The organism is Neisseria sp. HMSC073G10, from assembly GCF_001812605.1.
GTDB classification, from domain to species: Bacteria; Pseudomonadota; Gammaproteobacteria; order Burkholderiales; family Neisseriaceae; genus Neisseria; species Neisseria subflava_A.
Genome location: NZ_KV809488.1, coordinates 104,274 through 158,367, shown reverse-complemented (window position 1 = coordinate 158,367; position 54,094 = coordinate 104,274). Strand labels below are relative to the sequence as shown.

Genomic DNA, 54,094 nt, shown 5'->3' with positions numbered 1-54,094 from the left:
GCCGTCTGAAACATTGCGTTCAGACGGCCTTTTTTATCTAAAAATCAGGACATAAGAAAAAATCTATAACAAAAAGTTCATATATTAATGCATCAGGTATATAATGATTCCGCCTATCATTACTATTATATTTTAATTTTATAGATTAAATATCATTTAAAATTAATAAATTATAATTTTTATCAAATAGGTAAGTAGATTTTATTAATTAAGGAAATAGTTGTGAAACCTGATTTTCAAATGAAAACAATCTGTTTGTTATTAGTACTGCCTTGCCAAACTGTTTTTGCAGATACGGGACATCAAGAAGTGGAACATGTAGATATGGATACGGTCAAGGTCAGTGGCAAACGGCAGGCACAAAGGAATACCGAGCGCAGTCAGTCTTATACAATCGGAACGATGGCAACGGCGACTGGCTTGCGTATTTCAGGCAAGGATACGCCGCAGTCGGTGAGCGTAATGACGCGTCGGCAGATAGATGATAAAGCAATATATTCTTTAGAAGAGGCAATGAAAAACACTACGGGAATCAACGTGGTTCGCGATTCGGGTCTACAAACTCGTTTTTTGTCTCGTGGTTTCTATGTTGATCAGATTGGTGAAGACGGTATTACCACTAATGTGTCTGGACGTTCGGGCTATACGGCAAAAATTGATGTCTCTCCGAGCACAGACCTTGCTGTTTATGATCACATTGAGGTTGTCAGAGGTGCAACCGGTCTTACTCAATCCAATTCCGAACCAGGTGGAACCATTAATTTAATCCGTAAGCGGCCAACAGCTTTGTTTAAGCATACCGGTGAAATCAGCACTGACCATAGGGGCAGCAAGCGTTTGGCTTTGGATGTATCTGGAAGCTTGAATAATGAACATACGGTACGCGGTAGGCTGGTTGGTGTTCATGAGGACCACCGTTCTTTTAAAGAGGGTGTATGGAACAAGAAAGACATGGTTTATGGCGTGATCGATACGGATTTGAGTGATAACAGTATGCTGACTTTGGGTGGTACTTATCAGAAAAATAAAGACATTCCCGATTTTGCCGGCGTGATTTTACCTTGTGAGGATCAAAAAACTGCGGCCTTCAGCTCCAGTCCGGCCTGTAACAATCCTTTGAAATTGCCACGTAATACTTATTTGGGTGAAACCTCATGGTCACGCCTGAATGCTGATAAATACAATATTTTTTCCGGTTTCAAACATGTCTTTGACAATGGATGGCAACTCAATGCCGAAATTTCTTATACGCATAATGATTCAGATGCCAAAGTCGGACAATTTTTTCTGAAAAACGAACACGCGGCAGGTATTTCAGCATCTGCGGCAACAGGTTTCCTAACTGAAAAGGGAGAGGTGATCCCTTTTGAGCCTAAAGACAAGGCGTTGGCAAAATTAAAAGAATATCGTGATGGCGTCACGAAAACATATGAAGAGAAAAAAGCAGATTACGTTGCCCATCATTTCGATGCATCTGCTTTTGAACAATATCGCTCCCAAAGGGCGGCAGCACGTCGGGCAGGTTTTGATCAATGTATGCAGGACATTGGTTTGGATTTCCTGTGCAACGACTGGCAGGATCCGGGTGTAGAAGTAGATAAAAAAGAGTTTGTTGATAAGGAGCTTGCAAAGCAAGGCATTATTAACAATGCAGAAGGCCTGTTTCCCAACCGTCTATACGACTCAGCATACAATCTTCGCCACACATACAACCGCCGTTACAACTTCATGCCGTTGCACTATACCAAACATGATGTGCAATGGGGCTTTAAGCTGGATCTGACAGGTAACTACCGCCTGCTTGGACGTGAACATGATTTCTTTGTCGGTTATGCGTATAACAATGAAAAAATTCGTTCTGCTTATACGGAAATCTATCAAAACCGTTATTTTGTCCGTCCTCAAGGTTATGCAGGTGCAGGCAGTTGCGGCATTCATCCCGATGGTCCGGAGCGTAATCCTTTAGAAAAAGGCATTGTCGAACCAGATTGGCATATTTATAACGAAAAAGGTAATAACAAAATCTATGTGCCGGAATGTAGTGGCGCGCATGTTACCAAATATACTCCCCGTTTGGATGCAGAGGGTAAGCCTGTCTGGACAGTCAACGACAATGGTGAGCGCGTAATGGTGCAAGATCCTGTTTACGAATTGGATGCAAATGGAAACAAAATACAGGAGCGGGATGAAGAGGGAAATTTGAAATGGGCAAACCAATATCTGAAAACGCCGCTGTGGAAAACTGTTCAGGTTGCAGATGATCATGTTCCGGCGTTATACAATTATTCGAAATACCTTAACACGAATAAAACACATTCTTTGACTTTCAGTACCCGCTTTAATGCAACCAACCGTCTGCATCTCTTGGGTGGGATGCACTATACGCGCTATGAAACCACACAAACCAAAGAAATGCCTGTACGCTACGGCCAGCCAGCTACGGCATTCCAAACTGAGAGCAGTAACAAAATCGACAAAGAGCATTACACCTCAAAAATGCAAAGCCATAGGTTTACGCCATATGCCGGCATTACCTACGACCTGACACCGCAACAAAGCTTGTATGCCAGCTATACTAAGATTTTTAAACAACAGGATAACGTTGATGTAACCAGCAAATCCGTTCTTCCACCACTCATCGGTACTAACTATGAAATAGGTTGGAAAGGGTCGTTCTTGCAAGGCCGTCTGAATGCTTCGCTTGCCTTGTTTGTCTTACAGCAGAAAAACCGTACCGTTGTCGATTTCGGATTTGTTCCCGATACTAGTCGTAACGGAGGTTCATTCCAAACCATCGCTAAACCTGTGGGTAAGGTTAAGAGCAGCGGTGCAGAACTTGAATTGGCTGGCGAATTGTCGGAAAACTGGCGTATTTTTGTTGGCTACACATATAACAAAAGTAAGTATAAAAATGCTGCAGAAGTCAACGCGGAGCGGTTGGAGAAAAACACGACTGCCGATCCGTATAACTTCAGTAACTTCACGCCGGTACATATGTTCCGCCTCGGTACAAGCTACCGCTTGCCTCAAACTAAGTTGACCTTGGGTGGCGGAATATCCGCGCAAAGTCGCACAAGTAGCCTTTACAATATTCGCCAAGGAGGCTACGGACTTATAGATGGCTTTGTTCAATATGACTTTCACAAACGCGGCAGAATTAGCCTGATAGGAACGAACCTGGCTGACAGGACGTATTTTGAAAACAACTACAACCGTACGCGAGGTCAAAACAATTTCTATGGCGAACCGCGGACAGTCAAATTGAAATTGGATTGGCATTTTTAGGAGAATGGATAATGATTGGGTATGTAAACATTATTGGCTAAATTCCTGATAAAAGTATGGGTTGAACATCCTTCTTTTTTGAAAGCTGTTTACTAACAATGGCTGAAGTTGATTCGATAGCCGGCGTGTTTTCAAATATTCATTTGTTTCAAGTATTCAGCTTTGAAGGCCGTCTGAAACATTGCGTTCAGACGGCCTTTTTGTTTTCGGATAAAATACAGCAAACTTTCAATCAGCTGCCTTTTAAGATGACACCCGAAACCCAAAAACAGCTCAAAATCACCGATGTTTCCGCCAAGAAACTCGACAAACTCAACCTCCATACCGCATGGGATTTGGTGTTGCACCTGCCGTTGCGTTATGAGGACGAGACGCACATTATGCCGATTAAGGATGCACCGATCGGGGTGCCGTGTCAGGTCGAGGGCGAAGTCATTCATCAGGAAGTGACATTTAAACCGCGCAAGCAGCTGATTGTCCAAATCGCCGATGGTTCCGGCAGCGTTCTTTTTCTGCGCTTCATCCACTTTTATGCCAGCAACCAGAAACAGATGGCGGTCGGCAAACGCATCCGCGCCGTGGGCGAAATCAAACACGGGTTTCATGGCGACGAGATGATTCACCCTAAAATCCGTGATGCCGAGAGCAGTGGTTTGGCGGAAAGCCTTACGCCGATTTATCCGACCGTAAACGGTTTAAATCAACCCACTTTGCGCCGTATTATTCAGACGGCGTTGGATGTTACGCCGCTGCACGACACGCTGTCCGATGCCTTATTGGGTCGTCTGAAACTGCCACACCTCGCCGAAAGCCTGCGCCTTTTGCATTCGCCGCCGCCGAGCTTCACCATCCACCAGCTTTCCGACGGCGCGCTTCCTGCATGGCAGCGGCTCAAATTCGACGAACTTTTGGCGCAACAGCTTTCCATGCGCTTGGCGCGGCAGAAGCGCGTCAGCGGCACGGCGGCGGCATTGGGCGGCGACGGCACGTTGACCCAAGCCCTGCGCCACGCTTTGCCGTTTGCCCTGACCGATGCACAAGAAAAAGTCGTATCCGAAATTTGCCGCGATATGGCGCAAACCCACCCCATGCACCGCCTGTTACAAGGCGATGTCGGTAGCGGCAAAACCATTGTGGCTGCTTTGTCTGCTTTGACAGCTATCGAATCTGGTGCGCAGGTGGCTGTAATGGCGCCGACCGAAATCCTTGCCGAACAGCACTTCATCAAGTTCAAACAATGGCTTGAGCCGTTAGGGCTTGAAGTTGTTTGGCTCTCCGGCAGCCAGCGCAAAAAAGCCAAAGATGAGGCCAAAGCCAAACTGGCCGACGGCACAGTCAAAATCGCCGTCGGCACGCACGCCCTGTTTTCAGACGACGTCGAGTTCCAAAATCTGGGCTTGGTGATTGTGGACGAACAACACCGGTTCGGCGTTGCCCAACGTCTCGCCCTCAAAAACAAAGGGCGCGACGTCCACCAGTTGATGATGTCCGCCACCCCCATCCCGCGCACGCTCGCCATGAGTTTCTTCGCCGACTTGGACGTATCCGTCATCGACGAATTACCGCCCGGGCGCACCCCGATTAAAACCCGCCTCGTCAACAACGTCCGCCGCGCCGAAGTCGAAGGCTTCGTCCTCAACATCTGTCGCAAAGGACAGCAGGCATACTGGGTCTGTCCGCTGATTGAAGAAAGCGAAACCCTGCAACTGCAAACCGCCACCGAAACCCTCGAGCAACTTCAGACGGCCTTACCCGAACTCAGTATCGGCTTGGTACACGGGCGCATGAAAGCCACCGAAAAAGCCGAAGTCATGGCGGAATTTGCCGCAGGCCGTCTGAACGTCTTGGTCGCCACCACCGTCATCGAAGTCGGCGTAGATGTGCCCAACGCCGCCCTGATGGTGATCGAACACGCCGAGCGCATGGGCTTGGCGCAGCTTCACCAATTACGCGGGCGGGTAGGGCGTGGCGCGGCAGAAAGCGTGTGCGTCCTCCTGTTTGCCGAACCTTTGAGCGAACTTGCCAAAGCGCGGTTGAAAGTCATCTACGAACACACCGACGGCTTTGAAATCGCCCGACAAGACCTCAACATCCGTGGCCCCGGCGAATTTCTCGGCGCGCGGCAAAGCGGTGTTCCCATGCTGCGCTTTGCCAACCTTGAAGAAGACTTACACCTCTTGGAACAAGCGCGCGAAATCGCCCCTTTGCTGATTGAACAAAACCCTGAAATCGTCGAAGCGCATTTGGCAAGATGGCTTTCCAGTAGGGAAGGTTATTTGGGCGTATAAAATTTGTTTGAAAAGAAAAAGGCCGTCTGAAATCTTTCAGACGGCCTTTTGATTTGGCTGGGGTTTAGAAACCTTGCGCCAACATGGCATCGGCAACTTTGACGAAACCGGCAATGTTCGCACCATTGACGTAGTTCACTGTGTCGCCGACTTTGCCGTATTTCAGGCAGGATTCGTGGATGTTGTGCATAATGTCAAAAAGGCGGCTGTCCACTTCTTCGCGTGTCCAAGACAGGCGGATGGCGTTTTGGCTCATTTCTAAACCTGAAGTCGCTACGCCGCCGGCGTTGGACGCTTTGCCTGGAGCGTAGAGGATGCCGGCTTTGATAAATTGTTCGACCGCGCCCAAAGTTGACGGCATGTTCGCACCTTCGGCAACCACATAGCAACCGTTTGCCAGCAGGATTTTGGCGGCATCTGCATCCAATTCGTTTTGAGTGGCGCAAGGCAGGGCGACTTCGGCCGCGATGTTCCACGGTTTTTGGTTTTCAAAGTATTGCAGGCCTTGTTCTTTGGCGTAGGTGGCGACGCGTTCGCGGCGTACTTCTTTCAGCTCGATCAAAGCGGCCAGTTGTGCTTCGGTCATACCGCTGTCAGGGAAGAGGACAAAACCGTTGGAGTCGGAAACGGTCAATACTTTTGCACCCAGTTGGATGGCTTTTTCGGCAGCGTATTGCGCCACGTTGCCGGAGCCGGAAATCAACACGCGTTTGCCTTCGATGCTGTCGTTGCGGGTTTCCAACATGGCTTGGGCAAAATATACGCAGCCGTAGCCGGTGGCTTCAGGGCGAATCAGGCTGCCGCCCCATTCGAGGCCTTTGCCGGTCAGGACGGAAGCAAATTCGTTGCGGATTTTTTTGTATTGGCCGAACAGATAGCCGATTTCGCGACCGCCTACGCCGATGTCGCCGGCAGGGACGTCGGTGTCGGCACCGATGTGGCGGTAGAGTTCGGTCATAAAGGCTTGGCAGAAGCGCATTACTTCGGCATCGGATTTGCCTTTAGGATCAAAGTCGGAACCGCCTTTGCCACCGCCCATAGGCAGGGTGGTCAGCGCGTTTTTGAAGACTTGTTCAAAAGCGAGGAATTTCAACACGCCCAAATCGACGGTCGGGTGAAAACGCAAACCGCCTTTGTAAGGGCCGATGGCGGAACTCATTTGAATGCGGTAGCCGCGGTTGACTTGGACTTGGCCTTTGTCGTCCATCCAAGTGACTCGGAACATAATCACGCGCTCCGGTTCAACAATACGCTCAAGCAGGCTTTGTTGGGTGTATTTTGGGTTTTTTGCTAAAAACGGATCCAAACTCATGAACACTTCTTCAACAGCTTGATGGAAGGGTTCTTGGTTGGGGTTGCGTTGTTTGAGATTGGTAAACAGGGTGTTCAGGTCGGTCATTTTTCTACTCCTATTGAGTGAGATATTTCAATATTTATGTTTTGAAATATAGCTGTAAAAATTTTACTTGCCAAGAAAAATTTTGCCTAGATTGTTGACATTATTTTTTTACCAATTTGTAAAAATGGAATTATATTTCAAATTTAATCAAAAATATTTAAAAATATTTTATTAAATATATTTTAATAAAAATAAAATGCTGAGTAATTAAACTAGAAAATATTGAAAATTTTTTTGTAAAAATTTAATTCAGCTCAAAAATTCGTGTAAATTAGCGCTAAATTGTCAACATTGTTAATGAGTGTACTACGCGAATATGGAGAAGATTGCCTCATTGAAGACAGAGAGGCGGGCCGTCTGAAAATTCGGTACAATACACAAGAAATTCCCACAACACATACATTAAGGAAACACATGAAAGCCTATCACGACCTTATGCGCCATGTTCTCGACAATGGTATCGACAAATCCGACCGTACCGGCACCGGCACGCGTTCCGTGTTTGGTTACCAAATGCGTTTTGATTTGAGTGAAGGCTTTCCGCTGTTGACTACCAAAAAATTGCATCTGCGCTCGATTATTCATGAGCTGCTTTGGTTTCTCAAAGGCGATACCAACATCAAATACCTGAAAGACAACAACGTTTCCATTTGGGATGAATGGGCGGATGAAAACGGTGATTTGGGCCCGGTTTACGGCTACCAATGGCGCAGCTGGCCCGCACCCGACGGCCGCCATATCGACCAAATTGCCAATGTGGTGGAACAAATCAAGAAAAATCCCGACTCGCGCCGTCTGATTGTATCGGCATGGAATCCCGCTTTGGTCGACGAAATGGCTTTACCGCCTTGTCACGCGCTGTTTCAGTTTTACGTTGCCAACGGCAAGCTGTCTTGCCAGCTTTACCAACGCAGCGCCGATATCTTCCTTGGCGTACCGTTCAACATCGCCAGCTACGCATTGTTGACCATGATGATGGCGCAAGTGTGCGGACTGGAAGCCGGTGAGTTTATCCATACGTTTGGCGATGCCCATTTGTACAGTAACCATATCGAGCAGGCTCAACTGCAATTAAGCCGCGATTTCCGAAGCCTGCCGACCATGAAAATCAATCCTGAAGTCAAAGATTTGTTTGCCTTCAAATTTGAAGACTTCGAATTGGAAGGCTACGATCCACATCCGCATATCAAAGCAGCCGTATCGGTGTAATTCAAGTTAAAAAACAAAAGGCCGTCTGAAACTTCAGACGGCCTTTTGTTTAGGCAGGTTTATTGACGTTTCGCGCCGTAGCCACCGATTAAGTGTTCGGTCGCATCTTTGTTTTTCAAGCCGTAAGTGCCGCCGATTTCTGCAGCATTGGGGCCGTAGAATTTGCCGTTCAGGTTGCCGTTTAACTTGTCATCGGCCGTGCTGACTTTACCGGAGAAGAGATTTCCGTCTTTCCAACTTGCCGTACCTTTGAAATCGTAGTTTTTATCTGCTTTGGATACGCGCTTACCATTTTCCAAAGTATGGAAGTGTGAGTTTGACGTTTCAAAACGGACACCTTTGAGGCCGAAATCAACGATAGCCATGACATTGGAAGTCAACTGACGATTGTTCTTGTCGGTAACCACATAGGCAGTGGAAATACCTTTGTAGGTGGCTGTACCTTTTGCAGGCAGGGTAGTGAAGACAGTCTCATCGCCCAAGCTTTGGTAGCCTTGGTATACATGTCCTTTAGGATCGGTGTAATGCGCGAAGGTTTGATATGTCCAGCCGGCCGCAGAAGGATCATGCAACACAATTTTGGTTTTGTCATCAAAATTGATGACATAGACACCGTCGAATTGTTTGTCAAAAACTAAGCCATCTTGGTCTGGACGGAAATAGGCTAGATTCTTGCTGGCTTTTTCATTCATTTCTGCTAGTTTAGCCCGAACTTCAAGATTTTTAGCGTGTAAGGTATTTAATTCTTCAATTTTAGCTTTAATTTCCTTTATTTTGTCATGATCAACTTGACCAGACTCTGAGTTTTGTTCTTTTTTTAGATTTTCTTTTTCAGCTTCTAACTTTTTATGAAGTTCAACAATACGTTCATCCAAAGTTGATTTACCGTATGCGAATTCGGTATTTTTCTCTTTGCCCGTTTGTTCGCTGACATCAGTTTGAGTATTGCCTTTTGAATATACTTTGGCAATAACAGAAGCATAGCTTGTCCATGTAGGTTGGGTTGCGTTGCCATCAGTGGTCTTGTTAAATAACACAACGCCGTCCATTTTGACTTCATCATTGCTGTTAAAGTCAATAGAACTGATCAGACCATTTTGGTTGCGGTCTTGATTGTCCGTTTGGAACATTTTGCCTGTGGCATCTTTGCGGATTTGTACGTTAGGGTTGGATTGCTGTGCACCTTTGGAGGAGATGAAATGTGTGTGCAAAGGCTGGCTAACATTGGCCGGATCGATTGGAGCTTCATCGGTCAGTTCGGCAAGCTTGTCGGCACTATTGGTAAGCGTAGTAGAGGGCGCTTTCGGAGTGTTGGCATTGCTGTTGTTATTGGCAGAATTGCCATTGTTGCCAGCAGAGTTGCCGGTATTATTGGTAGGAGTCGCGCCGGTGCTTAAAGCAGATGAACCGCCGCCTCCGCCACCACCGCATGCGGACAAGATAGTTGCGCTGATGGCTGTAAAAACGATGGTTTTAAGTTTGGTTTGGATGTTTGACATGAGATTCCCTGTATGGTTATTCGCTTGATTAAAAGGTCGGAGAGATCGTTTATCTGATTTTTAAACCTTTAATTCCCGATAATAACCATAAATCATAAAAAAATAAACAGTTTGTTTGCATTTCTGTACAAAAATTAATCAAATGGCAGGTGGTTGGGCAGATGTTTTTTAGTTATTTGTTTTATATGAATTTCTTTTAAATAGTTTAGTGAGTTCAATACTAGTCTGTTTCTTTTTAACAAACTTTTCAGATGGCCTTTTGAGGATAAAAAAGCAGTCGGACTTTATGGATGCTTTTCTCTCAACGGATAAGCGTATTTCCGTTAAAATACGCCTTCTTTTCCGATTCGAAACATTGCCATGCGCCTGACCCACATCAAACTCTCCGGCTTCAAATCTTTTACCGACCCGACCACGATTCATGTGCCGGGGCAGCTTGTTGCGGTTATCGGGCCGAACGGCTGCGGCAAGTCGAATGTGATTGACGCGGTGCGCTGGGTGTTGGGTGAGGCCTCGGCGAAGCAGCTTCGCGGCGAGAGTATGCAGGACGTGATTTTTAACGGTGCGGCGACGCGCCGTCCTGCGCCGAGGGCTTCGGTGGAGCTGGTGTTTGACAACAGCGACCACAGTTTGCAGGGGGCATGGGGGCAGTATGCCGAGGTGAGCATCAAGCGGCAGCTGACGCGTCAGGGCGAATCGACTTATTTCATCAACAATCAGACTGTGCGCCGCCGCGACATTACCGATTTGTTTCTGGGTACGGGCGTGGGCGCGCGCGGTTATGCCGTTATCGAGCAGGGGATGATTTCGCGCATCATCGAAGCGCGGCCGGAGGAATTGCGCGCCTATATCGAAGAAGCGGCGGGCGTGTCCAAATATAAGGAACGCCGAAAGGAGACGGAAGGCCGTCTGAAAGACACGCGCGAGCATTTGCAGCGTTTGGGCGATTTGCAGAACGAATTGGCGCGTCAGGTGGAAAAGCTGGAGAAACAAGCCGAAACCGCCGAACGCTACAAATCCCTGACCGCGCAGTTGAACCAGCAACAGGATTTGCTCGATTACGCCCAATGGCAGCAATCGCTTGCCGCCGCGGATAAGGCGACCGCGCAACATCAGTCTTTGCAGGCGCAGCAGGACGAAACCGCCGCGCAGGTACAGGCGTTAAACGACGAAGTACACGCCTTGCAGACCGCTGAACAGTCGCAGCAGCAGGCGGTACATGAATTGAGCAACAAACGCGGCGTGTTGCGCGAGCAGATTGCTCGTTTGGAAGAACAAATCCGCCATCAGCAAAACCTGCACCAACGCATCGAACGCGACAAACAGGCGGCGCAGGCGCAGATGCAGCGCATCCATCAGGAGCAGCAGCAAATCCGCGTCAAGCTGGAAGAAAACGAGTTGCAGGTCGAAGAAAAGCAAACTGAGTTGGCAGAATGGGCGATGCAGGTTGCCGAACACGAAGAGCATCTGCCCGAATTGGAAGAAGCCCAAGCCACGCTCAACGCCGCCTTCCAAACCCAGCAGGACGAGGCAAACCGCATCCGCCGCGAACTGGCGTTGAAGCAGCAGCAGCTTGCCCATGCAGAACAAACCGTTGCCAAGCACGAAGAGCGCAAAGGTCGTCTGAAACAGGAAAATCAAGCCCTGAACCTGCCCGACGAAGCGGAAACCGCCGCCGCGCAGGAAGCCGCCGCTCTGTTGCAAAGCCAGCAAGAGCATTACGAAGAACAAATCATTGCCGCCGAAGAAGCCTTACACGCCGCCCGCGAAGCGTTTCAGACGACCTCAAACCGCTTCCAAAGCCTGAAGCAGCAACACATCACCTTGCAGGCGCAGCAGCAGGCATTGTCGCAAATCCTGTCGCAACAGCAGGAAGCCGCCGACTTCTGGCAGGCAACCGACCACACCGCTGCGCCGCAATTGTGGCAACACATCACCGCGCCCGCCGAGTGGCAACACGCCTTGTCCGTCATCCTTGCCGAACGCCTGCACGCCCGCTCCGTGCCGCACGGCTTCGTTCCCCCCGCACCTTTGCCGCAGGGGCAGGCGGCATGGCTTTCAGACGGCCTCTCAGGCGGCATCAAAAAATCCCTGCCCGTACAGGCATTGTTGAACCAAATCCAAGCGCAGCCGCCGTTTCAGACGGCATTGCATCACTGGCTCGACGGCGTATTGTGCGCGCCCGATTTGAGCTACGCCCTCGCGCATCAAAACGATTTGGGCACGCACCAAATCTGGCTCACGCCCGAAGGCCATCAGGTCGATAAAGTCAGCGTCCTGCTCTATGCCAAACCCGCGCAGGAAAGTCTGATTGCCCAAAAAGCCCGTCTCGACGGCATCGCGTCCGAACTGGAAAACCTCGCCCCCGAACTCTCCACCGCCGAAGCCGAGTTCAAACAGGCGGAAGCCGCCGTGCGCTCGTCTGAAACGCAGCACAAAAACCTGATGCAGCAGCAACAGCAGCACACGCGCCAATACAGCCAAGCGCAGCAACGCGCCGCCGAACTTCTGGCGCGCACCAACCAAGGGCAAATCCGTCGAGAACACATCGAGCGCGAACTGGCGCAGTTGGCAGAAGAGCAGACCGTGTTGCAACATACTTCAGACGGCCTTGCAGACGACATCGTTACCTTGCAAGAGGCCGCCGCCGAACTCGAATACCAGCAGCAAACCACCGCGCACAGTCGCCAAGAACAGCAAGGCCGTCTGAAACAGGCGCAGCTTGCCCTGTTGGAAGTAAACCGCCAGTATGGATTGGCCGAAGTCGCCGTTCACAAGCTCAACCAGCAAAAACAAAACTACCAGCAGCAAATTGCCCAACTTGAACAGCAAACCTTCGATTGGCAGGAACGCCAGCAAGAGCTTGCCCTTGCCTATGAAACCGAGTTCCAAAACGACGAGCAGCACATCAAGCTCGACGAGTTGACCGAAGCCGTACAAACTTTGGATGAAGAGTACATCGCCGTGCAGGACAAACTCGCGCAGATTCAGGAGCAAGGCAGGGAGCAATACGCTAAAGTGCAAACCCTGCAAACCCAGTTGCCACAGCTTCAGGCCGCGACCCAAACCGCCCTGTTGCAACAGCAGGAAGCCCTGATTAACGCCAAACGCTACCATCAAAACCTGACCGAACGCGCCGCCGATTTGGACGCGCTCGAAGCGTTGGCGAAAGAATCACCGAAAGTATTGAACACCAACATAGGCAGTCTCTCGCAACAAATCGAAGCCCTCGGCGCCGTCAACCTTGCCGCCCTGCAAGAACTTGAAGAAGCGCGCGAACGCGACGGCTACTACCGCAGCCAGAGCGAAGACGTACAGGCCGCCATCGCGCTTTTGGAAGAAGCCATCGCCCAAATCGACGACAAAACCAAAGCGCGTTTCAAAGAAACCTTCGACGCCGTCAACGGCAAAGTCCAAACCTTCTTCCCGACCCTGTTCGGCGGCGGCGAGGCCACCCTCAAAATGATAGGCGACGACCTCCTGACCGCCGGCGTGTCCATCATGGCGCGCCCACCCGGCAAGAAAAACAGCACCATCCACCTCCTCTCCGGCGGCGAAAAAGCCCTCACCGCCATGAGCCTCGTGTTCGCCCTGTTCAGCCTCAACCCTGCCCCCTTCTGCCTTCTGGACGAAGTCGACGCCCCGCTGGACGACGCCAACACCTCGCGTTTCTGCAACCTGGTCAAAGAAATGTCGGCGCAAACCCAGTTCCTCTACATCTCCCACAACCGCCTGACCATGGAAATGGCGGAACAGCTGGTCGGCGTAACCATGCAGGAAAAAGGCGTATCGCGCGTCGTTGCAGTGGACATCAAGCAGGCGTTGGAAATGGCGGAGCCGAATTGAGGTAAGAACAAAGGCCGTCTGAAAGAATGAGGAAGAAATCTATAATTTCATCTTCCCATTTTTTCAGACGGCCTTTTTGTATTGGATAAAGCGTTATTCTTTCGACGTATTATCTTTGGCGCGTTGAGGCTGTCCCGAGCGTTGGTTGTTGCCGTTGACGGCATCGCGCCATGCTTTGCGTTCGGCTTCGATTTTGGCGGCTACTTCGTGAACCATGGTTTCTTGTTTTTTGACGGCCGGCTCTTCCGGAGTGTTGTCGGAAAAGTGGAGGCCGTACCACAAGGTGGCGAAAATGCTGCAGACGAAGATAACGGCAATCAGGCCGACGATGGCTTGTTTGCCGGCGAGGGGTTTTTCGGGGGGAGGGACGAGGACATCGAAGCAGTCGGCGCAATCGAGGGCGAAGCAGACATTTTCGGCTTCTTTGCGGCCGCGTCGGCCTTCTGTGATGTTGAAGGAGATGTGCTGCCCTTCGGCCGGAAGGCGAGTAAGGGCGGTGAAGGCGGCAAGGGCAAGAAAGATTTCTTGGCCTGTGTCTTCTATGGTGGCAGCGCCGAAGCCGCGTTTGCTGTTCCAGCGAGTAATCGTTCCGTAATAGCGCATAATATATGTGGGATATTATTGTAGGTAACAATTTTTCCTTTGACTGATTTTAAATCAAAAAGTTTAGTTATTGTCTTAATTTTACACTAGATTTGTCTTATTGGAAGCAGGCAGGCCGTCTGAAGGATTTCAGACGGCCTGTATGGTTTATGCCTACTTATTAAGCACTTTTTGGAAGGTGTCAATCAGGTGTTGCGCAATGGCACGGCTGCCGAATTGTTGCAGGCAATCTTGGCGTAAGCGGACGGGATCGTATTGTGCATGGGTTTCGTAGAGGGTGAGCAATGCTTTGGTCAGTTCCGGTATGTTTTCGATTGGCACCAGCAGGCCGTTGTCGGATGTGACGATGGATTCGGGGCCGCCGCAGCGTGTGGCGATAACGGGCAAACCTTGCGACAGTGCTTCGATATAGACGACGCCGAAGGTCTCGGTACGGCTGGCGAGGACGAATGCGTTGCTGTGGCGCATGAGGTCTAGGGTTTGGTCGGTGGTTAATGCGCCGGTAAAGGTAACGGCGTGATTGATGCCCAAGTCGCTTGCCAGCTGTTTCAGACGGCCTTCTTCTACGCCGCCGCCGCCGATTTTGAGTTTAAGTTGCGGATAGGTTTTGAGTGCTTCGGCAAAGGCAGGCAGGAGCAGGTCGTGGCCTTTGAGGTGGCGCAGGTGGGAGACGCTGCAGAAGGTGAAATCTTGATTGTTTTTTTCGGGGAGCTCGAAATCCTGTTCAAAATTACCGCCCAGCATATTGGGCAGGTATTGCCAGTCTGTACCGGCGTAGGTTTTTTCGAGAATGCGGCAGAAATCACGGCTTACTGCGAACCGGGCCGCGCTGTGGCGCACGGCTTCGTGCATGGACGGCCATTGGTTTTTGCGGACAAGGCCGCGTGAAATGGCGCTGCTGTGTTCGGTAATCACATAGGGAATGCCGTATTTTTTGAAGATGGTGCAGGCCAAAATAGCGGCGTAGTTGACGCAATGGGCGTGAATTACGTCGGGTTTGCCGTTGTCGGCGATATAGGCTTCAAAAGCTTTCATGCCTGCATTGACCCAGCGGATGCGGTCGATATCGACAACCGGGCAGCGCGGGAAGAAATACATGCTGTCGTAGGCGTAAGTGTTGAGTCCGCCTTGCTGATGGCGGCGCAGGCCGTAGAAGCGTGAGAAGATGGTTTTCGGCTGGCTTCTCAAGTAGCGGAACATGGGTACGACCATGCCGATTTTCATGCCTTCGCGTTGCAGAGCTTGGGCTTGGAGGCGGAAAAAGATTCCGTCCACGTCGGTTTCGGAAGAAGGATACCAAGAGGGGATAACGACAATATGCATGATGTGTTTTTTATGGAAGTAGATAACGGCGAGGCCGTCTGAAAAGAAAAGATATCTTTCAGACGGCCTTTTGTATATTTAGTTCAATCAGTTGCCGGCAACCGTCATTTTAGAAACCAAGATGGAGCCGATTTGATTGGATGAACGGCGTAATGCGTCGTCTGCCACGCCGGTGATGTCGCGGTACATATCCTGCAAACGTCCGGCAATGGTGATTTCCTGAACCGGATAGGCAATGACGCCGTTTTCCACCCAAAAACCGGCCGCGCCGCGCGAGTAGTCGCCGGTAATGCCGTTGACGCCTTGTCCCATCAATTCGGTAACCAGCAAACCTGTTCCCATTTCTTTCAACAGGTCGGCCTGCGTGGCGTGGGTGTGGTTCAGATACAGATTGTGCGCACCGCCGGCGTTGCCCGTTGTCTGCATACCGAGTTTTTTCGCGCTGTAACTGCTGAGGAAATAGCCTTCGACGATACCGTCTTTCACCACAAAACGCGGCTGCGTGGACACGCCCTCGGCATCGAAATAAGTGCTGCGGAACGAGCGCAGGATATGCGGTTCTTCGCGAAGGCTGAGAAATTCGGGAAGCACCTGTTTGCCGATACTGTCAATCAGGAAGCTGCTTTGGCGGTAGAGCGCGCCGCCGCTGAGTGCGCCGATAAGGTGGCCGATTAAGCCGACTGCGACGGTGGTGTCAAACAGTACGGGATAGTTGCCGGTCGGTACGCTGCGGCTGTTCAGACGGCGTAAAGTCCGTTCGGCTGCGGTTTTACCGATGAGTTCGGGCGCGTCCATGTCTTCGTGACGGCAGGAAGAATCATACCAATAGTCACGCTGCATGCCGTGTTCGTCGCTGGCGACCACGCTGCAAGAAATGCTGTGGTGCGTGCTTTGCTGGTGTGCGGCAAAGCCGTGGGTGTTGCCGTAAACATATTGGTAATGGCCGGTATGAACCGATGCGCCTTCGGAATTTTCAATGCGTTTGTCCGTTGACAGAGCGGCCTGTTCGCATTGCTTGGCCAAATCGATGGCGGATTCGGTACTCAAATCCCATTCGTGGTAGCGGTCGAGTTCGCCAATATGGGTTGCCATCAAGGCAGCATCGGCAAGTCCGGCGCAATCGTCTTCGGCGGTATAGCGTGCAATGTCAATGGCGGCTTTGACCGTATCTTGCAGGGCGCGTTCGGAGAAGTCGGCAGTGCTGGCGCGGCCTTTGCGTTGGCCGACATAGACCGTAATGTCTAAAGATTTATCTTGTTGGAACTCGATTTGTTCGATTTCGCCCAAGCGCACGCTGACGCTTTGGCCGAGCGACTCGCTGAAATCGGCTTCGGCCGAGGTAGCGCCGGATTGTTTGGCCAAATCCAGCGTGTGTCCGCACAAGCGCAACAGCTCGTCCGGTGTGTGGTTAAACAGCATAAAAAGGTTTCCTGACAGGGTTTTGCGGCATTTTAACCGTTTCAGACGGCCTCTGCAAAAATCGCACGGAAAGGCCGTCTGAAAACTGATAAAATAGGCTGATTCAGAAAATCAGGGAAACACAATGTTTGAACAAGAAGACGAATGGGTCAGCAAAACCCAAATGAAAAAGCAGATGAACGATTTGCAGGCTTTGGGTATGGAATTGACCAAGCTTTCCAGCGATACGCTGAAAAAAATCGGCTTGGACGAAGAGCTGTTCGAAGCCATCGCCACCTATAAAAAAATCACTTCCAACAGCGCGCTCAAACGCCAAGCCCAATTTATCGGCCGCCTGATGCGTGATACCGACCCTGCGCCCATCGAAGCCTATTTGGCCAAACTGCGCGGCGACAATACGGCACACAATGCCTTTTTGCAACGCGTCGAGCAGGCGCGCACCCGACTGTTGGCAGACGATGGCGCGATTACCCAATTTATGGCCGATTTCCCGCAAGCCGACGCCGGCAAATTGCGCACCTTGATCCGCAACACCAAAAAAGAGCAGGAACAAAACAAACCGCCGAAAAACTTCCGCGCGCTGTTCCAAGAAATTAAAGCAGTGATGGAGGCCGGTCAATCCGATGCTTCAGAAGAAGGGCAGGATTGGGAGGAATAAACCTTAAGGCCGTCTGAAAACCGATTGCAGGTTTCAGACGGCCTGTATCGTAATGCCGAAGGAGGATGACCATGAAATTTCGCCACTTTGTACCCGCCTTGTTAATCAGTGCACTAACCCTGAATGGTTGTACTGTCTTTCTTTGGGGAGAGAACAACCCGTTCCATAAAACCACAACCGAAAAAACCGTTGCCAAAGACAATATTCAAGCATTTGGCGTGGTTGCCAAAGACAATACGCAATTGAAAACAGGCAGCTTGGTTATGATGGGCAAAAAATATTGGTTTGTTGTTAATCCTAGAGATTCGAACAAGTTGAAGGCGGTCTTGGATGTTAAATTGGACAAACAGTTTCAAATGGTTCAGCAAAATCCAAGATATGTGTATAAGGCTTTGCCGGTCGAATTGAAATCCCCTGAAGCGCAAACTTTCCGCTCAAAATTCTGTCTGCGTTACGATACTCAAAAAGCTGCCGAGATTGCTAAGTTGAAACAGTTGGCATTCAAGCCGGTCGAACTCGATGACAAAACTGTCTACACGCGGTGTATTTCTACCGAAGGTCATTATTACGCAACGCCGAAAAATGTTGCCGAAGACCGCCGTTTTGACACTGCCGTTCCGGTCAGAATTTATTATACGGAAACCAAAAAAAGCACTGACGTTCAGAAGTTGACGGAGAATATCCTGCAAACGCCATTCACATTGGCTTTGGATGCAGTCGGCGCAGTGATAGCAGTCCCCTATGTCGTAGTCAGTGAAATTATCGATGCTTCACGCAAATAATATTCAAGGCCGTCTGAAAACGGATTGCAGGTTTCAGACGGCCTTCCCCACCTTAAAATAAACGCTTCAAAAATATATTAATTTTCTCTCTATTTAATCCCACATACCATGTCCGTCAAAATCCAAACACGTTCCATTAATCCGACTGTTTTCAACGACTTGCTTACTGCCGGTACCGATCCTTTGATTGCCCGGCTGTGTGCTGCGCGTGATGTGCAAAGTCCGGCTGAGTTGGACGACAAGCTTGCTGCGCTTTTGCCGTATCAAACGCTGACAAACTGCGAAGCCGCCGCCGGCCGTTTGGCGGATGCGATTGAGCGTCAGGAAAAAATCCTGATTGTCGCCGACTACGATGCCGACGGTGCGACGGCGTGTTCCGTCGGTATGAGCGGTTTGGCGGCGATGGGGGCGAAAGTGGATTTTCTCGTGCCCAACCGCTTTGAACATGGCTACGGCTTAACACCAGAGCTGGCTGAAATCGCGGCAGAGCAAGGTGTGGATTTATTGGTGACGGTGGATAACGGTATCGCCAGCATTGCAGGCGTGGCGCGTGCGCAGGAATTGGGTTTGGATGTGATTGTAACCGACCACCATCTGCCTGCCGAGACCGTGCCCGACTGCATCATCGTCAATCCAAACCAAAAAGGCTGCGTTTTCCAAAGCAAAAGCTTGGCGGGCGTGGGCGTGATTTTTTATGTATTGATGGCTTTGCGTGCCGAACTGCGCCGCCGCAATTATTTTTCAGACGGCCTGAAAGAGCCGAATCTGGGCGACCTCTTGGATTTGGTCGCACTCGGTACCGTCGCCGATGTCGTCACTCTGGACCACAACAACCGTATCCTCGTGTCTCAAGGTTTGAAACGGATGCGTTTGGGCAAGATGCGACCCGGTATCCGTGCCTTGTTTGAAGTAGCGCGGCGCGACTGGCGCAAAGCGCAGCCGTTTGATATGGGCTTTGCGTTGGGGCCGCGCATCAATGCGGCCGGACGGCTGGACGATATGTCGGTCGGCATTGCCTGTCTATTGGCGCAAGATGATGCCGAAGCGCAGGAACTGGCGGCTCAGTTAAACAACCTCAATATCGAACGCCGCGAAATCGAGCAGTCTATGCTGCAAGATGCGCTGAATGCTTTTCCTGAAACCCTACCTCCAGGGCAGACGACTTTGGTGGCGTATCGCGACGACTTCCATCAAGGCGTGGTCGGTATTGTTGCCAGCCGCCTTAAAGACCGTTTTTATCGTCCGACCATCGTGTTTGCGCCTGCCGACAACGGCGAAGTGCGCGGTTCGGGACGCTCCATTCCCAATTTGCACCTGCGAGATGCTTTGGATTTGGTGTCCAAACGCCATCCCGATTTGATTTTGAAATTCGGCGGACACGCGATGGCGGCGGGTTTGAGCATACTTGAACACAATATCCCCGCGTTTCAGACGGCCTTTGAAGAAGCCGTGCGCGAGATGGTGTGCGAAGACGATTTGTCGCAAACCTTCATCACCGACGGCAGCCTGCCTGCCCGCGATATTACGCTGGAACAGGCGCAGAACCTTGCCCGACACGTTTGGGGGCAGGGCTTCGCGCCGCCGAGTTTTACCGATGAATTTCATGTTGTCCGCCAGCAACCTTTGGGCGCAGAAGGTAAACATAAAAAAGTCTGGCTGCAAAAAGACGGTTATGAATTTGAAGCCATGTTTTGGCGTTGCAGCGAAGACATTCCCGAATACATCCGCACGGTGTACCGCCCCGTTGCCAACGAATGGCGGAATAATCTCGAATTGCAGCTTTATATCGACTACTGGGAAGCCGCGTAAACAAAGGCCGTCTGAAAAATGAAGAAACAAAAACCGTGGCTCGGCTTTTCATTGGCGCTGCTTGCCACCATGACTTGGGGCTCGCTGCCGGTAGCGGCGCAACAAGCTCTAAAAGCCGTCGATGCGCCCACGCTGGTGTGGATACGCTTTTTAGTGGCTTCTCTGGTGTTGTTTGCGTTGTTGGGACTGACCGGCAAGCTGCCGCGGCCGTCTGAATTTTCCAAGCAAACCTTATTTTTATTGGTGCTGGGCATTGTCGGCATTTCCGCCAACTTTGTGCTCGTTGCCATGGGTTTGCACTATATTTCGCCGACAACCACGCAGGTGTTGTGGCAACTCTCGCCCTTTACCATGATTTTGGTCGGCGTAGGCGTGTTTAAAGAGGCCTTTACGCGCTGGCAAAAAATCGGCTTGATGCTTTTGCTGACGGGTTTGGTCATGTTTTTCAACGACAAATTCGGCGAACTTCTCAGCTTGGGCAGCTACGCGGTCGGGGTAATCATGGCGGCTTCGGGTAGCATGATTTGGGTGTGCTACGGCGTGGCGCAAAAACTTCTGTCAAAACATTTCAATTCCCAACAAATCCTGTTGATGATTTATTTTTGCAGCAGCTTTGTTTTCCTGCCGTTTGCCGAGCCGTCGCAAATCGCCCATATCGGCAATCCGTTTTTATGGGGCTGCTTTATCTATTGCTGCTTAAACACGCTGATCGGCTACGGTTCATTCGGCGAAGCGCTCAACCATTGGGATGCTTCAAAAGTCAGTATTGTTACCATGCTGATACCCGTATTTACCATGATATTGTCCACCATCGGTCATTACCTTGCCCCTGATTATTTTGCCGCTTCGGATATGAATATCGTCAGCTATGTGGGTGCCATAGTGGTTGTGGCCGGGGCATTGCTGGCTGTGGCCAGAGAGAAAGTGATGGGGCTTTTTTTGAGAAAGATATAAAGCATTTATTGCGAAACAGAATAAAGCAAGGCCGTCTGAAACAGGTTTCAGACGGCCTTTTATGTTCTAAATCAGATTAATGTGAATTGCCGAATCAATAGAAGCCTTCGCGTTCTTCACGGGTGCTGATGTAGATGTTTTTCACTTGGGTGTAGGCGGCGAGCATCATTTTGTGGGTTTCGCGGCCGATACCCGAAGTTTTGTAGCCGCCAAACGGCGCGCCGGCAGGCAGGCGGTTGTAGCAGTTTACCCAAACGCGGCCGGTTTCCAATGCATTGGAAACGCGCAGGCAGCGGTTGATGTCGGTACTCCAAACTGCGCCTCCCAAGCCGTATTCGCTGTCGTTGGCCATTTTGATGACTTCTTCTTCGGTTTTGAATTTAATCACGGTGGCAACCGGGCCGAAGATTTCTTCTTGGGAAACACGGGCTTCGTTGCTGGCCTCAATCAAAGTAGGCTCGACAAATTCGCCTTTGCCCAATGCGCCTTCGATTTTTTTACCGCCGGTAATGATGCGGCAGCCTTCCTGTTCGCCGATTTTGACGTATTTCAAAATAGTCTCGAGTTGTCCGGCATTGACTTGCGAACCCATTTGGGTATCGTCTTCCCAAGGCAGGCCGACTTTGATTTTTTTGAATTCTTCCGCCAATGCATTGACGAATTTGTCGTAAATGCCTTCTTGTACAAAAATGCGCGAACCGGCGCAGCACACTTGGCCTTGGTTGAACAAAATACCTTTTTGCGCGCCTTCGAGGGCTTTGTCGAAAGGCATATCGTCGAAGAAGATGTTGGCAGATTTGCCGCCCAATTCCAAAGTGGACGGAATCAGCAATTCGGCGGCGGCGATGCCGACGCGGCGGCCGACTTCGGTCGAGCCGGTAAAGGCCAGTTTGTTGAAGCCTTTGTGGTGCAGCATGTATTCGCCTGATTTGGAACCGCGGCCGGTAATCACGTTCAACACGCCTTTAGGCAGCAAGTGGTTGATTTTTTGAGCGAGGGACAACAGGCTCAATGAAGTGCTGGAAGAAGGGTGGATGACGATGGTACAACCTGCGGCCAATGCCGGAGCGATTTTCCATGCGGCCATCAAGAATGGGAAGTTCCAAGGAATGATTTGGCCGACAACGCCGATCGGTTCGCGCAAAACGATGGACAGGTCTTCGGCGTCAAGCTGGGTCGCAGTGCCTTCTTCGCCGCGGATCACGCTGGCGAAATAGCGGAAATGGTCGGAAGCCAAAGGCACGTCGGCGGCGCGGGTTTCGCGGATCGGTTTGCCGTTGTCCAAGGTTTCTTGCAGGGCAAACAATTCGGCGTTTTCGTCAATTACATCGGCGATTTTGTTCAAAATGGCCGCGCGTTCGGCAGTTGTGGTTTTACGCCATGTTTTGAATGCTTCTTGCGCAGCGGCTACGGTAGCATCGACATCGGCATCGGTTGCGTCTGTGAACTTGGCCAACTCATCGCCATTGGCAGGGTTGTAAGAGGATAAAAGTTTGCCTTCGCTACCTTTCGTCCATTCGCCGTTGATTAAAAGGCCGTATTCTTTATCAAACACATTTAAATCTTTTGCCATAATGCTGTCTCCTTAATGAATGGGAAGGCGTGTTTCTGCGCCATGAAAACAGCTTATTCTTTTTTCTTTTTAAGTTCAAGTACTAAAAATGAGAATATTCTTAAAATTTACATTTGCAATGTTATTTCATGTAGCAGGCCGTCTGAAAAATAAAGGATTTGATTGAAATGAAAGCATATTTGTTAATATATTTAAAGATTTATACGGCTTAAGTAGAATTTGTTATGGTATAACATTATAACTATTTGTTTTTAAAAAGATTATGGGTTGACGACTTCGGGTATGGGGAGTATTCTCATTTATAGCTAAACAGTTTTTCAACACCCTAGGAGACTCTCTTATGAAAATGCATGCTGTGGTAGTAAATAAAGATGTAGCAGGTGATGTAGAAGTTGTTGAACGCGAACTACGTCCGCTGGAATACGGCGAGGCGTTGGTAGAAGTCGAGTATTGCGGCGTGTGCCACACCGACTTGCACGTTGCAGCAGGCGATTACGGCGACAAACCGGGTCGCGTGTTGGGACATGAAGGTATCGGTTTGGTTAAAGAAGTTGCCGACGGTGTGAAAAATCTGAAAGTTGGTGACCGTGTCAGCATCGCATGGCTGTTCCAAAGCTGCGGTTCTTGCGAATACTGCAATACCGGCCGCGAAACCTTGTGCCGCTCCGTATTGAACGCAGGTTATACTGCCGACGGCGGTATGGCGACCCACTGTATCGTGAGTGCCGATTACGCGGTCAAAGTCCCTGAAGGCTTGGATCCTGCGCAAGCTTCGAGCATTACTTGTGCCGGTGTGACTACTTATAAAGCCATTAAAGTTTCCGGCGTTCGTCCTGGCCAATGGATTGCGATTTACGGCGCAGGCGGTTTGGGCAACTTGGCAGTTCAATACGCGAAAAAAGTGTTTGGCGCGCACGTTGTTGCCATTGACGTCAACGATGACAAACTGGCTTTTGCTAAAGAAACCGGTGCGGATTTGGTGATCAATGCTGCCAAAGAAGATGCGGCTCAAGTCATCCAAGAGAAAACCGGCGGCGCACACGCAGCCGTTGTAACAGCCGTATCTGCAGCAGCCTTCAATTCAGGCGTTAATTGCGTCCGTGCCGGCGGCCGTGTTGTTGCAGTCGGCTTGCCACCTGAGTCTATGGATTTGTCTATCCCACGTTTGGTATTGGACGGCATCGAAGTGGTCGGCTCTCTGGTTGGTACCCGCAAAGATTTGGAAGAAGCATTCCAATTCGGCGCAGAAGGCTTGGTTGTGCCTAAAGTCGAGTTGCGTGCTTTGGATGAAGCGCCTACTATCTTCCAAGAAATGCGCGAAGGTAAAATTACCGGTCGTATGGTGATTGATATGAACAAAGAGTGCAGCTGCATTCATCACTAATCAAATGATTCCGTGACCAAAAGGCCGTCTGAAAAATTTCAGACGGCCTTTTTTATTGGATTGGATAACTTAAAGCGCAAAACCGCTTTCAAATACGCGGATTTCTCCGCTGACAGGATCGGTAAACTCTATTCTTTTGGCCAGAAGTTTTAAAGGCTTTTCATAGTCTTCATCATCGGCTGCTAATGGGGTAGGGTAAAGCGCATCGTTCATCAGCGGCATATTCAAACTCATCATATGCACGCGGAGCTGGTGTTTCTTTCCTGTATGCGGCGTGAGGCGGTAGAGGCTGAATGCGCCGCGGTTTTCGATAAGTTCGATGGTCGTGTGAGCGTTGGGTTCGCCTTCCGTTTCCCGCGTGAGAAAGAATTTTTCGCCGCGTTCCATTCGGGATGAAATATCCAGCGGATAGTCCAAATCCGTCCGCGTCGGCGCCACCGCTTCATAGGTTTTTTGGACGGTTTTTTCTTGGAACATGGTCTGATAATCGCGACGCGTAGCAGGATTGAGCGAAAGCAGCATAACGCCTGCCGTATCTTTGTCCAAGCGATGAATCGGAGTAATGTCTTCAACATTCAAATGCTGTAATTCCGGCCGCAGACGCAGGCGTGTAAGCAGGGTTTCCCGCAAAAACCTGCCGCTAGGGATGACAGGCAGAAAATGCGGTTTGTCCACTACAATCAAATGCTCATCAATATGCAAAATCTTTTCTTCAAACGGAATACGCGGCTCGCTCTCACGGCTGGTTTCACGGTAATAAAACATCGTCTTGCCGGGTTCGAACAAGGTATTCTCATCAAACGGCACGCCATCCGCGCCCACCACAAAACCGCTGTTCAGCCGCCGCCGCCAGTTTTCTTCGCCGACAAAGGGAAAATGAGCGCATAGAAAATGCAGCAGCGGCAAGCCGTAAAACTGCTTTTCATGCGGCAAAACCAAATAGCTGGGTTTGACACCGTCTAAAAGGGGTAGGGGGTTGGTACGTTTTTTCATGCAGCGGATTGTACTCGGTTTTTAGGATTTTTTCAGACGGCCTTGTTTATATGGAAAATAAACTTCTAATAATAGATATGTATTGATGCAAGTTTTGTGTTTAAATAGCCTCTATAAATGGAATCAGATAAACTGGTTTTGTTTGAACTTGCTTTTATGGCATGAATTAAAGAAATGATAAAGAAGCAATTTTTGAGAAAAGGAGAATATCATGCAGAAAGAAATCAGCATAATCATTATGTTATCCGCGTTTTCCGTATCCGCTATGGCGGGAGGGGAAGTTCGGCTTGGTAAGAATAAGGCATACGATAATGAGTATGAACTTGTGGTAGAGCATGAAGTCAATGAAGAAGTTTCACAATTAAATCAAGACGAGTATGCAGCACATCCAATACGCAACGATAGCGGCGTCATGCAGTCAGGAAAAGCTGCTTCAGTCAGACAAGCTGTTTCTCAATACGGAAAACCTAATTTGCCGCCTGTACGCTTAAATCCGCACCCTTCACGACCTTGATTTCAAAATCAAAGGGCTGCTCCATTTGTTTGGGTAGCCCTTTTATTTTGTCGGCTCACTCACATTTTTGTTTGCGCAAAACGAGTTTGTAATCGGTTTTGATACTGGTTTGATCGCCAATCATCTTAAAATCATCTATCAAACAACGGTTTTCCGTACATTTCAACATGAAATCTGCACCGACCCTATGGCCGTCAAATTGTTTAAATGTTGCCCGGACGGTATGGGGAGAAGTGAGCTTGACTTGCAAGGTTTTATGGAAGTTATCAGGATGATCCTGGCCAAAGCCCAAGTAGTAATGTATCGGCATGTCACATCCCATCTCCATATCGGGTTGCTTACGGATATTTGTGTCGAATTTATTGAATTGTCGGATGATTTTTTGTAGTTCAGGCGTAGTAACACGATTGTGTTCAGAGCCTAAGTCCACTTTAGACAGATAAACCTTTTTGACTAAATCTATTTTCGTTTGATTGTTTGTGGCGTTATTTGCAGCCATCGCTTGGGAGGGGAAGATAGTAGTTAACAAGCCGATAACAAAAAGAGAGTGCAGTATTTTCATGATGTGCATAGGGATGGGATGAAAAGAATCCAAGTATAACGGCATTGAATCTATATTGAATATGTTTCTAAGAAATTTAAGTTGAAAAGCAGGGGAAGTGTTGGAGTCATTGAATATGATTCTGTAATCTGCTTTACAGGCTGTCTGAATGCGAAAACCAATTTTCAGACGGCCTTTTGATTTGTTCCTAATCTCACAAACCCTTAAAAATCAGCTATAATGCCCAACTATTTGATTTTCGCTTATCCCATATTGAAATGGCACAAAAAATTCAATCTGTAAAAGGTATGAACGACCTTTTACCTGTCGAACAAAAAGATTTCAAACTGACGGCTGCGTTTTGGCAGGCGTTTGAAGATACGGTCGGCTGCTGGACACGCGCTTACGGCTATCAGCAAATCCGTACGCCGATTGTCGAGCAAACCGGTTTGTTTGTCCGCTCCATCGGCGAGGAAACCGATGTGGTTGGCAAGGAAATGTACACCTTCTCCGATTCAAACGATTCTTTGAGTTTGAGCTTGCGTCCTGAAGGTACGGCTTCTTGTTTGCGTGCGGTGGTCGAACACAACCTTCTGTACAACAGCCCGCAAAAGCTGTGGTATATGGGGCCGATGTTCCGCCGCGAGCGTCCGCAAAAAGGCCGTTATCGTCAGTTCCATCAGGTCGGTATCGAGGCTTTGGGTTTTGAAGGGCCGGATATTGATGCGGAAATCATCGCGATGTCTGCCGACTTATGGGAAAAATTGGGTATTCGCGAATACCTGACTTTGGAAATCAACAGTTTGGGCAACCGTGAGGAACGCGCGGCACACCGTGCGGCATTGGTTGAATATTTGACCCACTATGAAGATAAGTTGGACGAAGACAGCAAACGCCGTCTGAAAACCAATCCTTTGCGCGTTTTGGATACGAAAAACCCTGATTTGCAGGAAATCTGCAACGCGGCGCCGCGTTTGGTGGATTACTTGGGCGAGGCTTCGCAAAACCACTATGCATGCTTCAAGGCGATGTTGGACGGTTTGGGTATTCAATATGTTGAAAATCCGCGCTTGGTCCGCGGTTTGGATTATTACAATCAGACGGTTTTTGAGTGGACGACCGACAAACTCGGTGCGCAGGCGACTGTGTGCGGCGGCGGCCGTTACGATGGTTTGATTGAAGAGCTTGGCGGCAAACCTGCGCCGTCTATCGGCTTTGCAATGGGTATTGAGCGCCTGCTGCTTTTGGTGAGCGAATACGGCTCGTTGGAAGTGAACGCCGCGCCTGATGTCTATGCAATGCACCAAGGCGAAGGTGCGGACTTGCAGGTGATGAAATACGCGCAAGCCTTACGCGCACAAGGTTTCAATGTGATGCAGCATTCCGGCTATCAGAGCCTGAAAGCGCAAATGAAAAAAGCAGACAACAGTGGCGCACGCTTTGCCCTGATTGTGGCTCAGGATGAGCTGGCAAACGGTACGGTTACCCTGAAAGATATGCAGGGCAAACACGAACAACAAACTGTTGCCGCCGCTGATTTGACAGACACTTTACAACAATGGAAGAACGCATAAATGGCAGCCCATTTGGAAGAACAACAAGAGTTAGACAACTTTAAATATTTTTGGAAAAGCACCGGCCGTTGGATCTTTGCCTTGCTGATCGTGGCGGCTTTGGGGTATTTGGGTTACACCATTTACCAAGGCCAAAAAGCTTCAAAAGATCAGGAAGCCGCCGCTGTATTGGCGCAAATGGTGGAAAAGGCGCAGCAAAAGACCGACCCCAAAGCCATCAACGCCGATTTGGCCGAATTGCAAAAAAACTATCCTGATTCCATTTCGACAGCCCAAGCTACGTTGATGGTAGCGGCGACCGAGTTTGATGCCGGCCGTTATGATGTGGCGGAAGGTCATTTGAATTGGGTACTGAAAAACCAAAACGCACCGCTGGTTCAAGCTTTGGCAGCTCAGCGTTTGGGCGTTGTCCTCTTGCAGCAGAAAAAATACGATGCCGCCATCAATGCCCTGAATACTCAGGTTGAGGCTGATTTCGAGCCTTTGATGCTGGAAACCAAAGGCGATGTTTACGTTGCCCAAAATAAAACCAAAGAAGCCGTGCAAAGTTACGAAGCTGCTTTAAGCAAAATGCCGCAGACCGCAGTAGGCCGCGAATTGCTGCAAATGAAAATTGACAGCTTGAAATAAGTTTGTTTGAAATCAAGGCCGTCTGAAGTTGCAATGACTTTTCAGACGGCCTACACTTATCCTTATCAACCGTGTTTTTAATACACCTGCTTGTGTTCCGCTCCCGTTTTTAGGCGACACTTGACACAGAAAGACTCAATCATGAAACCAACCATCGCGCTTGTCGGCCGCCCCAATGTCGGCAAATCTACTTTATTCAACCGTTTGACGCGCACCAAAGACGCGCTTGTGCATGACCTGCCCGGCCTGACGCGTGACCGACATTACGGTCATGGCAAAGTCGGCAGCAAACCTTATTTGGTCATCGATACCGGCGGTTTTGAGCCGGTTGTGGACAGCGGCATTTTGCACGAAATGGCAAAACAGACCTTGCAGGCTGTCGATGAAGCCGATGCGGTTGTATTTTTGGTGGACGGCCGTACCGGCTTGACCCCGCAAGACAAAATCATTGCCGACCGTTTGCGCCAAAGCCCACGTCCTGTTTATTTGGCCGTGAATAAGGGCGAGGGCGGCAATAGGGCTGTGCTTGCCGCCGAGTTCTACGAGCTTGCCTTGGGCGACCCTTATGTGATTTCAGGTGCGCACGGCGATGGCGTGTATTATCTGATTGAAGATATTTTGGAAACCTTCCCCGAGCCTGAAAAGGAAGAGGAAGAAGCGAAACATCCTGTTTTTGCTGTAATCGGCCGTCCAAATGTCGGTAAATCAACCTTGGTAAACGCCATCCTCGGCGAAGAACGCGTGATTGCCTTTGATATGGCAGGCACGACGCGCGACAGTATCCATATCGATTTTGAACGCGAAGGCAAGCCGTTTACCATCATCGATACCGCAGGTGTGCGCCGTCGCGGCAAAGTGGATGAAGCAGTAGAAAAGTTCTCCGTTATCAAAGCCATGCAGGCAGTTGAAGCGGCAAACGTTGCCGTTTTGGTATTGGACGCGCAACAAGATATCGCCGATCAAGATGCGACGATTGCAGGTTTTGCTTTGGAAGCAGGCCGTGCTTTGGTGGTGGCAGTCAATAAATGGGACGGCATCAGTGAAGAGCGCCGCGAGCAAGTGAAACGCGATATCAACCGCAAACTGTATTTCCTTGATTTTGCTAAGTTCCACTTTATTTCTGCATTGAAAGAGCGCGGTATAGACGGTTTGTTTGAAAGCATTCAGGCTGCCTATAATGCGGCGATGATTAAGATGCCGACGCCGAAAATCACGCGCGTATTGCAAAGCGCGATCGAGCGTCAACAGCCGCCACGTGCTGGTTTGGTGCGTCCGAAAATGCGTTATGCCCACCAGGGCGGCATGAATCCGCCGGTGATTGTGGTTCACGGCAATTCGCTGCATGCCATTTCTGACAGCTACACACGTTATCTGACCCAAACGTTCCGCAAAGCCTTCAACCTGCAAGGCACGCCGCTGCGGATTCAATACAATGTTTCGGAAAACCCGTATGAAAATGCGGAAGACAAACCGAAGAAAAAACCGCTGCGCCGTGTCAGCCTGAGTAACCGTATTGAGAAACGCGAAGGCCGCAAGGAAGAGAAAAACCGCTTCAAGAAGAAAACCAAAGTCAGCGTGAAAAAACAATTCAGCAAATAAGCACAAAGGCCGTCTGAACAATTTCAGACGGCCTTTTTATAATGAAAAACAGCTTGTTAGAACTTCATGGCATATTTTCGATAGGATTTGCCGAATTTTAAAAAACATCAAATTTGAATTTGGAATTGTTGTGAATATGGAAATGAAACAGTCGGTTTGACGGGAAGTTCCCTTATTGCTGGATTCCTAAATGGTGTGATAGAAAAAAATAGTTGGTAATTTATCCTATTCGGGGCTACAATCCCATCAAACGCCGATTTTGGCGTCTTTACAATCATAATAATGGAGCTCAAGAATATGACAGCTAAAGGACAAATGTTACAAGATCCTTTTTTGAATGCGTTGCGTAAAGAGCACGTTCCGGTTTCAATCTACTTGGTAAACGGCATCAAGCTGCAAGGCCAAGTGGAATCATTCGACCAGTACGTTGTTCTGCTGCGTAATACTTCCGTCACTCAAATGGTTTACAAACACGCTATCTCAACAATCGTTCCTGCACGCGCAGTCAGCCTGCAACACGAAAACAAACAACCTCAAGCCGCTGCCGCAGCTGCTCCGGTTCAAGTTGAGACAGTGCAACAACCTGCCGAATAAATGATGTAACGCATTCCTGTTTTTCAATACCTTACCGCTTTTGCGGTAGGGTATTTTTATTTTCAGACGACCTTTATCATGCTGCTTGAGAACATTCTTCCCTTTGCCCACTCCTTGTTACGACAAGCCTTAAAAGCAGGCGGCCGCGCTTTGGATGCGACGGCCGGAAACGGGCATGATACTTTGCTGTTGGCGCAGTCGGTTGGAGAGACGGGTAGGGTGTGGGCGTTTGATGTGCAATCCAAAGCACTGGAGCAGACTCAAGGCCGTCTGAAAGAAAATGGCGTAGATGGTTGGGTAGCCCTGATACATGACGGTCATGAAAACGTTTTATCTTATATCGACGAGTCTTTAGATGCCGCAGTATTTAATTTCGGTTGGCTGCCGGGGGGCGATAAAAGCTGTACGACTGAGGCGACAAGCAGCATCCGTGCGCTGACGGATACTTTGGGTTTGCTGAAAGAGGGCGGGCTGGCCGTAGCGGTATTGTATCCGGGACATGAAGCCGGCCGAATAGAGGCTGAAGCGATTGTGCAATGGGCGGAAACTTTGCCGCAGGAAGCATTTGCCGTGTTACGCTATGGCTTTGTCAACCGCCGCAATGCGCCTCCCTATCTGCTGGCGATTGAAAAGTTGCGTCAGAAATAGATGTTTGCGGTAAAATAGCTGCTTTGTTTTTCAACCCTCAACATAAGAAACTGCCATGCAATATCTGTTTGTAAAATACAGCCATCAGATTTTCGTTGCCATTACCATCCTGTTGTTCAACATCCGTTTTTTCCTGCTCTGGCGTCATCCTGAGAAGCCGTTGGCTGGCATTTGGAAAGCCATGCCACATTTGAACGACACCATGTTGCTGTTTACCGGCTTGTGGCTGATGAAGATTACCCATTTTTCGCCGTTCAATGCGCCGTGGCTCGGCATGAAAATCCTGCTGTTGCTGGTTTATATTGTGTTGGGCATGATTATGATGCGTTCGCGTCCGCGTTCGCCAAAATTCTATATCGTCTATGTTTTAGCCATGTCGTGTGTTGCCACGATTGTTTTCCTTGCCAAAACCAAAACGCTGCCGTTTTAAAAGAGGCCGTCTGAAATGTATCCGCATTTTGCCGTTATCGCTTTGGGTAGCAATCTCGCCAATCCTGCCGAACAGGTTCGCGCCGCTTTGGCTGAATTGGCCGCGCATCCACATATTCGGCTCGAAAAGGCTTCTTCCCTGTATCTGACTGCGCCGGTTGGCTATGATGATCAGCCCGATTTTGTGAACGCCGTTTGTGCGGTGAGAACTTCATTGGACGGCGTAGCGTTGTTGGCAGAGTTAAACCGCATCGAGGCCGAATTTGGGCGCGAACGTACCTTCCGTAATGCGCCGCGCACTTTGGATTTGGATATTATTGATTTTGACGGTATCCGCAGCGATGACCCGCATCTGACCTTGCCGCATCCGCGCGCGCATGAGCGCAGTTTCGTTATGTTGCCTTTGGCCGAAATCCTTCCGGATTTCGAGTTGGGCGAGTATGGCCGTGCGGCTGATTTGGCTCAGGCTTTGGGCGGGCAGGGTATTCTCCTGTTGAAAGAATAAGGGCCGTCTGAAAAACGGACTAAAACAAGAAAGGGCGTGTTGGACACGCCTTTTTTGCTATAAAATATTGTTGGGAAACACATTACAAAGAGTTACTATGAATCCTCGTTATATTGTTGTCGAAGGCGCCATCGGTAGCGGCAAGACCGCTTTGAGCCGCCGCTTGGCAGAGCATTTCAGCGCGTTGCTGTTGTCGGAGAATCCGGATCATAATCCGTTTCTTATGAAGTTTTACAGTAATGTTTCCAATAATGGTTTGGCTGCCGAGCTTTTCTTCCTGACGCGCCGCGCTGAAAGCGTGAATATTATTGAAGACCAATGTGCGCAAGGCGGAATGGTTGTGGCTGACTTTTTATTGGAAAAAGACCGTATTTTTACGCCTATCGTTTTGAATAATGACGAGCAGCAGCTTTTTGCCGATATGAAGCAACGTATTTTGCCGCAATACGCGGAACCCGATGTGGTGATTTATCTGCAAACCGCCGTCGAAAACAACCGCAAACGCCTGCAAAAACGTCACGAAGGCATTATCAGCTTGTTTCCTGAAGGCTATTTGGGACGGGTGCATGACGAATACAGTCATTTCTTCCATTTGTATCAAAGCGCGCCTTTGCTGACCGTCAATGCTGATGAGTTGGATTTGGCCGGCAATGACGACCACTTCCAGCTTTTGTTGCGCGCATTGGAAGATTTTCAAGGTACGCGCAGTTATTTGAATTTAAGCGAAAAATAAACGAAGGCTAGGTTTAGGCCGTCTGAAAGGAATAATATGTCAAAATATCAATTCACACTCCCATCTTCTTCCGGCAGCGATTTTAACTCCGCCGAACATTTGCCGTTGGTTGTCTATTTTTATCCTAAAGACAGTACTCCCGGCTGTACCACCGAAGGCTTGGATTTCAATGCCCGATTGGAGCAATTCAAAGCATTGGGCTATACCGTTGTCGGCATTTCGCGCGACGGTGTCAAATCGCATCAGAATTTCTGCACTAAACAAGGCTTCCAGTTTGAATTGTTGAGCGACAAAGAAGAAACCGTCTGCAAGCTGTTTGACGTGATCAAGCTGAAAAAGCTTTACGGCAAAGAATCCCTCGGCATCGAGCGCAGCACCTTTGTGCTGGACGAAAACGGCGAAATCGCTCATGAATGGCGCAAAGTCAAAGTGGCCGGACACGCGCAGGAAGTGTTGGATACAATTTCTCAAGTCTCTTGATAGGGCTTTGAAAACCTAAGGCCGTCTGAACGGATGTAAAGTCATGCCGTTCAGACGGCCTTTCAATACAGTTTGATGAATATGGACGATTTAATAGACAAGCTGCTTGAATCCCTTTGGCTGCAAGACAGGCTCAGCCACAATACGCTGCAAAGTTACCGCCGTGATTTGGTCAAAGTCGCCGCGCGGTTGGCCGAGGGCGGGCAGGATTGGTTGAGTGCCGATGAGTTTGCCCTGTCTGATGCCGTGTATGCGGAAGGGGAAAAAAACACGTCCCAAGCGCGGGCATTGTCGGCTTGCAAGCGTATGTACGGCTGGTTGGAAGAAACAGGCCAAAGAGCAGACAATCCCACCCGTTTTCTCAAGGCGCCGAAATCGGAACGCAAACTGCCCACGCTGATTACCGAAGCTCAAATCGACGCGCTGCTGGCTGCACCGGATGTGGAAACGCCGCATGGACTGCGCGACAAAGCCTTGCTTGAAGTCATGTATGCAACAGGTTTGCGCGTGACCGAAGCCGTCAAATTGACGCTCAGCGATATCGATTTACATCGCGGCAGTATCCGTACCATAGGCAAGGGCAACAAATTGCGTCTGGTTCCGCTGGGTCAGGAAGCGGCATATTGGGTGGAACGCTATTGCAACGAATCGCGCCCGTTGTTGCTGAAAAACAAAATCTGCGACGAAGTGTTTGTCAGCCAGAAACGCAGCGGCATCAGCCGTCAACTTGCATGGATGATAGTCAAAGAATATGCCGAAGCGGCCGGTATTGCTTCGCTCAGTCCGCACGGTTTGCGCCATGCTTTTGCCACGCATTTGGTTAATCACGGCGTCGATTTGCGTTCGGTCCAGATGATGTTGGGACATTCCGATATCAACACCACACAGATTTATACCCATGTTGCTAATATTCGTTTGAAAAACATGGTCGATGAACACCATTCCCGTTCATGAATAGAGGCGGCATTTCGAAGATGCCGCCTTTTGTTATCGTGGCCGTCTGAACGGTTATAAAGTTTACTATTTATAAAATAACAATCAAAATACAAATTTACATAGAAAAATTTCAAAACAAAAGGACAATGCCAATATTGCAATGCAAACCGTTTTTATTTATATTTACGTTCAAGAATAAATCCTACTCTCAATTACAGAGGGTAACAAAATTATTGGAGCACATCATGTTTGTCTGCATCTGCAACGCCATTACTGACCACGACATCAAAGAGACCATCGCCGCCGGTGCAACCACCATGAGCGATTTGCAGGCTCAATTGGGCGTGGCGACTTGTTGCGGTTGCTGCGGCGAATTAGCTGCATCGTTTTTGACTGCAAGCAGCGCCCAAAATACCGTGACTGCCGGTATTAACGTTCAGTCTTAATTCAGAATACACATAAAGGCCGTCTGAAGGCGTTATCTCGCGCCTGTTCAGACGGCCTTTGTCATGCCTGTATGGTTTGGCGGCATTTTGCTATACAATGGCCGCTTTTGTCCCTCCGAGAGTAACTGCCATGAAACTGACCTTGATGTTTCGGGAATATTGCAGCCTGTGCCACAAAATGCGCGAACAATTAAAGCCTTATCAGGAGCAGTTTGGATTTGGGCTGGATATTGTCGATGTCGATGCTGATCCGGTTTTAGAAGAAAAGTACAATGAGCTGGTGCCTGTTTTGCTGGATGGCGATACCGAAATCTGCCATTGGTTTTTGGACGAAGAAAAACTGAAAGCGCATTTGAGCGCGTAACAAACCGTTGACCATATTATCTTTCAGACGGCCTTTGGCTGTTTATGCCGTCTGAACATTGATTTTATTATGACTGAAAAACTTTCTCCCGATGCGCTGATTGAAGCGGCGCTGTTGACGCAAGTCGAACCCTTAAACGAAAAAGCCATGCGCGAATTGTGCGTGCCGCCGTTGTCTCAAGACAAGCTGATTGACGTGTTGGCGCAACTGAAGGCCCGCTGGCAGGACAGGGCTTTGCAACTGGTGTATACCCATGAGGGCTGGCGTTTTCAAATTGCCCAAGCCGCATTTGAACGGCTGGGCAGCCTGCAAGAGCAGCGCGCGCCGCGTTATTCCCGTGCCGTGATGGAGACGCTGGCGATTATTGCCTATCAGCAACCGGTAACGCGTGGCGATATCGAAGGCATACGCGGCGTGGCAGTGTCGCAAAATGTGATGCAAACCTTGCAGGATAGGGGCTGGATTGAAGTCATCGGTCACCGTGATTCTGTCGGCCGTCCGGCTTTGTGGGCAACAACGGCAACATTCTTAAGCGATTTGCGTTTGGAAAGTTTGGAAGAATTACCACCGCTGACTGAATTGGGCGAGCTGGTGTTGCCTGATTTGATGGAAACGCCGCCGACAGGCGATGAGGAGGCTGAAGAAGCAGTTGAATCAGGAAACAGACTGATTAACTGATTTGAATGTAAAGGCCATCTGAAACAATCGTGTTTCAGACGGCCTTTATGTTAGTTATTCTAGCGTTTTATAGCATTAAATGAACGCTTTATATCATTGAATAAGCCAGCCAGGGTAACAATATAGCGTGGTGCGTTTAGCAGTTTCTTAAAAAATAATTTGTTTAAAATAAATATCTTAGATAAATCATAAGAAAAATCTGATTTAAACTATAAAAAATCTTAGTTATAATCAGCTTATCTAAAGCTATTCCGCATGGTTGCGGGTAATTTACTAAGGAATACTGCAATGCTGTTGGCACTTTCTTTGCGTGATTTTGTCATTGTTGAAAACCTGAATCTTGATTTTCAAAACGGCTTTACCGTATTGACGGGCGAGACCGGCGCAGGTAAATCGATTACTCTGGATGCGATTGGTCTGTTGTTAGGCGATAAAGCCGATTACAGCCAAGTGCGCAGCGGCGCTAAAGAAGCGCAGTTGTCGGCTTTGTTCGACATCAGCGGTTTGCCTGAGCTGAAAGCACAGCTGCAGGAGCAAGGCCTTTTGGAAGAGGATGCGGAAGAGCTCAGCATCCGCCGTATTATCGATGCCAAGGGTAAAAGCCGCAGTTATATCAATAATCAGGCAGCAACACTGGCGCAACTGAAAGCCATCGGCGAGCAGTTAATCGATATTCACGGCCAAAATGCCCATCATTCGTTGAATCAAGAATCTGCGCAACGTGAGTTGTTGGATGCGTTCGCCGGCAGCAAAGAGCAGGCAGAAACAGTCAAGCAGCTTTATCAAAATTGGGTCAATGCGAAAAAAGCCCTGCAAGAAGCGCAAGAGCAGGCAGAAACCATGGCCATCGAACGCGAGCGTTTGGAATGGCAGTTTAATGAATTGAACCAATTGGAGCTCAAACCCAACGAATGGGAAACCTTAAGCCAAAGCCACGACAGCCTGGCGCATTCGGCCGAGTTGCTGCAAACCGCCGAGCAGGTGGGCAGCAGCATAGACGGAGACAACGGCATCCAACGTCAAATCTACCAATGCCAAAAACTGCTTGGCAATCTGCAAAACATTGAGCCGCGCTTTGCCGAGAGCCTGAATATGTTGGCAAGTATTGAAGCCGAGTTGGGGGAAATCAGTGCCAATATGCGCGATGTGGCCGGTCGCAGCGATATCGATCCGAATGAATTGGCCGCACAAGAAAGCCGTATGGGCGAATTGATGAGTATGGCGCGCAAATACCGCATTGAGCCGGAAGAGTTGCCGCAAAAGCTGGCAGAAATCGACGAACGACTGCAAAACCTGCACGCGGCTGCCGATTTGGAAGCCTTGGAAAATACAGTCGCACGCAATCTTGCCGAATACCACGAAGCCGCTCACGTTCTCTCCGCCATGCGCCATCAGGCGGCCGGCCGTTTGGGCGAAGAGACCACCGAGCATATGCAACATTTGGCCATGAAGGGCGCACGTTTTGACATCGTCTTGTTGCCGTCTTCGCCGACCGCGCATGGTCTGGAGCAGGTGCAATTCCAAGTGGCGGCAAATAAAGGCAATCCGTCCCGTCCTTTGAACAAAGTGGCTTCCGGCGGCGAATTGGCGCGTATCAGCTTGGCTTTGCAAGTGGTTGCCAGCCAATACACGCAAGTGCCGACATTGATTTTTGATGAAGTAGATACCGGTATCGGTGGCGGCGTCGCCGAAATGGTCGGTAAAGCTTTGCGTGCCTTGGGTAAAAAACATCAAGTTTTGGCGGTAACCCATCTTCCCCAAGTCGCCTCTTGCGGTGAAAACCATTGGCAGGTGCGCAAACATAGCGAAGGCGAACAAACCGTCAGCGAAATCAGCGTATTGGATCATCATCAGCGCATTGAGGAAATCGCGCGTATGTTGGGCGGCGAAATCATTACCGACACTACACGCAGCCATGCTGCCGAACTCTTGCATCTGGCCGCCGCCTAAAAGCCTTAAGGCCGTCTGAAAATGAAATTCAGACGGCCTTTTCCGTATTTTGCGCCCTTTCAGACAAGCAGAATACAAGGTATGATTATAGCGTCTGTTTACAAGGAAATTTTGATGAAAGTCCTGTTTATCGCCGATCCGATGGCAAGTTTTAAAACCTATAAAGACACTACTTACGCCATGATGCGTGAAATGGCAAAACGCGGTTGGCAGCTTTTTCATACCTTGAGCGGAGAATTATCCGTCCGTGAAGGCTGGGTAGTGGCTCAGGCAGCGGCATTTGAGTTTGTCGGTGCGAAGAACGATGACGATCACGAATGGTTTAAAGCAGAGGCAAAAGTTCAGACGGCCTTAAAAGATTTTGATGCGGTCATTATGCGCACTGATCCGCCGTTTGATATGCAATATCTGTATGCGACCCAGTTTTTGACGTTGGCACAGCAGCAGGGCGCAAAAGTATTTAACAGCGGACAAGCAATGCGCGATTTCAATGAGAAATTGGCGATTTTGAACTTCAGCCAGTTTACCGCGCCCACTTTGGTTACAACACGTTCCGCCGATGTCCGTGCCTTTTTGAAAGAACACGGCGATATCATCATCAAACCGTTGGACGGCATGGGCGGTATGGGCATTTTCCGCCTGACCGAATCCGACCCTAATATCGGCAGTATCCTTGAAACCCTGATGCAGCTTGATTCACGCACCATCATGGCGCAACGTTATATTCCTGAAATCGTACATGGCGACAAGCGCATTTTGATTATCGGCGGGGAAGTTGTTCCGTATGCTTTGGCGCGTATTCCGCAAAACGGCGAAACGCGCGGCAACTTGGCTGCCGGCGGCCGCGGCGTGGCGCAGGAGTTGAGCGAGCGCGACCGTGAGATTGCAGAAACCCTTGCGCCGGAATTGAAGCGCCGCGGTATTTTGCTTGCCGGTTTGGATGTCATCGGCAGCAATCTGACCGAAGTTAACGTAACCAGCCCGACCGGCTTCCAAGAAATTATGAAGCAAAAAGATTTCAACGTTGCCGCCATGTTCGCAGATGCCGTGGCATCTTGGGCAAAACAATAAACCCAAAGGCCGTCTGAAAATTGACCTGACTGTTTCTTTTCAGACGGCCTTTTTATGTTGAGCATATGATGAAACCATCTTCCTACGCATCTGAAAAAAAAGGAAAAAACGGTATCAAGCGCATCATTAATGCGTTTGGTTACTCCAAAGATGGACTGGCTGCCGCGTATCGTTATGAAAGCGCATTTCGCCAAGTTTTTTGGTTGAACCTGATTTTAATTGTCTTGGCTTTGTTCCTTGATTTCGGCCCGGCCACCAAAATGGTGCTTATTGTCGCATCGTTTATTTCACTGATTACCGAATTGTTTAATACAGCCGTCGAGGCAGCCGTTGACCATACCTCTACTGAAAAACACGAGCTGGCCAAGCGTGCCAAAGATGCCGGTTCGGCCGCGCAACTGATGGCTTTGTTCATGTTATTTATTGTTTGGATTATTGCATTAACTGCTTAAAAATGTGGTAATATGGTAATTCGTTAGGATTAGATAGTATTAATTAATCTATATCAAAGTTTTCAGATGGCCTTTGGTTGTAAGATGAAGGCCGTATATCCCAGCCATTTGGCAAACACAAGGAGCAAAAGATGAAAAAATTAATGGCAACCCTGATTCTGGCAGGCTTGGCAACTTCCGTATCTGCAGCCGGTATCCATATTGAAGACGGTTGGGCACGTGCCACTGTCGAAGGTATGAAAATGGGTGGCGCATTCATGAAAATCCAAAACGATGAAGCCAAACAAGACTTCTTGGTAGGCGGCAGCAGCCCTGTTGCAGAACGCGTTGAAGTACACACCCATATTAACGACAACGGTGTTATGCGTATGCGCGAAGTTAAAGGCGGCGTGCCTTTGGCGGCAAAAGGCGTAACCGAGCTGAAACCGGGCAGCTACCACGTTATGTTCATGGGTCTGAAAAAACCGCTGAAAGAAGGCGAAAAAGTGCCTGTAACCCTGAAATTTAAAAACGCGAAACCTCAAACTGTCGAGCTGGAAGTGAAAACTGCACCGCAATCCGGTATGGATCACGGTCACGGCCATGGCCACGGTGGTGCGCATCAGCACTAATTGCTTGAATTTGCATATAAAGGCCGTCTGAAAGTCATTGGGCTTTCAGACGGCCTTTTCTGTCGTTAAATCAAAATGTGCTAAAATCACGCTTTAAAAAATGTATTTGAAACCCACATTCCGCTCATGAATACTCACAACACACCAGCAAACATCATCGTCGGCCTCTCCGGCGGCGTCGATTCATCCGTTACCGCGGCCCTGCTCAAACAGCAAGGCCATCAAATCAGCGGCGTGTTCATGCAGAACTGGGAAGATGACGACAACGATGAATATTGCAGCATCAAACAAGATTCCTTTGATGCCATTGCCGTTGCCGATATCATCGGAATCGATATCGACATCGTCAATTTTGCCGCGCAATATAAAGACAACGTATTTGCTTATTTCCTCAAAGAATACAGCGCAGGCCGCACGCCAAACCCGGATGTCTTGTGCAATGCCGAAATCAAATTCAAATGCTTTTTGGACTACGCCATCGAGCAGGGTGCTGATACCATTGCCACCGGACACTATGCCCGCAAAGAAGTTCGAAACGGCGTGCATTACCTTCTCAAAGGCTTGGATCAAAACAAAGACCAAAGCTATTTCCTGTACCGCCTCAAACCTTTCCAACTCGAGCGCGCGATTTTCCCATTGGGCGAGTTGGAAAAGCCTGAAGTCCGCCGTCTTGCCGAAGAATTCAAATTACCGACTGCAACCAAAAAAGACAGTACCGGCATCTGCTTTATCGGCGAGCGCCCGTTCCGCGAATTTCTGCAAAAATACCTACCGACCAATAATGGCAAAATGGTTACCCCTGAAGGCAAAGTAGTCGGCGAACACGTTGGCTTGATGTTTTACACGCTGGGTCAACGCAAAGGCTTGGGTATCGGCGGCGCAGGCGAACCATGGTTTGTTGCGGCCAAGGATTTGACCAAAAACGAACTGATTGTCGTCCAAGGCCATGACCATCCTTTGCTTTATACGCAAAGCCTGATGATGAACGATTTGAGTTTCACATTGCCCGAACGTCCGAACGAAGGACGCTATACCTGCAAAACGCGCTACCGTATGGCCGACGCGCCTTGTACGTTGCGTTACTTGGATGATGAAACCATCGAGCTTATCTTTGACGAGCCGCAATGGGCAGTAACCCCTGGACAATCAGCGGTACTGTACGACGGCGATGTATGCTTGGGTGGCGGTATCATCATGTCCACCGACAAGCCTGTCATTATTACAGCTTAATAAAAGGGCCGTCTGAAAACGAAACGGCAGATTGAATAAAGCCTTTCAGATGGCCTCGATTTCAAAAAACGACTAAATAAAAGACTGATCAATATGGAAAAACTCTGGCTCAAAAGCTACGAACAAGGCGTAAACCCTGAAATCGATATTTCTCAATACAGCTCCATCAGTGACGTATTCCGTCAAAGTGTTGAGAAATTCTCGGATAAACCTGCTTTTCAAAACATGGGCAAAACGCTGACTTATGCCGAAGTGGGCAAGTTGGCGACCGATTTTGCGTCTTACCTGCAAAATGTATTGAAACTGCCGCGCGGTGAGCGTGTGGCAATTATGATGCCGAACGTTTTGCAATATCCGATTGCACTTTTCGGTATTTTGCAGGCAGGTTTGGTGGCAGTGAATACCAATCCGCTTTATACGCCGCGCGAGTTGGAGAATCAGTTGAAAGATAGCGGCGCGACAACGATTGTCGTGTTGGAGAACTTTGCCAATACGTTGGAATTGGTGTTGCCGCGTACGCAAATCAAACATGTAATTGTCGCGTCGGTCGGCGAGATGTTCGGCATGATTAAAGGCGCGTTGATGAACTTCGTCATCCGCAAAGTGAAAAAAATGGTGCCGGAATACCGCATTCCCAATACCGTGACTTTTCAGACGGCCTTGAAGCAAGGTGCAGCAAATACGTTCAAACCAGTCGAATTGACGCGCGACGATACTGCCTTGCTGCAATATACAGGCGGCACGACCGGTTTGGCAAAAGGCGCCGTTCTCAGGCACGGCAATATCTGCGCCAATATGTTGCAGGCAAAAGAATGGATTAAAAACAGCCTGCACGAAGGCAAAGAAACGGTCATTGCCGCGTTGCCGCTTTATCATATCTTTGCCTTGACGGTAAACCTGATGATTTTCGCCAATACCGGTTCTAAAATCATCCTGATTACCAACCCTCGCGATATGAAAGGGTTTATCGGTGAATTGAAAAAAGAGCCGATTAGCGTATTCATCGGTGTGAATACCCTGTTTAATGCGATGGTCAACCGTCCGGATTTTGCCGAAGTTGATTTTTCCCGTTTGAAGCTGACTTTGGGCGGCGGTATGGCAACACAAAAAGCCGTGGCGGAAAAATGGAAAAAAATTACCGGTACGCCGATTGTGGAAGCTTATGGTTTGACCGAAGCCAGCCCGGGCGTATGTTGTAATCCTTTGAATATCGAAGCTTACAGCGGCGGTATTGGTCTGCCTGTTTCTTCAACCGAGGTCGAATTGCGTGATGCGGATGGCAAAGAAGTGCCTATCGGACAGCCGGGCGAATTGTGGGTACGCGGCCCGCAAGTGATGAAAGGCTATTGGAACCGTCCGGAAGAAACCGCCAAAGCAATCGATGCACGCGGCTTTTTAGAGACCGGCGACATTGCTGTGATGGATGAAAAAGGCTGGTTGAAGCTGGTGGACCGCAAAAAAGATTTGATTGTGGTATCCGGTTTCAATGTGTATCCGAACGAAATCGAAGAAGTGGTGGCCGGAAACGACAAAGTCTTGGAAGTCGCCTGTATCGGCGTGAAAAGTGAGAAAACCGGCGAAGCGATTAAGGTCTTCGTCGTACGCAAAGACCCGTCTTTGACCAAGGAAGAACTGATCGATTTCTGCCGCAAAGAACTGACGGCGTATAAAGTGCCGAAAGACATCGAATTCCGCGACGAGTTGCCAAAATCCAACGTTGGCAAAATCCTGCGCCGCGAGCTGCGCTGATATATAGAATCAGTATGATAAGGCCGTCTGAAAACGCTGTTTTCAGACGGCCTGAAGCTTTTGCCGTTTGCCAGAATATGCTGCTTCAAGTTAAAATCACACATTCCAACATGGGTATCACATCATGACTAAATTTATTTTCGTAACCGGCGGCGTTGTATCTTCTTTGGGTAAAGGTATCGCCGCCGCTTCTATTGCTACTATCCTTGAGTCGCGTGGCTTGAACGTGACCATGCTTAAACTCGACCCGTATATCAACGTTGACCCGGGTACCATGAGCCCTTTTCAACACGGCGAAGTATTCGTGACCGATGACGGCGCGGAAACCGACCTTGACCTCGGTCACTACGAGCGTTTCATCAACGCCACCATGACTCGCCGCAACAGCTTCAGTACCGGCCAAGTCTATGAAAACGTTATTGCCAAAGAGCGTCGCGGCGACTATTTGGGCGGTACCGTACAAGTGATTCCGCACATTACCGATGAAATCAAACGCCGTATCCATGAAGGCGCGGCCGGTTATGATGTGGCTATTGTCGAAATCGGCGGTACAGTCGGCGATATCGAATCGTTGCCTTTTTTGGAAGCCATCCGTCAAATGCGCAGCCAGCTCGGCCGCAACAATACATTGTTTGCCCACCTGAGCTATGTTCCTTACATTGCCGCCGCCGGCGAAATCAAAACCAAACCGACCCAGCATACCGTTAAAGAAATGTTGAGCATCGGTTTGCAACCAGACATCCTGATCTGCCGTATGGACAGAGAAATGCCTGCGGACGAGCGCCGTAAGATTGCTTTGTTCTGTAACGTTGAAGAACGCGCCATCGTGGGCAGCTACGATGTGGACAGCATTTACGAATGCCCTGAAATGCTGCACAACCAAGGCATCGACAGCATTATTACCGAGCAGTTGCAGCTGAATGTCAAACAAGCCGATTTGACCGAATGGAAGAAAATCGTTCACGCGATTCGAAATCCGAAACATACCGTCAAAATTGCGATGGTCGGCAAATACGTTGATTTGACCGAGTCCTACAAATCATTGATCGAAGCCCTGAAACACGCCGGTATTCATACTGAAACCGACGTACAAATTACCTTTGTCGACAGCGAAAGCATCGAGAAGGGCAATGGCGACGTTTCCATGCTCAAAGACATGGATGCGATTTTGGTGCCGGGCGGCTTCGGTTCACGCGGCGTAGAAGGCAAAATTGCCGCCGTACGCTATGCGCGTGAAAACAACGTACCATACTTGGGTATCTGCTTGGGTATGCAAATTGCCCTGATCGAATACGCCCGCGATGTTGCAGGCTTGAAGGGTGCGAACTCTACCGAGTTTGACTTGAAATGCGCCGCGCCTGTCGTTGCCCTGATTGACGAATGGCAAACTGCCGACGGCAGCGTAGAAACCCGCGATGAATCTGCCGATTTGGGCGGTACCATGCGTTTGGGTGCGCAAGAAGTTGACCTCAAACCGGGCAGTCTTGCTGCAAAAATCTACGGCAGCGAACATATCCGCGAACGTCATCGCCACCGCTACGAAGTTAACAACAACTATGTGCCTCAGTTGGAAAAAGCCGGTTTGGTCATTGGCGGCGTATCCGCAGGCCGCGAGCGTTTGGTTGAAACCATCGAATTGCCAAATCATCCTTGGTTCTTCGCTTGTCAGTTCCATCCGGAATTTACTTCCAATCCGCGCAAAGGCCATCCTTTGTTCAGCGCGTTTGTGAAAGCCGCGTTGGGTAACAAAAAAGCCTGATTGATGTGATTGAAAAAGCACCCATTTCCGGGTGCTTTTTTTGTTTTCAGACGGCCTTAGAAGTTATTTGTCTTCATTGACTTCGCGCTCGTTCAAAGGTTGTACGGGACGGTTGTTTTCGCCGCCGATAATGTCGCGCATGGCTTTAAACTGCGCCGCATCTGCCTGAACCGGAGTTTTTAAGACAACCCAAGTCACGTTTTCGCTGCAAATAGGAAGGCCGTCTGAAATTTCTTTCAGACGGCCTGTTTTATTTGAAAATGTTGTAAAAAGTCTAAACTCTAATGAATAAAAGTGTCTATCAAGATGAAAGTAGTTGTTTGTAGCGTTGGAAAACATTAATATTGCTAAACGTGTTTTCACGAGATTTTAACTTTGTTTTGGAGAGAATAATGAAAAAATCGATTATCGCTTTGGTTATTGCCGGTTTGCCGCTGGCTGCCTCTGCAGACGTCATTCTGTATGGTCAAATCAAAAGCAGCGTGACCGTCGGTCAAGTAAAAATCAAAGGTGACGCAGGTTCTGAAACCAGCTCTACCGCAACCAGCATCAATGACAATACCTCCCGTATCGGTTTCAAAGGCAGCGAGAACTTGGGCGGCGATTTGAAAGCCATCTGGCAAGTTGAACAAAAAACGGCCATTACCGGCGGTTCCCAAGGTTTTGCCACTCGGGACTCCTTCATCGGCCTGCAAGGTAACTTCGGTAAGATTCGCGCCGGTAAACTCAGCAATATGCTGAACGAAATGGACACCATCGATCCATGGATGTACAAAACCAATGCCGCAGGCTTGGGCATCTTTACCCGTACCGGCAACCGCAACGCCGCTGTACGCTACGACAGCCCGGATTTCGGCGGATTCAAATTCAACGTGTCTTACGCACCGCGCGACAACCGCAATCCTTCAGACAAATACACGCACAGCAAACCGGCCAAAGACCAATACACCGGCGGCGTGAGCTTCTCTAAAAACGGCTTTACCGCCAATGCGGCTTACGGCCACTACAATGGCGCGTACACCGACAAATCAGGCAAAGTCAAAGCGGCGCAAATCGCCAAAGTCGAAACTTATTATGATAAAGACAATCTCTTTGTCGGCGGCGGCGTACACTATGCCAAAGGCCATGAGACAGGCAACGAATATTTAGGCTATTTCACCGATGGTTTTAATGAGTACAAGGGTAGTGACATTACTGTCGATTCAGGCAAATCTGAAGCCGTGAAAGTAGTTGATGCAGCGGTAACAGTCGGTTACAAATTGGGCAATGTCACCCCACGCATTACTTACGCGCACGGCTGGCCTGCCAAGGGCGTGAACAGTGGCGAAAAATTGGTGGATAAATTCGACCAAGTCGTTGTCGGCGGCCAATACACCTTCAGCAAACGCACCGGCGTAGTTGCCCAACTGGCGTATCTGAAAGTCGGCAACAAAACCCGTTTGACTGCAGCCAACAAAGGCGGCGTTGAACAAAAAGCCGCTTCTGTGGGCCTGTATCACAAATTCTAAGCCGTCTTGAAAGACAAGGCCGTCTGAAAAATTTCAGACGGCCTTTTTCTTGATTAAAGTGGTTTATTTGTCGTGGTTGGTCAGCGTTGTACCGTGACGGCCGCCGCGTTCTTTCAAACGTTGTACCAAGCCTTCGACCGTTGTCGGCATACCGTCGATACAGAATGCCTGATACAGGGCGGTGTGCAGGGCGTCGTTGCGGCTGAACGCATTGCCGATCAGCTTCCAATCGCCTTTACGCGGCTCGATCCAGCGGTGGTTTACTGTGTCGCCGTAAGCGAATACTTTGTAAGACGAACGCTTGTCGTTGCTGTAAGTAAAGGACGTGCGGGCGCAATAGAGGCCTTCGACGGAGAGGTTGTCGTAGCCTTTGTCAGAGCGCACATTCAAGACGTAGCGGATGCTGTTGTCAGGCGCAGGCATGATTTGCAGGCTGCTGAGCAGGATTTTGGGCTGCTTGCCGTAGGTTTCGTTGACATAGAGGTCGAACCAATCGCCCGATTGGGTATCGGGCAAGGGCGGCAACTCGGCTTTGTGTTCTTTAAATTCGCGTGCGGCAACTTCTTCAGGGCTTTCCTGATAACGCGTGTTGGTCAGCGTATCCTTTTGGCTGAAACCCAAAGCAAATGCTTGAGTCGCGGCAAGGCTGAGAGCGAGAAGGGCAAAACGGCGCATAGACAGCTCCAAAGTGAAAAACGGCTTTATTTTATGGGCTTGCAGGGTGGGGTGCAAGTAAGTGCGGTATAATTGACGTTAATTCTGATTAATATGACGAGTTTTTATCATGAATACACAAACTCTGGATGTCATCGGTTTGAAATGCCCGCTGCCGATTTTGCGTGCCAAAAAAGCTTTGGCGCAAATGCAGGAAGGCGAAGTGCTGACCGTATTGGCTACCGATGGCGGCGCGCCCGGCGATTTTGAAGCGTTTTGCCGTCAGACCGGACATGTCTTGTTGGAATCGAACGAGGCTGACGGCGTGTTCAAGCTGGTGTTGAAACACAAATAAAGGCCGTCTGAAATGTCTAAAGCCGTCGCGTTGTCTGCCGCCGTATTGGCCGTCTGCCTGAGTGCATGCGGTAATGAAGGCGTTTCGCCGCAGAACGCTGCCGATTATGCCCAAAATGTAACCGACTTGTTCCGCCAAAGCTGCGTGGCCGCAGACAGCGATGCCGCCCTTGTCGGCGAGTTTGCCAATGCCAACAAACTGGTTTTATTGTCGAAAAAAGATATTGCCGATTTGCCTGCCGGAATGATGGATTTGGAGGCATTAAGCATTTGGAAGAAAACGGTAAACGGCGCGGATTATTATTTGAGCCTGACCGAAGACAGTTGCAGCGTGCGCACGGCTAAAGCCGACGACCATCTGATTTTCAAACAATTTTTGGCTTTGGCAGAAAATCCGCCGCAAGGTTTGAACGCTGAGTTGCGTGCCGATAATTTGGCGGAAACCCCGTTGCCTATGCGTCAGATTTCCTACGCATGGCGCGCGTCCGGCAGTCCGAAAGAAACCTTGCTGACCGTTAAAACAACGTCGTCCGAGCATTTTCCGGTACAGGCTGTTTTTTATTTGACCCATCATTCTTACGACAATAAGGCTGCCGTTTTGCCTTAGGCTGGCTGGTTGACGATTGAAACATCAAATTAATAGAAACCGTTACCGCCGAATAAAGGCCGTCTGAAACATTATCAAACCAAACCACTCGAAAGTAAGCTATGCAAACCCTGACCATCATCCGCCCCGACGATATGCACTTACACCTGCGCGACGGCGACGCGCTCAAAGCCGTTGCCCCGTACACGGCCCGACAAATGGGCCGCGCGGTCATCATGCCCAACCTGAAGCCGCCTGTCGTCAGTGTTGCCGATGCCCAAGCATACAAAGCGCGCATTATGGCCGCCCTGCCCGAAGGCAGCACCTTTCAGCCGTTGATGACGCTTTATTTGACCGACAATGCCACTCCCGAACTCGTGCGTGAAGCCAAAGCTGCTGGTATCGTGGCTTTCAAACTCTATCCGGCAGGCGCGACCACCAATTCCGATTCCGGCGTGACTGACTTGTTTAAGCTGATTCCTGTGTTGGAAGAAATGGCGAAACAGGGTATTTTGTTTTTGGTTCACGGCGAAGTCACTGATCCTGAAATTGATATTTTCGACCGCGAGGCCGCCTTTATCGAGCGCGTGATGAAGCCGGTTTTGGCACAAGTGCCGAATCTTAAAGTCGTGTTTGAACACATCACCACTGCCGAAGCAGCCCGACTGGTATTGGAAGCAGGCGATAATGTGGCCGCGTCCGTGACGCCGCAACACTTGCTGCTCAACCGCAACGACCTTCTGGTCGGCGGCGTGCGCCCTCATCATTTCTGCCTGCCTGTACTAAAACGTGAAACCCACCGTCAGGCTTTGGTTGCCGCCGTTACCGGTGATAGGGCGCACAAATTCTTCCTCGGCACGGATTCTGCGCCACATGCCAAAACTGCCAAAGAAAACGCTTGCGGTTGCGCCGGCATGTTCAGCGCGATGACTGCCATTGAGCTTTATGCTGAAGTGTTTGAGAAAGCAGGCGCGTTGGACAAACTGGAAGCCTTTGCTTCTAAAAACGGCCCGCGTTTCTACGGTCTGCCTGAAAATACCGATACCATCACATTGGTCAAACAAACGCAAACCGTTCCTGCCAGCGTACCTTACGGCGATGGCGAGCTTGTACCGATGAGGGCTGGTAGCGAGATTGAATGGACGGTGCAATATTAAATTTGCCGTTAATGAGGCATAAAAAGAAACAACCTGCTTGAAAGGGCAGGTTGTTTTTTTATTGTCGTTCAGACGGCCTGTCATGGGGAGAGAGGCATACAAGGCCGTATGAAAACTGGATTATATTGTGTGTTTATTCGGTCAACATGGGTTTCAGCGCTTCCCAAGCCTGCGGCAGTTGGGTAAAGCCGTCCGAAGCCATCAAATGGCCGCCTTCGGGAATATGGGTAACAGGGCTTTTGAGCTTGGCCGCCATGTCCAAAGTCAGTTCGGGCGGAACATGGGTGTCGTTGTCGGAAACCAGACAGTGTTTGGGCATGTCGATTTTGCGCAGGATGTCGAAATCGGGGGATGCTGCTTTAATGTAGGCATCAAGTGTGGGCAGGGGCGGCAACGTATCGGCAAAACCAGCGGCAAGCAGCAGACCGCCGATTTTTTGCGGCTGTTGGCGGCTGAGGAAATGAAGGAGGGTAATGCAGCCGAGGCTGTGGCCGACTAGGATGGTATGGGCATCGGGCTTGCCGATGTGCTGGTCAAGGGTAAACTGCCACGCGGTCGTGCTTGGTTTGTCGGGATTGGGCATGGCGAGGGAGATTGCTTGTGCGCCGGTACTTTTGATTTGGGCGCAAAGCCAGTCAAACCAGTTGCCGTGCGGGTTGCCTTCAAAGCCATGTACGATATAAACGCGTCGATTCATGTTTTTCCTCCTTCAGACGGCCTGAGACTTTTGTCTAAATCTCTGCCTGTAAGCGTTCATTATACCATGTTTGTTTATGTTTTATTGTTTGTCGCTTGGTAAGGATTTTTGATTAAGCTTTTGTTGTTAAATGATATTTGCAAGAATAATAAAGCAAACAACACGGCAGGGGCGGATGGCTTTGCCGTGTTGTTCGGGTTTGAAATATATAGGGGCCGTCTGAAAAAACGGTTTAGAAATAGCCTTGTTTTTTGCGTTCTTCCATTGCCGCTTCCGATACGCGGTCGTCCATGCGTGTGGCACTTCGTTCGGAAATGGTCGCGGCGGCGGTTTCGGCAATGATGTCTTCGGGCGTGGCGGCGGTGCTGGCAACCGGGCAGGTGCAGGAAATATCGCCGACAGTACGGAAACGGACGTCGCGGATTTGGGCAACTTCGCCTTCGCGCTTCGGCGTCAATGGTGTAACGGGAACGAGCAGGCCGTTTCGTTCGACAACTTCGCGTTTGTGGGTGTAATAAATCGGCGGCAGAGCGAGTTTTTCGCGTGTGATGTATTGCCAGATGTCTAATTCCGTCCAGTTAGAAATCGGGAACACGCGCATGTTTTCGCCTTGGAACAGGCGTGTATTGTAGAGCGACCATAACTCAGGACGTTGGTTTTTGGGATCCCATTGGCCGAACTCGTCTCGGAAAGAGAAGATGCGTTCTTTGGCGCGCGCTTTTTCTTCATCGCGGCGTGCGCCACCCATCAGCGCATCAAAGCCTTGTTCTTCGATGGTTTCAACCAGTGTAATGGCTTGCGCGGCGTTGCGTGAATCGGTTTCGCGGCGTAAGACGACGCTGCCTTTGCGGATGGATTCTTCTACGCTGCCGACCACAAGTTGTACGCCGGTGCGTGCGACCGTGTCGTCGCGGAACTGGATGACTTCGGGGTAATTGTGGCCGGTATCGACGTGCAGGAGTTTGAACGGCAGCTTCAGCGGACGGCCTTCGATTTGGAAGGCTTTGACGGCAAGCGCCAGCAAGACGACGGAGTCTTTGCCGCCGGAAAACAGCAGAGCCGGGTTTTGGGCATTGGCAATCACTTCGCGGATAATGTAGATGGATTCGGCCTCGAGCCAGTCGAGGTGGTGGTTTTGGATGGACATTTTTTCTCTCTTTGCAACCTTGGCAACAGTCGATACTTTAGTGAGGCTGTCTGAAAAAGGGAAAGAATGGTTTGTTTGTTGCAAAGATGTTTTTGTTATATTGCAAGGCCGTGTTTTTCAGACGGCCTTTGCGCTTTAACTTATTTTTAAACCGATTTTTCTGACGAAGCCTCTGTCTTCGCGTACACTTTGGTTTTTTAGAAATGAGAATGGTTTATGTATCACGGCGAGAGATTTAATGCGTACAGCCATTTGGCCGGTTTCTTGTTGGCAGTGGCGGCCTTGGTGCTGATGCTGGTGAAAGCGGTGGAATCGGCGGACGGCTATCGGATTGCCGGTGCACTGACTTACGGAGTCTGCCTGCTGCTTCTGTATTTGGGCTCAACCTTATACCACAGTATTCCGCAGCCGAAGGCCAAGGCGATTTTGCAAAAGGTCGATCATTGCATGATTTATCTTTTGATTGCAGGCAGCTATACGCCGTTTACGCTGATTACCCTTCACGGCGGTTGGGGCTGGTCGCTTTTCGGTGTGTCATGGGGGCTGGCTTTGCTGGGCATTGTTCAGGAGCTGACGATTGGGCGCAAGAGCGAGAAGCGGCTGCTGTCAATGGTGATTTATGTGTTGATGGGCTGGCTGATTGTGGTGGCGGTATGGCCGCTGATACAGTCGCTTTCAGCCTGTGGGCTGTTTTGGCTGGTGTTGGGCGGCGTATTGTATAGCGTGGGGATTTATTGGTTTATCAACGATACGAAAATCCGCCACGGCCACGGTATCTGGCACTTGTTTGTCTTGGCAGGCAGTTTGACGCAATTTATCAGCATTTATTTTTATGTGTTGTAGTTTCAGACGGCCTGAAATAAAAAACCTCTCAGGTTGACTGAGAGGTTTTTGTTTGTCGTTAATCAGGGTTTTTGTCGTGAAATTCGTGGAATTCGTAGTTGTAGGTCAACTCTTTGCCGGCTTTGGTTTGCGCCAGATAATCGTCGTAAACCGCACGGATTTCCTTACGCAGCAGGAAGAGGGCGATTAAGTTCGGCAAGACCATAAAGCCGTTGAACATATCGGACATGCTCCAAACCAAATCCACTTTGCCCAAGGTACCCAGTACGATGGCCACCAAAACCAGTGCGCGGTAGATGCCCAAGTGTTTGCCGCGGAACAGGAAGCGGATATTGGATTCACCGAAGTAGTACCAGCCGATGATGGTGGTGAAGGCGAAGAAGGTCAGGCAGACGGCGAGCAATTGTGAACCAAAACCCGGGAAGGCTTTGTTAAACGCCAGTTGAGTAACCGCAGCGCCGGTTTCGCCGGACAAGTTAGCGTCGGTCAGCAGGATAATCAGCGCGGTTGCCGTGCAGACCATCAGCGTATCGATAAAGATACCGATAAACGCGGCCATACCTTGTTGTACAGGGTGTTTGACGTTGGCGGTCGCATGAGCGTGCGGGGTCGAACCCATACCGGCTTCATTGGAAAACAGACCGCGTGCCACGCCAAAACGGACGGCCTCGCGCATACCGATACCGGCCGCACCGCCTAATACTGCTTCAGGATTGAAGGCGGCGACAAAGATACTGTGGAACATCGGAATGATGTGGTCGGAGAATTTGAACAAAATAATTACGGCACACAAGATGTAAATCACCGCCATAAACGGCACGACAAATTGCGCGATACCAGCAATGCGGTTGATGCCGCCGATGATGATCAGGCCGGCGAATACCGCCAAAGCGATGCCGACAGCCATCGGAGGAATATCAAAAGCCAAATTCATGGCCGAAGCGATGGAGTTGGATTGGGTCGCGTTACCGATGAAGCCCAGCGCGATAATCAAGGCAATGGAGAAAAAACCGGACAGGAAACGCGCCACACCACGGCCGATTTTCGGAGTCAGGCCGTGCGTGATGTAAAACGCAGGGCCGCCGATGTATTTGCCGTGGCTGACCACGCGGTATTTTTGCGCCAAAACGGCTTCTGCAAAAATGGTGGACATGCCTAAAATGGCAGACAACCACATCCAAAAAATGGCACCCGGGCCGCCGGCAGTAATCGCAGTAGCAACACCGGCAACGTTACCGGTGCCGATTTGTGCGGAAATCGCCACGGCAAGCGCTTGAAATTGAGACAGGGATTTGCCTTCGTGGTCTTTGTCTTTTTTGCTGAACAAGCCGCCGAAAACGGATTTGAAACCCGCCCCCAATTTGGTCACTTGCGGCGCGCCCAAGTACAGGGTAAAGAACAGGCCGATACCGATTAAGGCATAAATCAGCAGGTAGTCCCAAAGAACCAGATTGACTGCACCCACCAGAGCAGACAATATTTCTTCCATAATAAAACCTTTAATAAAAACAATAAAAATAAAATGATATGGGTAACTACTCCCACTCATTTTTAGCGTTTGGCAACATCGGCGAGCAGGCCGTTTTGCCATTCGATACCGGTTAAGTTGTTAACAATTTTGACCGGTTTTGTCATCATACCGTAAACCTTCGTGAATTAAAACGAAAAACTGACAAAGGTTTGCCGCAAATGTGCTTCTTTATTTAAAAAAGGTTTCTTTGTTTTCAGACGGCCTGTTTTTGCAAATGTTCGGGCCGTCTGAATATTTTGGGTAAAGGCAACTTATGATAAAATGCACGCCTTACAAATAAAGCAAATTCCGCCTCAACGCGTGAAAAAACGAAAGGAATCAACATGGCAGGCCATAGTAAGTGGGCAAATATCCAACACAAAAAAGCCCGACAAGATGCCAAACGCGGCAAAATCTTCACCCGTCTGATTAAAGAAATTACCGTTGCTGCCCGCATGGGCGGCGGCGATCCCGGCGCGAACCCGCGCCTGCGCCTGGCTTTGGAAAAAGCCGCTGAAAACAATATGCCTAAAGACAACGTGCAACGTGCCATCGACAAAGGTACGGGCAATCTGGAAGGCGTGGAATACATCGAGTTGCGTTACGAAGGCTACGGCATCGGCGGCGCGGCTTTGATGGTGGACTGTCTGACCGACAACAAAACCCGTACCGTTGCCGATGTACGCCATGCGTTCACTAAAAACGGCGGTAACTTGGGTACCGACGGTTGCGTAGCGTTCAACTTCGTTCATCAAGGCTATTTGGTGTTTGAACCGGGCGTTGACGAAGATGCGCTGATGGAAGCGGCTTTGGAAGCCGGTGCGGAAGATGTCATCACCAACGACGACGGTTCTATCGAAGTGGTTACCGCGCCGAATGACTGGGCCGGTGTGAAAGCAGCATTGGAAGCCGCAGGCTACAAATCTGTTGACGGCGACGTTACCATGCGCGCCCAAAACGAAACTGAGTTGAGCGGCGAAGATGCAGTTAAAATGCAAAAACTGATTGACGCATTGGAAGATTTGGACGACGTACAAGACGTTTACACTTCTGCCGTGTTAAATCTGGACTAAACAGTTTAAAGAACAAAAGGCCGTCTGAAATTTCAGACGGCCTTTTTA

At 49.5% G+C, this 54,094-nt stretch carries 49 protein-coding genes; 36 read left to right on the top strand and 13 right to left on the bottom strand.

Translation table 11 applies throughout. From position 1 onward, the window contains the following. The first annotated feature begins 240 nt into the window (after nucleotides 1-240). Nucleotides 241-3,285: a TonB-dependent siderophore receptor gene (locus HMPREF2865_RS01315; protein ID WP_070645195.1), complete on the top strand. Its 3,045-nt coding sequence runs from the start codon at nucleotides 241-243 to the stop codon at nucleotides 3,283-3,285. Between the two features lie 248 nt (nucleotides 3,286-3,533). Next, on the top strand, nucleotides 3,534-5,573 hold the full coding sequence (gene recG / locus HMPREF2865_RS01310; protein ID WP_070645192.1) for an ATP-dependent DNA helicase RecG: 2,040 nt from the start codon (nucleotides 3,534-3,536) through the stop codon (nucleotides 5,571-5,573). A gap of 64 nt (nucleotides 5,574-5,637) precedes the next feature. Here the strand turns inward: recG and gdhA are convergent, their stop codons facing one another. Continuing rightward, nucleotides 5,638-6,972: an NADP-specific glutamate dehydrogenase gene (gene gdhA, locus HMPREF2865_RS01305; RefSeq protein WP_070645118.1), complete on the bottom strand. Its 1,335-nt coding sequence runs from the start codon at nucleotides 6,970-6,972 to the stop codon at nucleotides 5,638-5,640. A gap of 414 nt (nucleotides 6,973-7,386) precedes the next feature. On the opposite strand from gdhA, the gene HMPREF2865_RS01300 reads away from it, so the two are divergent. Further along, nucleotides 7,387-8,181 (top strand): thymidylate synthase, encoded by a 795-nt coding sequence (locus HMPREF2865_RS01300; protein ID WP_049348902.1) that lies wholly within the window; start codon nucleotides 7,387-7,389, stop codon nucleotides 8,179-8,181. A 59-nt stretch (nucleotides 8,182-8,240) separates the two neighbouring features. On the opposite strand, the gene HMPREF2865_RS01295 is transcribed toward HMPREF2865_RS01300, so the two are convergent. Then, on the bottom strand, nucleotides 8,241-9,680 hold the full coding sequence (locus HMPREF2865_RS01295; protein ID WP_070645115.1) for a transferrin-binding protein-like solute binding protein: 1,440 nt from the start codon (nucleotides 9,678-9,680) through the stop codon (nucleotides 8,241-8,243). Between the two features lie 360 nt (nucleotides 9,681-10,040). On the opposite strand from HMPREF2865_RS01295, the gene smc reads away from it, so the two are divergent. Beyond that, a complete protein-coding gene (gene smc, locus HMPREF2865_RS01290; RefSeq protein WP_070645112.1) occupies nucleotides 10,041-13,526 on the top strand; it encodes a chromosome segregation protein SMC in 3,486 nt (1,161 codons plus the stop codon). Between the two features lie 93 nt (nucleotides 13,527-13,619). Here smc and HMPREF2865_RS01285 read toward each other — a convergent pair whose 3' ends face one another. The 3 genes from HMPREF2865_RS01285 to pmbA form a co-directional block, all read right to left on the bottom strand. Then, nucleotides 13,620-14,129, bottom strand: a complete 510-nt coding sequence (locus HMPREF2865_RS01285; protein WP_070645109.1) for a cold-shock protein — start codon at nucleotides 14,127-14,129, stop codon at nucleotides 13,620-13,622. A gap of 153 nt (nucleotides 14,130-14,282) precedes the next feature. Next, nucleotides 14,283-15,452, bottom strand: coding sequence for a glycosyltransferase (locus tag HMPREF2865_RS01280; protein ID WP_070645106.1), 1,170 nt, complete (start codon nucleotides 15,450-15,452; stop codon nucleotides 14,283-14,285). Nucleotides 15,453-15,539: 87 nt separating this feature from the next. Further along, nucleotides 15,540-16,871 (bottom strand): metalloprotease PmbA, encoded by a 1,332-nt coding sequence (pmbA, locus tag HMPREF2865_RS01275; RefSeq protein WP_070645103.1) that lies wholly within the window; start codon nucleotides 16,869-16,871, stop codon nucleotides 15,540-15,542. A 124-nt stretch (nucleotides 16,872-16,995) separates the two neighbouring features. On the opposite strand from pmbA, the gene yjgA reads away from it, so the two are divergent. The 4 genes from yjgA (at nucleotide 16,996) to HMPREF2865_RS01255 (ending at nucleotide 21,074) form a co-directional block, all read left to right on the top strand. After that, the gene (gene yjgA, locus HMPREF2865_RS01270; RefSeq protein ID WP_070645101.1) at nucleotides 16,996-17,529 is read left to right on the top strand and encodes a ribosome biogenesis factor YjgA; all 534 of its coding nucleotides are present in this window, start codon (nucleotides 16,996-16,998) and stop codon (nucleotides 17,527-17,529) included. Nucleotides 17,530-17,600: 71 nt separating this feature from the next. Further along, nucleotides 17,601-18,311: a hypothetical protein gene (locus HMPREF2865_RS01265; RefSeq protein ID WP_070645098.1), complete on the top strand. Its 711-nt coding sequence runs from the start codon at nucleotides 17,601-17,603 to the stop codon at nucleotides 18,309-18,311. Nucleotides 18,312-18,419: 108 nt separating this feature from the next. Beyond that, nucleotides 18,420-20,120 carry a single-stranded-DNA-specific exonuclease RecJ gene (recJ, locus tag HMPREF2865_RS01260; RefSeq protein ID WP_070645095.1) on the top strand — a complete coding sequence of 567 codons (1,701 nt, stop codon included), beginning with the start codon at nucleotides 18,420-18,422 and terminating at the stop codon, nucleotides 20,118-20,120. 18 nt (nucleotides 20,121-20,138) lie between these two features. Continuing rightward, nucleotides 20,139-21,074 (top strand): DMT family transporter, encoded by a 936-nt coding sequence (locus HMPREF2865_RS01255; protein ID WP_070645092.1) that lies wholly within the window; start codon nucleotides 20,139-20,141, stop codon nucleotides 21,072-21,074. Nucleotides 21,075-21,168: 94 nt separating this feature from the next. Here HMPREF2865_RS01255 and HMPREF2865_RS01250 read toward each other — a convergent pair whose 3' ends face one another. After that, nucleotides 21,169-22,647 carry an aldehyde dehydrogenase family protein gene (locus tag HMPREF2865_RS01250; protein ID WP_070645090.1) on the bottom strand — a complete coding sequence of 493 codons (1,479 nt, stop codon included), beginning with the start codon at nucleotides 22,645-22,647 and terminating at the stop codon, nucleotides 21,169-21,171. Nucleotides 22,648-22,987: 340 nt separating this feature from the next. Here HMPREF2865_RS01250 and adhP point away from each other — a divergent pair, with 340 nt between their 5' ends. After that, nucleotides 22,988-24,031 (top strand): alcohol dehydrogenase AdhP, encoded by a 1,044-nt coding sequence (adhP, locus tag HMPREF2865_RS01245; RefSeq protein WP_083309539.1) that lies wholly within the window; start codon nucleotides 22,988-22,990, stop codon nucleotides 24,029-24,031. A gap of 69 nt (nucleotides 24,032-24,100) precedes the next feature. Here the strand turns inward: adhP and HMPREF2865_RS01240 are convergent, their stop codons facing one another. After that, nucleotides 24,101-25,024: an RluA family pseudouridine synthase gene (locus HMPREF2865_RS01240; RefSeq protein WP_070645087.1), complete on the bottom strand. Its 924-nt coding sequence runs from the start codon at nucleotides 25,022-25,024 to the stop codon at nucleotides 24,101-24,103. Nucleotides 25,025-25,235: 211 nt separating this feature from the next. Between HMPREF2865_RS01240 and HMPREF2865_RS01235 the strand changes: the two genes are divergently transcribed. Continuing rightward, entirely contained in the window at nucleotides 25,236-25,538 is a 303-nt protein-coding gene (locus HMPREF2865_RS01235) for a hypothetical protein (RefSeq protein WP_070461411.1), read from the top strand. Nucleotides 25,539-25,593: 55 nt separating this feature from the next. Here the strand turns inward: HMPREF2865_RS01235 and HMPREF2865_RS01230 are convergent, their stop codons facing one another. Then, complete coding sequence (locus HMPREF2865_RS01230) at nucleotides 25,594-26,100, bottom strand: hypothetical protein (RefSeq protein WP_283120619.1); 507 nt, start codon at nucleotides 26,098-26,100, stop codon at nucleotides 25,594-25,596. 257 nt (nucleotides 26,101-26,357) lie between these two features. Between HMPREF2865_RS01230 and hisS the strand changes: the two genes are divergently transcribed. The 20 genes from hisS (at nucleotide 26,358) to HMPREF2865_RS01130 (ending at nucleotide 44,517) form a co-directional block, all read left to right on the top strand. Further along, nucleotides 26,358-27,653, top strand: a complete 1,296-nt coding sequence (gene hisS / locus HMPREF2865_RS01225) for a histidine--tRNA ligase (RefSeq protein WP_070645081.1) — start codon at nucleotides 26,358-26,360, stop codon at nucleotides 27,651-27,653. Then, entirely contained in the window at nucleotides 27,654-28,283 is a 630-nt protein-coding gene (locus HMPREF2865_RS01220) for a YfgM family protein (protein ID WP_070645078.1), read from the top strand. It begins immediately after the preceding gene. 141 nt (nucleotides 28,284-28,424) lie between these two features. Continuing rightward, a complete protein-coding gene (der, locus tag HMPREF2865_RS01215) occupies nucleotides 28,425-29,882 on the top strand; it encodes a ribosome biogenesis GTPase Der (RefSeq protein ID WP_049331367.1) in 1,458 nt (485 codons plus the stop codon). 297 nt (nucleotides 29,883-30,179) lie between these two features. Further along, nucleotides 30,180-30,476, top strand: a complete 297-nt coding sequence (gene hfq / locus HMPREF2865_RS01210; RefSeq protein ID WP_036493792.1) for an RNA chaperone Hfq — start codon at nucleotides 30,180-30,182, stop codon at nucleotides 30,474-30,476. 78 nt (nucleotides 30,477-30,554) lie between these two features. Then, complete coding sequence (locus HMPREF2865_RS01205) at nucleotides 30,555-31,124, top strand: tRNA 5-(aminomethyl)-2-thiouridylate-methyltransferase MnmM (RefSeq protein ID WP_070461418.1); 570 nt, start codon at nucleotides 30,555-30,557, stop codon at nucleotides 31,122-31,124. Between the two features lie 55 nt (nucleotides 31,125-31,179). Beyond that, entirely contained in the window at nucleotides 31,180-31,554 is a 375-nt protein-coding gene (locus HMPREF2865_RS01200) for a SirB2 family protein (RefSeq protein ID WP_003681989.1), read from the top strand. Between the two features lie 15 nt (nucleotides 31,555-31,569). Further along, on the top strand, nucleotides 31,570-32,058 hold the full coding sequence (gene folK / locus HMPREF2865_RS01195) for a 2-amino-4-hydroxy-6-hydroxymethyldihydropteridine diphosphokinase (RefSeq protein WP_070461419.1): 489 nt from the start codon (nucleotides 31,570-31,572) through the stop codon (nucleotides 32,056-32,058). A 97-nt stretch (nucleotides 32,059-32,155) separates the two neighbouring features. Then, complete coding sequence (locus HMPREF2865_RS01190; RefSeq protein ID WP_070645075.1) at nucleotides 32,156-32,791, top strand: deoxynucleoside kinase; 636 nt, start codon at nucleotides 32,156-32,158, stop codon at nucleotides 32,789-32,791. Nucleotides 32,792-32,827: 36 nt separating this feature from the next. Continuing rightward, complete coding sequence (locus HMPREF2865_RS01185) at nucleotides 32,828-33,271, top strand: peroxiredoxin (protein ID WP_049335498.1); 444 nt, start codon at nucleotides 32,828-32,830, stop codon at nucleotides 33,269-33,271. Nucleotides 33,272-33,352: 81 nt separating this feature from the next. Continuing rightward, nucleotides 33,353-34,225, top strand: a complete 873-nt coding sequence (gene xerD / locus HMPREF2865_RS01180) for a site-specific tyrosine recombinase XerD (RefSeq protein WP_049335500.1) — start codon at nucleotides 33,353-33,355, stop codon at nucleotides 34,223-34,225. Between the two features lie 227 nt (nucleotides 34,226-34,452). After that, nucleotides 34,453-34,653: a (2Fe-2S)-binding protein gene (locus tag HMPREF2865_RS01175; RefSeq protein ID WP_003681978.1), complete on the top strand. Its 201-nt coding sequence runs from the start codon at nucleotides 34,453-34,455 to the stop codon at nucleotides 34,651-34,653. 130 nt (nucleotides 34,654-34,783) lie between these two features. Beyond that, the gene (locus HMPREF2865_RS01170; RefSeq protein ID WP_070645072.1) at nucleotides 34,784-35,017 is read left to right on the top strand and encodes a glutaredoxin family protein; all 234 of its coding nucleotides are present in this window, start codon (nucleotides 34,784-34,786) and stop codon (nucleotides 35,015-35,017) included. 69 nt (nucleotides 35,018-35,086) lie between these two features. Further along, the gene (locus HMPREF2865_RS01165) at nucleotides 35,087-35,695 is read left to right on the top strand and encodes an SMC-Scp complex subunit ScpB (protein WP_070645069.1); all 609 of its coding nucleotides are present in this window, start codon (nucleotides 35,087-35,089) and stop codon (nucleotides 35,693-35,695) included. A 288-nt stretch (nucleotides 35,696-35,983) separates the two neighbouring features. Next, the gene (gene recN, locus HMPREF2865_RS01160) at nucleotides 35,984-37,645 is read left to right on the top strand and encodes a DNA repair protein RecN (RefSeq protein WP_070645066.1); all 1,662 of its coding nucleotides are present in this window, start codon (nucleotides 35,984-35,986) and stop codon (nucleotides 37,643-37,645) included. A gap of 114 nt (nucleotides 37,646-37,759) precedes the next feature. Further along, the gene (gene gshB / locus HMPREF2865_RS01155) at nucleotides 37,760-38,716 is read left to right on the top strand and encodes a glutathione synthase (RefSeq protein ID WP_070645063.1); all 957 of its coding nucleotides are present in this window, start codon (nucleotides 37,760-37,762) and stop codon (nucleotides 38,714-38,716) included. Between the two features lie 68 nt (nucleotides 38,717-38,784). Further along, nucleotides 38,785-39,168 (top strand): diacylglycerol kinase, encoded by a 384-nt coding sequence (locus HMPREF2865_RS01150; RefSeq protein ID WP_070645061.1) that lies wholly within the window; start codon nucleotides 38,785-38,787, stop codon nucleotides 39,166-39,168. Nucleotides 39,169-39,299: 131 nt separating this feature from the next. Continuing rightward, nucleotides 39,300-39,779: a copper chaperone PCu(A)C gene (locus HMPREF2865_RS01145; RefSeq protein ID WP_070645058.1), complete on the top strand. Its 480-nt coding sequence runs from the start codon at nucleotides 39,300-39,302 to the stop codon at nucleotides 39,777-39,779. Nucleotides 39,780-39,905: 126 nt separating this feature from the next. Continuing rightward, on the top strand, nucleotides 39,906-41,009 hold the full coding sequence (gene mnmA, locus HMPREF2865_RS01140; protein ID WP_070645055.1) for a tRNA 2-thiouridine(34) synthase MnmA: 1,104 nt from the start codon (nucleotides 39,906-39,908) through the stop codon (nucleotides 41,007-41,009). A 93-nt stretch (nucleotides 41,010-41,102) separates the two neighbouring features. Beyond that, a complete protein-coding gene (locus HMPREF2865_RS01135) occupies nucleotides 41,103-42,758 on the top strand; it encodes an AMP-binding protein (RefSeq protein WP_070645052.1) in 1,656 nt (551 codons plus the stop codon). 124 nt (nucleotides 42,759-42,882) lie between these two features. Next, nucleotides 42,883-44,517 carry a CTP synthase gene (locus tag HMPREF2865_RS01130; protein WP_049350648.1) on the top strand — a complete coding sequence of 545 codons (1,635 nt, stop codon included), beginning with the start codon at nucleotides 42,883-42,885 and terminating at the stop codon, nucleotides 44,515-44,517. Between the two features lie 63 nt (nucleotides 44,518-44,580). Here the strand turns inward: HMPREF2865_RS01130 and HMPREF2865_RS12305 are convergent, their stop codons facing one another. Further along, complete coding sequence (locus tag HMPREF2865_RS12305; RefSeq protein ID WP_070645049.1) at nucleotides 44,581-44,856, bottom strand: carbonic anhydrase family protein; 276 nt, start codon at nucleotides 44,854-44,856, stop codon at nucleotides 44,581-44,583. A gap of 53 nt (nucleotides 44,857-44,909) precedes the next feature. Between HMPREF2865_RS12305 and HMPREF2865_RS01120 the strand changes: the two genes are divergently transcribed. Continuing rightward, nucleotides 44,910-46,025, top strand: coding sequence for a porin (locus HMPREF2865_RS01120; RefSeq protein WP_070645046.1), 1,116 nt, complete (start codon nucleotides 44,910-44,912; stop codon nucleotides 46,023-46,025). 63 nt (nucleotides 46,026-46,088) lie between these two features. On the opposite strand, the gene HMPREF2865_RS01115 is transcribed toward HMPREF2865_RS01120, so the two are convergent. Continuing rightward, nucleotides 46,089-46,700, bottom strand: coding sequence for a CNP1-like family protein (locus HMPREF2865_RS01115; protein ID WP_063067910.1), 612 nt, complete (start codon nucleotides 46,698-46,700; stop codon nucleotides 46,089-46,091). 109 nt (nucleotides 46,701-46,809) lie between these two features. Here HMPREF2865_RS01115 and HMPREF2865_RS01110 point away from each other — a divergent pair, with 109 nt between their 5' ends. The 3 genes from HMPREF2865_RS01110 to pyrC all read left to right on the top strand — a co-directional run bounded on the left by HMPREF2865_RS01110 (nucleotide 46,810) and on the right by pyrC (nucleotide 48,776). Continuing rightward, entirely contained in the window at nucleotides 46,810-47,034 is a 225-nt protein-coding gene (locus HMPREF2865_RS01110) for a sulfurtransferase TusA family protein (protein WP_070645043.1), read from the top strand. Between the two features lie 12 nt (nucleotides 47,035-47,046). Continuing rightward, on the top strand, nucleotides 47,047-47,640 hold the full coding sequence (locus tag HMPREF2865_RS01105; protein WP_070645040.1) for an NMCC_0638 family (lipo)protein: 594 nt from the start codon (nucleotides 47,047-47,049) through the stop codon (nucleotides 47,638-47,640). Nucleotides 47,641-47,741: 101 nt separating this feature from the next. Next, nucleotides 47,742-48,776, top strand: a complete 1,035-nt coding sequence (gene pyrC / locus HMPREF2865_RS01100) for a dihydroorotase (RefSeq protein WP_070584337.1) — start codon at nucleotides 47,742-47,744, stop codon at nucleotides 48,774-48,776. Between the two features lie 133 nt (nucleotides 48,777-48,909). Here pyrC and HMPREF2865_RS01095 read toward each other — a convergent pair whose 3' ends face one another. Next, on the bottom strand, nucleotides 48,910-49,473 hold the full coding sequence (locus HMPREF2865_RS01095) for an RBBP9/YdeN family alpha/beta hydrolase (protein ID WP_070584339.1): 564 nt from the start codon (nucleotides 49,471-49,473) through the stop codon (nucleotides 48,910-48,912). Nucleotides 49,474-49,705: 232 nt separating this feature from the next. Further along, nucleotides 49,706-50,704: a sulfate adenylyltransferase subunit CysD gene (gene cysD, locus HMPREF2865_RS01090; protein ID WP_283120618.1), complete on the bottom strand. Its 999-nt coding sequence runs from the start codon at nucleotides 50,702-50,704 to the stop codon at nucleotides 49,706-49,708. A 132-nt stretch (nucleotides 50,705-50,836) separates the two neighbouring features. On the opposite strand from cysD, the gene HMPREF2865_RS01085 reads away from it, so the two are divergent. Continuing rightward, entirely contained in the window at nucleotides 50,837-51,463 is a 627-nt protein-coding gene (locus HMPREF2865_RS01085; protein WP_070645034.1) for a PAQR family membrane homeostasis protein TrhA, read from the top strand. 58 nt (nucleotides 51,464-51,521) lie between these two features. Here HMPREF2865_RS01085 and HMPREF2865_RS01080 read toward each other — a convergent pair whose 3' ends face one another. Beyond that, nucleotides 51,522-52,952 carry an alanine/glycine:cation symporter family protein gene (locus tag HMPREF2865_RS01080; protein WP_070645030.1) on the bottom strand — a complete coding sequence of 477 codons (1,431 nt, stop codon included), beginning with the start codon at nucleotides 52,950-52,952 and terminating at the stop codon, nucleotides 51,522-51,524. A gap of 365 nt (nucleotides 52,953-53,317) precedes the next feature. On the opposite strand from HMPREF2865_RS01080, the gene HMPREF2865_RS01075 reads away from it, so the two are divergent. Further along, on the top strand, nucleotides 53,318-54,046 hold the full coding sequence (locus tag HMPREF2865_RS01075) for a YebC/PmpR family DNA-binding transcriptional regulator (protein ID WP_049331317.1): 729 nt from the start codon (nucleotides 53,318-53,320) through the stop codon (nucleotides 54,044-54,046). Nucleotides 54,047-54,094 lie beyond the last annotated feature (48 nt).

Excerpts from the sequence above, each read along its gene's own strand:
- pmbA (WP_070645103.1), bottom strand. The coding sequence starts at position 16,871 with ATGCTGTTTAACCACACACCGGACGAGCTGTTGCGCTTGTGCGGACAC.
- HMPREF2865_RS01095 (WP_070584339.1), bottom strand. The coding sequence starts at position 49,473 with ATGAATCGACGCGTTTATATCGTACATGGCTTTGAAGGCAACCCGCAC.
- HMPREF2865_RS01250 (WP_070645090.1), bottom strand. The coding sequence starts at position 22,647 with ATGGCAAAAGATTTAAATGTGTTTGATAAAGAATACGGCCTTTTAATC.
- HMPREF2865_RS01220 (WP_070645078.1), top strand. The coding sequence starts at position 27,654 with ATGGCAGCCCATTTGGAAGAACAACAAGAGTTAGACAACTTTAAATAT.
- HMPREF2865_RS01230 (WP_283120619.1), bottom strand. The coding sequence starts at position 26,100 with ATGAAAATACTGCACTCTCTTTTTGTTATCGGCTTGTTAACTACTATC.
- HMPREF2865_RS01300 (WP_049348902.1), top strand. The coding sequence starts at position 7,387 with ATGAAAGCCTATCACGACCTTATGCGCCATGTTCTCGACAATGGTATC.
- HMPREF2865_RS01120 (WP_070645046.1), top strand. The coding sequence starts at position 44,910 with ATGAAAAAATCGATTATCGCTTTGGTTATTGCCGGTTTGCCGCTGGCT.
- HMPREF2865_RS01150 (WP_070645061.1), top strand. The coding sequence starts at position 38,785 with ATGAAACCATCTTCCTACGCATCTGAAAAAAAAGGAAAAAACGGTATC.
- HMPREF2865_RS01170 (WP_070645072.1), top strand. The coding sequence starts at position 34,784 with ATGAAACTGACCTTGATGTTTCGGGAATATTGCAGCCTGTGCCACAAA.
- HMPREF2865_RS01165 (WP_070645069.1), top strand. The coding sequence starts at position 35,087 with ATGACTGAAAAACTTTCTCCCGATGCGCTGATTGAAGCGGCGCTGTTG.
- HMPREF2865_RS01280 (WP_070645106.1), bottom strand. The coding sequence starts at position 15,452 with ATGCATATTGTCGTTATCCCCTCTTGGTATCCTTCTTCCGAAACCGAC.
- HMPREF2865_RS01110 (WP_070645043.1), top strand. The coding sequence starts at position 46,810 with ATGAATACACAAACTCTGGATGTCATCGGTTTGAAATGCCCGCTGCCG.
- HMPREF2865_RS01080 (WP_070645030.1), bottom strand. The coding sequence starts at position 52,952 with ATGGAAGAAATATTGTCTGCTCTGGTGGGTGCAGTCAATCTGGTTCTT.
- adhP (WP_083309539.1), top strand. The coding sequence starts at position 22,988 with ATGAAAATGCATGCTGTGGTAGTAAATAAAGATGTAGCAGGTGATGTA.
- gshB (WP_070645063.1), top strand. The coding sequence starts at position 37,760 with ATGAAAGTCCTGTTTATCGCCGATCCGATGGCAAGTTTTAAAACCTAT.
- der (WP_049331367.1), top strand. The coding sequence starts at position 28,425 with ATGAAACCAACCATCGCGCTTGTCGGCCGCCCCAATGTCGGCAAATCT.
- HMPREF2865_RS01255 (WP_070645092.1), top strand. The coding sequence starts at position 20,139 with ATGAAGAAACAAAAACCGTGGCTCGGCTTTTCATTGGCGCTGCTTGCC.
- recG (WP_070645192.1), top strand. The coding sequence starts at position 3,534 with ATGACACCCGAAACCCAAAAACAGCTCAAAATCACCGATGTTTCCGCC.
- HMPREF2865_RS01075 (WP_049331317.1), top strand. The coding sequence starts at position 53,318 with ATGGCAGGCCATAGTAAGTGGGCAAATATCCAACACAAAAAAGCCCGA.
- HMPREF2865_RS01135 (WP_070645052.1), top strand. The coding sequence starts at position 41,103 with ATGGAAAAACTCTGGCTCAAAAGCTACGAACAAGGCGTAAACCCTGAA.
- gdhA (WP_070645118.1), bottom strand. The coding sequence starts at position 6,972 with ATGACCGACCTGAACACCCTGTTTACCAATCTCAAACAACGCAACCCC.
- mnmA (WP_070645055.1), top strand. The coding sequence starts at position 39,906 with ATGAATACTCACAACACACCAGCAAACATCATCGTCGGCCTCTCCGGC.
- HMPREF2865_RS01285 (WP_070645109.1), bottom strand. The coding sequence starts at position 14,129 with ATGCGCTATTACGGAACGATTACTCGCTGGAACAGCAAACGCGGCTTC.
- recJ (WP_070645095.1), top strand. The coding sequence starts at position 18,420 with ATGTCCGTCAAAATCCAAACACGTTCCATTAATCCGACTGTTTTCAAC.
- yjgA (WP_070645101.1), top strand. The coding sequence starts at position 16,996 with ATGTTTGAACAAGAAGACGAATGGGTCAGCAAAACCCAAATGAAAAAG.
- HMPREF2865_RS01175 (WP_003681978.1), top strand. The coding sequence starts at position 34,453 with ATGTTTGTCTGCATCTGCAACGCCATTACTGACCACGACATCAAAGAG.
- HMPREF2865_RS01265 (WP_070645098.1), top strand. The coding sequence starts at position 17,601 with ATGAAATTTCGCCACTTTGTACCCGCCTTGTTAATCAGTGCACTAACC.
- HMPREF2865_RS01235 (WP_070461411.1), top strand. The coding sequence starts at position 25,236 with ATGCAGAAAGAAATCAGCATAATCATTATGTTATCCGCGTTTTCCGTA.
- smc (WP_070645112.1), top strand. The coding sequence starts at position 10,041 with ATGCGCCTGACCCACATCAAACTCTCCGGCTTCAAATCTTTTACCGAC.
- HMPREF2865_RS01130 (WP_049350648.1), top strand. The coding sequence starts at position 42,883 with ATGACTAAATTTATTTTCGTAACCGGCGGCGTTGTATCTTCTTTGGGT.
- HMPREF2865_RS01145 (WP_070645058.1), top strand. The coding sequence starts at position 39,300 with ATGAAAAAATTAATGGCAACCCTGATTCTGGCAGGCTTGGCAACTTCC.
- HMPREF2865_RS01115 (WP_063067910.1), bottom strand. The coding sequence starts at position 46,700 with ATGCGCCGTTTTGCCCTTCTCGCTCTCAGCCTTGCCGCGACTCAAGCA.
- HMPREF2865_RS01295 (WP_070645115.1), bottom strand. The coding sequence starts at position 9,680 with ATGTCAAACATCCAAACCAAACTTAAAACCATCGTTTTTACAGCCATC.
- recN (WP_070645066.1), top strand. The coding sequence starts at position 35,984 with ATGCTGTTGGCACTTTCTTTGCGTGATTTTGTCATTGTTGAAAACCTG.
- xerD (WP_049335500.1), top strand. The coding sequence starts at position 33,353 with ATGGACGATTTAATAGACAAGCTGCTTGAATCCCTTTGGCTGCAAGAC.
- hfq (WP_036493792.1), top strand. The coding sequence starts at position 30,180 with ATGACAGCTAAAGGACAAATGTTACAAGATCCTTTTTTGAATGCGTTG.
- HMPREF2865_RS01240 (WP_070645087.1), bottom strand. The coding sequence starts at position 25,024 with ATGAAAAAACGTACCAACCCCCTACCCCTTTTAGACGGTGTCAAACCC.
- HMPREF2865_RS01185 (WP_049335498.1), top strand. The coding sequence starts at position 32,828 with ATGTCAAAATATCAATTCACACTCCCATCTTCTTCCGGCAGCGATTTT.
- HMPREF2865_RS01200 (WP_003681989.1), top strand. The coding sequence starts at position 31,180 with ATGCAATATCTGTTTGTAAAATACAGCCATCAGATTTTCGTTGCCATT.
- HMPREF2865_RS01085 (WP_070645034.1), top strand. The coding sequence starts at position 50,837 with ATGTATCACGGCGAGAGATTTAATGCGTACAGCCATTTGGCCGGTTTC.
- HMPREF2865_RS01190 (WP_070645075.1), top strand. The coding sequence starts at position 32,156 with ATGAATCCTCGTTATATTGTTGTCGAAGGCGCCATCGGTAGCGGCAAG.
- pyrC (WP_070584337.1), top strand. The coding sequence starts at position 47,742 with ATGCAAACCCTGACCATCATCCGCCCCGACGATATGCACTTACACCTG.
- folK (WP_070461419.1), top strand. The coding sequence starts at position 31,570 with ATGTATCCGCATTTTGCCGTTATCGCTTTGGGTAGCAATCTCGCCAAT.
- HMPREF2865_RS01315 (WP_070645195.1), top strand. The coding sequence starts at position 241 with ATGAAAACAATCTGTTTGTTATTAGTACTGCCTTGCCAAACTGTTTTT.
- HMPREF2865_RS12305 (WP_070645049.1), bottom strand. The coding sequence starts at position 44,856 with ATGTTTTCCAACGCTACAAACAACTACTTTCATCTTGATAGACACTTT.
- HMPREF2865_RS01105 (WP_070645040.1), top strand. The coding sequence starts at position 47,047 with ATGTCTAAAGCCGTCGCGTTGTCTGCCGCCGTATTGGCCGTCTGCCTG.
- hisS (WP_070645081.1), top strand. The coding sequence starts at position 26,358 with ATGGCACAAAAAATTCAATCTGTAAAAGGTATGAACGACCTTTTACCT.
- HMPREF2865_RS01205 (WP_070461418.1), top strand. The coding sequence starts at position 30,555 with ATGCTGCTTGAGAACATTCTTCCCTTTGCCCACTCCTTGTTACGACAA.